A 57,671-nucleotide genomic window follows, 5' to 3' on the forward strand; every position below is an offset into this window, starting at 1 on the left:
AAATAATACCATCGTAATAAATATAATTATTCCTAAAATGATCCAAATGCGCCAATATACATTGGAATTATACAAGGTGATTTCCTCCCTTAATCGTATTCATAGAATTCAGTTAGATCAGAAATAAATAATTTCATTTTCTCAATACTATCGCTGGTCGGGCACAATAATTTAATGCCATTGGCTTCTTTATAATAAGTAAGTTCACTTTGTTTATTTTGCAAATGGCGCATTAACATGTAAAACATAAAAACTTTACGATGTTCTTTATACTCCAAATAATACTCTGTTGGTATATTCCACAGTAATGACTCTAACGCAAATGAACTAACATTATTAGCAGAGGGTATACCGTTTTCATCCATTAAGTAACGAATTTTTTTGATAATACGAACCATTTTCTTATAGTAGTGATTAGTGGCAACATTTTTTTCTTTACCATTTTTTATATGTTGTTCCGGATAATTTATAATTTCCTCTCCCGAATCCGCAATGATAGTAATTCCTCCTACATAATTCATTGGATTGTTACTATAATCATAACGGAAATCCTTATATCTGCGGCAAGGTACTGAGTCAGCATCTTTTCGATATGAGTTTCCATTTATCTTAATAGATTTATTTTTTCTTTTTACATCTGAACCAAAACGTTCTCTTAATGCATCTTCAATTTCATCTTTGAAGGTTTTGGCTTGAGCTTGAACGGTTACAAATCCATAATTCGAATTACTAACACCCGCTCTATAATGGGTTTGAAATACATCTTCCTCTACAACAGCAATATCTACATCACTTTGTGTTCTCACATTAGTATTGTTTGCGTACGAACCTTGTAGAAAAACCTTGATTTTTTTCCCAGATGAAGATTCAAGCTCTTGGAAATATGCATATGTTTCAGCATACATGGGCTCCACACTGTTTCTTTTTTCTTGGAAGCCCAATGGTTTTAAAGCGTTCACAACCATACTAATTGCATTTTTGCATTGCTGATCCTCAGTTTGACTTAGGGGCTGGGAATAATTATTTAACATAGTCTCAGTAAATTTCATACCAATTCCTCCATTAAGACATTTTAAATTCAGGAACAAGCGTTTGTATTAATCCAATTATATTCTTTTAATCATATAATTCCAATTAATAATTACTCTTAAAAATCTATTATACTTAAGCACCTTTACAAACATCTCTAAGCTTTCGACTATATTGATGCTATAGTTATGAATCCTCCTAATTCTATGGCACCCTAACTGATATCTTCTTGTAAACTGCTCTCTTTTTCTTAAGTTATGGTTTGAGCATTAGTGTTCATAAACTACCCGTTCATATAGCTTAATGAGCATCCTTCAGTCTAATATTTTTTATCTTTGAGCGTTAAATTAATGTGTTTTCGTTTGGGTATTTTATAACTTAAAAAGCACTAAAACAGCGCATAATTAATCTTATGCGCATTTATAATAAATTTTATAATGACTATACCTATCGTAAAATGCTTTATAAAATGAACATTTTTTTACTTCGGGAGCAAATGGTCGCAGGTTTTAATCCTGCCGTCTCGACCATATAAACGACAAAACTCTTAATTTATATATTTTTTGTTCGAATTTTATAGACTATGCCTCAACTGAAAGATAAAAAAAGTATGGTAGCAAAATGGTTTCCTTTCAATTCAATAAAGTGAACTACCCAATGTATGTTTTTATTAAAATTCTCATTCAACATGACGTCTTTACGTTAAAAAACTATAAAGTCCTATGCTGCTTTTCAAAATGTCTTACCGTCAAACTCCATAAAATAAATTTTATACTAACCTTAGAAAATGAAATAGGGACAGCAAAGGACGAGATAAAATCCTAGACTGTCCCTGTTCATTAAATTAACGCCTCCCGTGAGCGGAAGAAAAAATCTCATCTATGAAATTCAGTTAAATACCTCTATCTCAGCTATTGCGTAATGAGACCATGTGAGATTCGCACTATTAATCTTAACCCTAACTCCTTGCACATTGTTAACAGGAGTAAAGGATAACAGCCTGGAATCTGTTGGACCGTTCGTCGACCAAGCCACTGCACCCGAAGAGGCTACGGTTGTCCAATTGGTACTCCCGTTTGCTGACACCTGGATATCCCAGTTCGTCGGGGCCTGGCCTTGAGCATAAGTCGAAGACAGGTTTACTGCACTAACTGTCTGAGCCGTACCCCAATTCAAGGTAACATACTGTGGAGAGCTTGGGTTATTCATGCTCACGACTCCCGTTCTGGGATCACCGTCATTGACATTGCCCGTCGGAAACTGGCCATCGTTGCTGGTCGTACTTGGGATAGCAAACAGAGCAATGTTATTATTGTATACCGAAAGCTCCTCTATAGCATAGTGTGACCAAGTTAGATTAGCACTGTTAATCTTGATTCTTACCCCCTTCTTGTTGGTCACCTGATTAAAGGAGATTTCTTTGGCTTCTGCGGTGCCGTTCGTAGTCCAGTTAACGGTTCCTGAAGAGGCTACTGTTGTCCAATTCGTGCTTCCGTCAGCCGATACCTGGATATCCCAGTTTGTCGGAGCTTGACCTTGAGCATAGTTTGAAAATAGTTTTACAGTGTTAAAGGATTGCCCGGCGTTCCAATTTAAGGTAACATATTGCGGAAATCCGGGGTTGTCGATGCTAATAATTCCCGCACTCGTCCCGTCATTGACATTACTTGCCGGCCCATTGCCATTATTGCTTGTTGTGCTTGCAGTGGCAGTTAAAGCGAGATTGGCTGGACCTGCCGGAATACCGTTATTGTAATGAAGTCTAACGTATTCTGTTCCGCTTATATTTACAGAGAACGTACCATCTGTATTATTTGTAACGCTTTTGGAACCCGTCGATACCCAATTGTGATTAGCATCATAATAACCAATTTCTGCTGAATTCGGTATTCTGTTCGTAACTCTAAATGTACCGCCTCCGCCTAAACCCATAAGCATGATATCACTGTTTGTTTTAAGCGCTACGCCCAATCCGGAATTAGTCGTACTGAAGTTCACATCAAAGCCGATTGATTTGGTTTCACTGCTCGTTGAATTGGGATTGTAGAAGTAGCTAATATCGGTTCCTGATTTATAGGTTGTTAACAAGGGCTCTTTCGCCAATTGATGATTGGCAGCGGCAATAATGGCAGCATGCGGTCTCCAGGTATGGTCCAGATTCACCATCCCTTCTCCGTCAATGGATTGAAATGCCATTTGATAAATCGCATAATGTACGGCTCCCTTATCATAAGCAGCTAAATATAGATAAGGGGTATTTGTATATGGACTGTTTTCTGAAATTGACAGAAATTTAGTCGAAGGGTTTATTGAGTTTTGGATATTATTAATTTGCGCAGTATAGGGATCATTCCCCCAGAAGTCTATATTAGGGGCATAGTTTAGCAAATTATTAATAATTGAAGCATTCTGGCACCAGTAATTCATTCGCGTGTAAACGGAATAATTACTTTGTTTGATGACCTGAGCTAGCTGATCTTGATAAATGGCGAGCTGATGCTCTGCGAATGCAGCCCCATTTGTATAACCAGAGGCATTATAAGCCGCCGTTGTTTCCGGATCGTAGGAACGGTCCCACTCCCCACCTCCGCTGCATGCCAGCGCATTTACCATAGACTCGTTATTAACCTGGATTCCTATTGTCGTATGAGCGGTATCAAAGGAAGCCAAATGGTTCAAAATAGCCTCTAACGCTACCTTTTCCCGGTTCAACGTGTCTGCGTCTGCAAAGCTGTATCCCGTACAAGTTCCATCGTACCCGTTATTATATGAATAGATAGAACCGTCACTATTAATATGTCTGGTATACGTCGAAGTATCGCTTGTGATATAAGACGGCAGGAAGTTAGAACAACCACTACCGGCCACAAGCGTGCCGAACCATAAAATTTCAAGTTTCAGTCCATTGTTTTTACTATTAGTGATAAAGGAATCCAGCCAGGTCCAATCATAATTGTTCTGCGTAGGCTCCATCTGGCTCCATGGCAAGGGAATGCTTATCGTATTAAAGCCCTGATCCTTTGCATCTGTATAAAAAGCGGCAGTATCCGCTAATGTTTTTCCGCCATACCATAGCATACGGTCAACTCTCAATTGGACAGCAATTGGATTAAACGGCTTGCCGTCCACTTCGAGGTATGACCTCCCTGCGTCTGTAATCGAAACCTTGGAAATAACCGTTGCCGCATTCGTAACAGAGGCAGTATTTATTAGACTTAAGAATAGAACGATCGCCAACACTATCCCTACGCGCACTTTAATATTCTTTTGTAAAGAATGGCTCATGCAGATTCCTCCTGACAGTTTTTTTAATCATCTATACCCTTAAGCCTTCAAGGCGATATCTGCACTGGATTTTCCCAAATGCCAAATTCATATATTCTTGCCCCTCTGTATGTTGATTCTGTCTGTGGATTTGTAATATATAATCGTACGTATCTGCCGCTTGCGCTGACATTTCTCTCTGTTATATCCGCTGTATTCCCTGTGACCGTATCAGCATCCGTCCAAGAGTTCCCATCGTTACTGACCTGAAGTTTAAAATCCCTTGTGTTAAGACTTTGGGGCGCCCAAAACTCATAGCCTCCTGCATGCTTGACCACATATCTGCCGATTGGCTGAAGAGATCCCAAATCAATCTGCAGCCAACTCGTCTCTCCAGGTACAACCCAATCCGACTCTGTAGAACCGTCAAATGCCAGTTCCGGTCCTTGGCCATTGGCTGATCCGCTTGCCAAAGCTGGTTTGCCCAATGCCAGATTGGTCAGCGAATTGTAAATGTTGCCCGCAAGCACTTGATATCCTGAATCATTCGGATGCAAATGATCCGGGAAATTATCAATCATGTTTTGAGTTACCGTATTATTATCGATCACAGGCACGCCTGCTTGTTTGGCCGCCTGAATTGTTAACGGGACAACTTCCCCACTTACGACGGAATCGTATACTCCCCAAACCCCGGGATACACTGTAGGACTGAGCGCAACATAAACCTTAGGATGTGAGGGCAAATTTTTGTAACTGTTAATCATTTCTACATAATTGCTGATAAACTCATTCTTATACTGCCAGTTTTCTGATTTGGAGTCGTTCGTACCCAGCTGGATAATTACAATATCAGGAAGCCAGTTCTTACTGTCTGAGTACACCTGTTCATTCCAATAAGGGTAGTCACCCTTTTTCAGCATCGTCCTACCGGATACCCCGTAATTGTTCACTACATACCCTGGACCCAACAAACTCTGCAGCTGAGCCGGATAACTTGTTGCAGGCTGGTTGCTAGCCCCTAACCCAAATGTGATACTATCACCGACAGCAGCCACTTTAATGGGGGAAGCTATCCTGGTGTCTACGACCTCGATCTCTGTTACTGCGTAATGAGACCAAGAGAGATTCGCACTATTAATCTTAATCCTTACTCCCTTCATATGAGTGACAGGGGTAAAGGTCAGCTGCTTGGATTCTGCAAAGCCGTTAGTCGTCCAGGCAATTGTTCCCGATGAGGCAACCGTTGTCCAATTGGTGCTGCCATCTGCAGACAGCTGTATATCCCAGTTCGTGGGACCCTGGCCTTGAGCGTAATTCGTAGAGAGTGTTACAGCATTGAAGGCTTGCGCTGTACTCCAATTCAAGGTTACGTACTGCGGAAAGCTTGGATTATCCGTGCTAACGAGTCCTGTTGAATTTGAGCCGTCATTCACATTACTCGTCGCAGTTTGGCCGCCGTTGCTTGTTGTGCTGGCTGTTGCTGACAATGCCAGATTTGTTCCATCCGCTTTTGAGATTGTCGACAGGTTTAACATCACCGCACAGATCAACAAGGCGATAGTAGTTAGGGTTATTATTTTTTTGCCTATCATGAGATCTCTCCTCATATTGTTGTAAACACAACATCGGAACGGCTCTTTCAATTTTTTCCGAGCAGAAATTGCATCGTCATGTCGTTTGATCCAGGCAAATTTTCATGTCCGTAGTCAGGATAGACCACAAGCTGTTTCATCGCATTTATTTTGTTATACGCAGCGAATTGGGTAGAAGGCGGGCAGACATTGTCCATCAGACCAATAAACATCAGCACCTCCCCGTAAATCCGGCCCGCCAGATGCTGCAGATCGATATAACCCAGCCGGGTAAAAATCTCCTCCTCCTGTTCATGCAGCGGGTCATGATTCCTAAAGAAGCTGCGAAGCTCCTGGTACGCATCCTTGGCCAAATCCATCTCCCACACCCTTTTATAGTCGCACAGAAATGGAAATACCGGAGCAAGCTTTGATATCCGGGGCTCCAGAGCCGCGCAAGCCAGTGTAAGCGCGCCGCCTTGTGAACCTCCTGCCGCGTAGACGCGGGCAGGGTCGGTATCGGGAAGCTCAAACGCTATTCTGGCCAGCTGGGCTGTATCCAGAAAGATATGCCGGAACAGCAAGTTGTCGGGATGATCATCCAGCCCCCGGATAATATGGCCGTTCAGGGTGGTTCCTTTGACACCGCCGGGGTCCTCGGAGGTACCTCCTTGTCCGCGCACATCCATCGCCAGCACAGAGAACCCGAGTGAAGCAAAGCTCAGCTTGTCGCTCCAATCCCCGGCGTTGCTGGTGTATCCATGAAACAGAAGGACTACTGGATGAGGTCCCTCCCCCCCCTTCGGACGGATATATTTGGCGTGAATCCTTGCCCCTCTGACACCGTTATAATATAAGTCCATGCATTCGGCATGGGGCGTTTGAAAATCGCTTGGCACAAGCTGTACCTGTGGATCAACACCTCGCAGCTCTGCAAGCGCACGCTCCCAGTAGGCATCAAAATCGGCTGGTTTGGGGTTTCTCCCCTTGTATTGGTACAATTCGTTCAACGGCATATCCACAATTGGCATGATGGTCGTTCCCTTCTTCATTTAATAGGGGTATCCCCGTCTACCGCATCATTCATCTATTGAACCAGCTACACCGAAATTAAGCTTGAAGCGGAATGATGCGTCATCTTCATACCACATTGGAAAATTAGTCCCCCATACGTTGTTATGCAGGTTGACATGCATCCCGCCGTCCAGCTGAGCAAATTCGTTATCGAAGCGAAGCAGCCGTCTTGCTCCAGGCGAAACAAGCGGGGCATCCAGCGTGCTGATTGCCAGCGATCCGTCCGCCCCCTCATAGCGCATTCCCCGGTTCACGGCATGAAGATAACGATTGCCATCCTTTACGACTTCCAGCGGATTGACCCATTGGTTCATTTTGTCAATACGCCATCTATTGGCATTGTCCAGCATTGGAACGAAAGAAATCCATGATGCTTCTGGCAGACGATTCGCATCCTTATTCTCCCACGTTAGCACGAGATCGATTGTTGAATGTTCCCTGCAGAAACGGTATTCCAAGTGAAGTCTGCGCGGTGCTCCATAGCATTCAGATGCTTCTTCAGGCATAGCGAGAGTAACGCGTAAGACATCCACCGCATCTAACGAATGATATTGTAAACTTGCGACTTTCCCGGTATATAGCAGATTGGCCGGCCGTGGGTCGAGCAGCTCGATTCCCGGCTTTCCAAAATCAGCATCCGCCCATGGATGGGTGACCGCCAGGTTCTCTGAATAGCAGCCGAACCAATGCTCATAATTGGCCGGGCCGAACGTTTCGTAAGCATACAGCCCAAGCGGGAAGTCTTGGTCAGCCCATTGTTTTCCCCTGTTGTCTTTCAAGTGACGGATCGAACCGTCAGGTCCGAAGGAAACCTCGAAGGCACCGAGCTTATAAATCGTGTTAACCATAAGTTGGACCGGATCCGGTAGTGTTGAGTCTTTCGGTGAAAGAGATGCCAGCGCGGCCAGCGCCTCATTCCTTTTCGATTCGCTTAACGCTTCTACCGCTTCATTTACGTAGTTTCGCTGCTCCTCCCAAGACGACTCGAATCGGGAGAATGATCGGGATGGATTTACCTCTTGGGAAGCGCCTTGGGTTAACCGGTCCGCTTCATCCATCGCGAATGCTCCGATATAAGCAAATTTGGCCGGAACTGCATCCTCCGCAACCTGGTCTGACTGCCTTGCACTCCGGAAGGCACCCTTTGAATAGTTCCGAAAATCGCACAAGTGCTTCTTTTCGTCCATGCCCCATGTATGCTCGGGAATAAGGAGCAGAGACTCACAGAAAGCAATATACTCCTCCGATTCTTCCGTCCACCTTTCCTCCCGGAGCCACTTCTCCTTCAGCCGCAGCAGCTCGCGGTATCGCGAGACCTTAAACGGATCTGTTCCTGCTCCGTGAATCCATGTATCCCCGATTTCCTCACGGACGACGGGAAGTTGCTCCCTGCGCATCAACAACTTCTCCGCAAAGGCGTTGAGGGTCGATGCCTTGATCTCGGCATTCGGGTACTTCGCCGCAAGACTTGCGAATTGCCGGACAATCTCCCCTGCAGATGGAGGTCCGCAGTTGTCCCCGGTATGCGCGAAGATTAGCACATCATTCATTCCTTCGAGGATCATTTCTTCTCCATAGTTGGAAGCATAATTAACGATAATCTCCGAACCGTCCTGCTCATTCAGCCAGCGGAACACTTTGGGGACGGATGGCACCTTAGACGCCGGGTTCACACCGAGGTGCAAGTATTGAAGACCCGCTTGTGCCATATGAGGAATCATTGCAATCGTATGTCCCGGAACATCCGTCATTTTGGCCGCTATCGTCCGTTTCCCGAACCTGAGGTCCATCTTTGAGGATAGGGACAGTCCATATCGAAACAAGGATGTATCCATAAGCTCGGTATGCGTCGTGAACGGCAGTCCATGCCAGACGATATGACCAGCTTCGATGGCATTCTTTAGTCTCTCGGCCTCTGGCGGCGTGCCAGTCCGTAAAACATGGTGAATCAACCAAGAGCCCGTCGTCCAGAGGAAGCGTTCAGGTCCACTGCTCGCTGCCAGTTCTTCCGCCAGTGCGATGGCTTTCGGAATATACTCACTCCGATACCGGGCAATTACATGATCTGCGAAGTCCGTAAAACCGATATCCAAATGCGTCTTGAATACGATATGGACGGTTTCAATTTGGGTATTCACACTCTTTGATAACGACATACCAGTCTCACCCTTTCAAAGCCCCGGCAGCGATGCCGCTAATAATATATCTTTGCATGAACATATAGAACAGCAGGAGCGGTGCGATACCCAGAACCATCATCGGGAAAAAGGCCGTCCAGTCCACAGAAAACTTACCGATATTCCGGTACACTTCAAGCAGGATGACACCTTTCTCACGGCTCTGAAGAAACAGCAGCGGAGTAAAGAAGTCGTTCCAGGTAGTTAACGTATTTAGAATGGCGACTGTGGCGATTACGGGAAGAAGAAGCGGCAGGGTGATCCGAAAGAAGGTGCCTACAACCCCGCAGCCATCAATAGAAGCGGATTCCTCAAGCTCAATTGGCACGGTGGTCATGAAATTCTTGATCAGAAATATATTGAACGAGATCAGCGTAAACACATTAACAAATATGACAGAAGCAGGATTGTCGATGAGTCCCAGATCGCGAATGAGACGGAACAGCGGGATTATTGATACCTGGAAAGGAACGGTAACCCCAATGATAAAGAAATAAAAGAGAAAATTGTTTAACCGGGTCTGATGCCTCGCGAAAGAATAAGCTGCAAGTGACGCGCAGAGCAGCACCCCAAGCACCGAGCTGACAGTGATGAGGAGATTGTTCATAAAGACGCGGGGATAGTTCATTGCCTTCCATGCATCCGCATACCCTGAAAATTTCCAATGTGCAGGCAATCCCAAGGGGTGCAGAGTGGCCTCGCTCGAGCTTTTAAACGTTGTTATCAGCAAATAATAAATCGGTATAACCATGCCGATCGCCAGAACGATCATCAGTAGCTCCAGGAAAAAATCTGAACGTTTGTTAGCTTCTAAGGTTTTCAAAACATTCTCTCCTCCCACTTGTTTAGCACCTTTAACTGGATGAAGGCGACAATCATGATAAGGAAGGAGAACACGACGGCGAATGCGGAACCGTATCCAAACTGGGCTTCAGTAATCCCCTTGTTCATAAGCGTCATCACTATAGTCTCTGTCGAATGACCAGGACCTCCTCCTGTCATCGAGAAGATAACATCAAATACCTTCAAGCCGCCTATCATGGCCATAACGGTATTGAAGCTAATCGACGGCAACAGAAGAGGCAGCGTGATCTTGATGAATACCGTCCAGGGCTTCGCGCCATCGATGGAAGCAGCTTCATAATAGTCCTTGGATATTCCCTGCAGGTTCGCCAGGTAAATAATCATCGCATACCCTGTCCATTGCCACACCTGTGTGAGCAGGATCGAATACAGGGCTAGTTTCGGATTTCCCAGCCAATTGATACTGTTCAGACCCAAAGCCTGCAACGCCTGATTGATAAGACCGTAATCCGTAGAACTCATCAGATAAGACCATAGAAATCCGACCACCAGCGGGCTCAGAACCGCAGGGGCAAAAAAGATAAGCCGGAGCCAATTCCGGGACTTCAAAGGCCGGTTTAGTGCGATCGCAAGCGGGATAGCAAGAACATTCTGCAGCAGTGTCATCAGCAATGCATAAATAACGGTATTCTTAATCCCGATCAAGACGCTGTCATCTCTGAACAATCTGAGATAATTGTCGATTCCAATCCATTTCATATGCGGATGGATCAAGGAATAATTCGTGAAGCTGTAAATGGCCGTTTGAGCAAGCGGATAGATATAGAAAATTAAATATCCGATCAAAGCCGGCAGGACGAACAATTGGAACACCACATTGCGTCTGAAATTCCATCCAGTGGTTTTCATACTTTATCCAGCTCCCTAGTTTAATAATGGGATGCAGCGGCTCAACATATCGCCGCATCCCTCTATCTATTCTCTTTATTTCATCGAATCTCTAATTTCCTGCGCCTTCTTATCCGCATTTTTTAGCACCTCTTCGATGCTCTTCCCGCCGGCAAGGTGATCCTGCAGCTGCTTTCCTAGTTCCATAATGAGATCGGCTCCGGAAAGCATGCCCCAGTTGGCCCAGGGAGCATAAACATGTCCATCGTCAAAGGCTGCCTTTGAATCTGAATATTGTTCCGGCAGATCACTGTTGTCAGCCCCCTTGAGGAAGGACGTTCCGAAGCTGTCTTTGATCAGCGCAACTTGAGCTTCAGGTGTAGAGGTGAAATCCAGTATTTCGAGCGCCGCAGCCTTGTTCTCTCCGTTCTTGTTTAGCGCCCAGGCACTGCCTGGACCTCCGACAAGCCACCCGCTTCCTTCCTCAGTTCCAGGAATCGGGAACATGCCTAGTTTCAGGTCCGGGTTCTTTTGAATCAGCGTATCGTAAGACCAAGGTCCGCTCTCCCACATCGCCGCTTTGCCCGTAGCGAATTCGTCGAGTGCCTGATCGTATTCCACTCCAAGCATATCGGGAGTCAGGTTTTTCTTCACAATGGTCTCGTCCCATTTCTTGAACGCCGGCAGCCACGCTTCCGACAAAGTCGCTTCTCCCTTGCCGAACTTCTCATCGAAATCCTTGTTCTCCGGCTTCGAGTAGAAGTCATTAAGTGCCACTGCCATCGCTTGCTTGTTCATTGGCTCCCATGACTTGGCGCCCATCGCCTGCGGCTTCACGCCGGCGGCGCGCAGCTTATCGTGCAGCTCCATCCACTCGTCGAACGACTTCGGCGGCGTCAGGCCGTTCTGTGCAAATATATCTTTGTTGTACCAAATGCCTTCAAACCAAGATTGCAGCGGAATCGAGTAGACCTTGCCGTTTAAGGTTAGCGGCTTGATCCCCGTATCGTAATACCTCGAAACAAAAGGCTGGCTCGTCAGGTCCTCCAGGTAGCCAGCCGCGATCCAGCGGGCATCCGCCCCTTCGAGAATATCCGGACCTCCTCCACTAGCCAGATATGTCGTAACTACATTCGTGAATTGCTTGTTATCGACAAATTGGTACTGAATGTCGTAGTTCGGAAAATGCTGGCGAAGCAAATCAAGATACGTTTTGCGCACCTCCTCCTTATTGAAACCAATAATCTTGACCGTTGACTTCTCCGTGCTGCCGTTTGTTGAAGGTGAATCTGTAGCAGCGCTTTCATTCCCCTTGTTGCCGCCTCCGCAAGCGGATAAAATTGTAGATAACAAGAATAAAGATACGATGCCCCCTGCTAACGCCTTCTTCAAATAAAACCCCTCCTAATTTTTTATTTCGCAAACACCATATATTGATTGCGCTTACATTTCTGATTATATTCCTATATCCAGTTAGGGTTTGACGCACTATTCTCCACTTTATAGTCCGATATTACTTATTTTTCAACCTGTTTCACGCTTTTCTTCCATGCTGTACCCGGTATTCCTGCGGCCCGATTCCTACCCACTTTTTGAATGTCTTGGTAAAGTAGCTCGGATTCTCGTATCCGATTTCCAGAGCGATCTCGTAGTTTTTCAGATAAGTTGATACCAGCAGCTCCTTGGCACGCTCCATCCTGTACTCACTCAGAAAATCCCAAACGTTCATGCCGGTTTCTTTCTTGAATAAAGTGCTGAAATAGTTCTTACTGACGTTAACCTTCTCACAGATTTGTTCAAGTGACAGATCTGTATTGAAATTTTCAGTTATGAATTGCTTCGCTTGCTGGATAAGCGGATTGTGCTCGCCGCGTTCAGGATAGGCAAAGATATGTCCTGCATCTTCCGTTGTTCTCTTCTTAATGGCGGCCAGCGCTTCATGATACGCGGTAGGCATCTCCTTCAGATCGTTTCTCTCTCCGCTGATTCCGACAACAACGAGTAGACCGGTATTGATCAAAGCCTCCTCCGCAGCTTGTCTAATCTGCTCATGGGTTGCCTTACCCGAAACGACGGCTATCCATTCGCCAGGGTGATGCTCGAATAGTAGTTCCTTGACCAAAAATGCACCAAGCGAATTACAAATGGAATATTTCAGGTTGTCTGACAAGCCTGCGGAGTTCTGTTCTCTTAGCATATGACCGTTATAGGTGTTGCTCTGTGCTTGAATAACAGTTAACCGGAATTTGTCTGTAATCGTTTCGGATTCGCGCTCAGTCAGGACAGGAGCATATAAGCGATCGCGCATTCCCCTCTCCTCCGCGATCCGCACAAGTTTCAATTGCTCCTTCTCCCATTCGGCTTGCTCCAGCCATTGGACCCGGATGCCTTGAACAAGCGTCAACAATACATCTTCATCAAGAGGTTTTAACAGATAATCCTGTGCTCCATGACGAATCGCTTCACGGGCTAATTCAAATTCAGCATAAGCGCTGATAATGACGATTCTCAAATCTGGTTTTATAAGAAGTGCCTGCCGGATAAGCTCCATTCCATCCATGTTTGGCATTCGGATATCTGTCACAAGCAAATCAGGCATAGTGTTTTTTATAAGCGCAAGAGCCTCCATCCCATCTTTAGCCAACCCAGCAATCTCAATTCCAATGGAACCCCAATCGATAACTTGCTCCATTAATTGCAGACTTAGAATCTCATCATCCGCCAGTACCATTCTCATGTTGATTCCTCCAAACAGGGTAATTGAATTTCCATGCGGGTTCCTTGACCCGGAACCGTCTCAAAAGCAACTCCATATCTTTCGCCGTATTTCATCCTGATGCGGTGATGAACGTTGATTAAGCCAACGCCTCCATCAATAGTGGTGTCCGATACAGGACTTATCTCCAGTCTACTTCGCAGTCTTGTTTCTTCCGCGAGACTCATTCCTTTTCCGTTATCTTCAATGCTGATTCTTATTTCATCCTCCGACGACATCTCTACACGGACTGAAATCTTCCCTTTCATGCCACCTTGGAAACCATGAAGGATAGCATTTTCAATCAGGGGTTGTAAAATTAACTTAGGCATCTTCGTCTTCGCTAAGTCCTTTTCACAATAGACTTCATAAAGGAATTGATCGGGATAGCGGAATTTCTGGATTCTCATATAAGTATCCGAATGTTGAAGTTCCTGTTCTACTGTAACAGTCTCCTGTATATTATTGATTGCATATCTCAGTATTCCACCAATCAAAGTTACCATTGTACTGATATCGGCGTTGCGGCCGGTTACTGCCAAAGCTTTGACGGATTGCAGCGTATTATATAAGAAATGAGGATTGATCTGACTCTGCAGAGCCTGCAGCTCCATCACCTTACCTTGAATCTGATAGGCGTAGACATCCCGGGTCAAGCTCTGAATGTTCTCGATCATCGAATCCATGCGCTGTGTTACTTTATGCATCTCATCCGAACTGTCATCCAACAATTGCACATCCAGATCCCCTCTCTCGATACGCTGCATCTTTCTCATAAGACTGACGAAAGGACGCGTGATCTGGGCAGAAAGGAAATATGAGGAAAAGGCTATGAGCAGAATTGAAGCAGCAATTGCCCCTATAATGTAGGTTCCAAGGTTCTGCATATGACTCTGTACTTCCCGCATGGGTATAAAAGCTGCTATCTTCCAACCGGTCACTTTGGACGTTGTATATACCACTTTATAGGATTCTGAATCATTGTTAAGAATAAAGTCGCCGGATGGCAGTAAGGTCTTCTCTTTAAGTAAATGCGGAATAGTTTCAATTCGGTAATCCGTATGTGGTTGATAAATAGGAGCACCGTTCTCATCTAATATGATAAGAAATCCTGATTTCTCCAACCGGGTTTCTTTAGCTACGGCTTCGATCTCGCTGACGTTCAAATTACATAGCAGTGTGGCACGCGTATTAGGCGTGGAACGATTAAAGTCGTATATCGGCGCCGCAGCAGAAATGATCTGCCCGGAATCGGCTTCGCTGTAATAATTCTGATCATGGATACCCAGAAATTTGACTTTAAAAAAAGGGTAAGGGACATCGCCCATCCAAGACTTCCCATAGAATCGGTATTCTTTACTTACGACCGGTCCAGTCTGATCGTAAACGATTCCGTTCATATCTATGATAATTAAATCTTTAATCTTTGCATTGAATTTCTGCATATTCGTAAGATATGCTTCCACCTGTCGCTGATATAGGAGCAGTTTGCCGTAATCCGTGCGATTTTCCTGTAGCATGGCATCTGCCAGCAGGGAATTGCTGGCGGTCATCTGCAGCAGTGTGACGATTTGCGAAAAAAACGAATCGATATTTCCCTTCTTTTCCTCGACAATTTTCTCCGAATAATGGTCGATCTCGCTCATGAGTGTGTTGGAAATATAGCGGTAACCGGCGAAGCCTACTAAAAGAATGACAATTGCAAAAATAAGACTAAAATAAACCATGATGCGGTTACGAATAGTCTTTAGCCGGTATCGATTCGTGATTAGGTGTAACACTGCAAACCTCATTTCAGGCAGATTATTTTGAAAAAGAATGTCTATTTAAAACTATTATAAGGTATTGTGTCATATCCGTATCCTTCGATATTCCGATATTCTAATCCGATATTCTTGTCGTGTGTAAAATCTTTAATGATGTAATCGGCACATTTTTTTACTAATTATACGTTAATGAAAGATTTAATGATGGCGCAAAGTAACATGTGCACCAAGATTTGGAGTCTAGCCAGTCAATAAAAAAATTTCATCCCTGTTCGCATAATCCTTTAGAGCCCGTCCAGTAATCTCTTCGCTGGTTCCACTGGCATAGATATTCGCTGTATCCAAAAAGTTTATTCCGAGCTCAAGAGCTCTTTTAATGAGAGCTCGGCTGCGCTCTTCATCGAGCACCCATTGATGTCCTCCCGGCAGCACCTCTCCAAAGCTCATACAACCCAAGCAAATCCGCGAGACATCCATTCCTATATTTCCGAATTTAAAATATTCCACAGAGCAACCTCCATTTCTATATATGTAAATCCCTTGTCATTGAAAACAACGATGAATAAATCTACAAATCCTTGAACCATTCATCATTGACCGCTTCAAACCAATCTGTCGTACCGGCGACATGGCCATCAGCCTCTTTCTTTGCTATCTCCTGCTCCGTATTGCCAATTCCCGGTTCAATGGAACATTAGCCGATTGTCCCAAAATGATTAATCTCCTTTCCAGACAAAATATATAGCACTTTCAATCTAGTTGTTAACAATATGTCCCCCTTCTATTTTTCTTCATTATATGGACTGGATCATTCATTTAACTGATACAAGTTTCCTTTCTGCTAAGATAATCTTGCCAAATAAGATATATGTAAAACCAGCGCTTCATTGGATGGTTGGTTTCCTAATCCGCTTCTCTTCTATGATGATTTTTCTAATTAATTGAAGGCAAGCGGGACGTTCTTAAAGATATAGAGTTGTACCCTTCAAAACAATCTTGCTTTAGCACATTCTCTACAAAACTAGACCCCTGACAGTATCTACTGTCAGGGGTCTAGTCTTAAAATGCAACTTATGAAATTGAACTCTTCGCTGAGGCAATTCAACTGCGGAGGCCGGATTTCATCAGGAATCCGTTCCCAAGTCCCCCCGCCGAACACCAACCGTAACGATCTCGCAGGAACCCACAGTCAACGTTATCCCGTCATCCTGAGCAGTATGAGAAAATCCCTTCCCTCTGCGTTCCAGCACATCACTTTCATAGAAGCTTCCTTCAATCCGCAGCTGTACATGAGCAGCTTCCGGCCGCATGTTAAACCACCGGAGCATCAGCTCTCCCGTTTCCTCTCCGATCTTCGCCGAGGAGAAAGCAATACCTTCCCCTTCCCAGGCAAGCAGCCGGTAGTCGGGTGCCAGCAGCCCTTTGTGCAGGCCAGTCTGGATCGCTGTCCATGGCACCTGGAACTGGTATGCCACGGGATAAGCTTCCACTGCCCCCTTGCCTGCATGCGGCAGAAGAAGTATTTCCGCTGTATGCACGCCCAGACACTGGGCTTCAGGCGTAGGGAACACTCCCCAGTCTCCCAGCTCTGATACCGAGCGTAGCAGCGTGACTGCGACCGTATTGCGGCCATCCCGCAGCACCTCGTATTCATGCAGTCCGAGATTCGCAACCGTCAGCCCCTGCACGCCGTCACTTACATCCACGAATGCCTGCTGATGCTGCGTGTTGCTCGGATTTACCCACTCCACAGCCGGTTCATTGTCCCTTACGGCCACCTCGAAGATCGAGTCCGCGCGGTGAACCGCCGTTTCCAGATCTGCCGGGAATAGGGCACGGATGCGGTGATCCGTCGCCTGATTGTCCAGCTCAACCCGAAGACGGATGCCGGCGGCGCTTCGTTCCAGGCTGACCGTAGTCGTAATCGTAAGCGGGACGGTTTCTGCCCTCCGCTGTGATTTGCGCTCCACATAATAGACAGCTTCGCGCTTCTCCTCTTCGAACCGATCCTCTGCACCAGCCGGAATATTTAAGCGATGAATGATCTGAAGTGCAGCGCGGTAAGGCCTATTTTCAGCAATCGTGATCTCGGCAGGGATGCCTTGTGTCGTGATCGCTTGTTCACCAACTGGCTGTTTGTACATATATTCGTTCCCGATATCGCCAGTGTCTTCATATACGCCCAGATCCCGGTATATATGGCCGTTTGCCAAATCCGTCACCGTAAATGAACCGTCGTCCGCAACCTCCAGGCGCAGCCTCCCGTTATCAAGCACACGGTCCGATCTGAGCAGAGAATGCCCCTCTTCCGGTACCCTTCCACCGGCATGCACCCAGCCATAAGTTCGTAGGCCAAGCGCCGGCACATCCACCGCTTCGAAGGTGAGACGAACCCGGCGGCACCAATAGGGCTGGCGGAACTTATCGTCCGGAAGATCATACCCAAACTGCAGACCCAAATCCTCCATCCGGCAGGAAAGGATTTGCTCCTCACTGTCTACCAGCACCCGTCCAGAAATATCGACCTCCTTCATCCGTTTGGCCATCTCTGAAACGGCCAGGCCTTCGCGGAAGTAAATTCTCGCAGCATCCAGTTCAATAGCAACCGTCCCGCTGCGTTTCCAGCCCGTTGTGTTGAAGACCACAAACGGCAGGGCATCATTGCCATACCGGCTCAGTCCGCTCGTATTGACCTTGCCAGCTATGGCAGCTTGGCTTCCGCCGATAACCGCCTCCGCGACATCCCGGCTCTTATCAAACCGGGTAATCATTTCGCGGTGGACCTCATCTACGCTGCAGCCGCAAATGCTATCGTGGGGATGATTCTGCATCAGCGTCTTCCAGGCATATGTTAACAAATGATGGGGATAGGCTTCGCCAATGGTATGTGCGATCGCCGCCAAGGGTTCGGCTACGCCGCTGAGCAGAGACTGGCCATGCTGATTCAGTTGCTTAAGATAAATCCGCGAGGAAGCGGTATTGACAAGTGTTGACCACCCGTCCGTCCGCTGACTGCGAAGCTCTCCCTTCACCACAGACAGCCCCTCCGGACTGGCATTTCTTAGCGAGTTCAGGTATTCCTCAAAGCTGGAATGAATGAATTCCACCTCCGGATGCAGCTTTCGGGCCAGAATTAGCGCCGCAGATAAATCCGTCTGTACCGGCTGGTGATCACAGCCGTTCATGAACAGCAACTGCGTTGTCGAAGCATATTTTCCGGCATCGGCCAGCTTCTGCTTCCAGTAGATTCCGGCTTCTTCTTCATTCACCGGAATTTCCATGCCATTGCTGTACCAGTTCGCAAACAGAATGCCCAGCACCTGCGATCCGTCCGGCCCTTCCCAGATCAGCTCCGAGAAAGAGGATTCGTATCCGGCATCGGAGACGGTATTGTTGAATCCTGTGGGCTTCACGCCCCGCCCGAACACGGCATTGTCAATGCCAGCCTGGCGCAGGATCTGCGGCGCTTGCCCGATATTGCCGAAGGTGTCCGGGAAATAGCCGACCTTCGCAATCCTTCCGTACTGCGCCGCATCCCGGTGCCCGATCTGCAGATTACGCAGATTGGCTTCCCCGCTGGTCAGGAAGGCATCCTGAAGGATATACCAGGGACCAATGGCGATACGCCCTTCCTGGATGAACCGTTTCAACAGCTCCTGCTTCTCCGGACGCACCTGAAGATAATCCTCGAGAATAATAGTCTGACCGTCCAGATGGAAGCTGCGATAGTCCGGGTCCTGCTCAAGCGCATCCAGCAAGGTATCCATAAGTCCAATCAACAGCACATGGTGTTTCTCATAGGGCAAATACCATTCCCGGTCCCAGTGGGTATGCGGGATGATATGTGCCGTTTGACGGACGGCATTCGTTTTGCCTTTTGTCATGAAGCGTTTCTCCCTTTCTAATTGTCTATTCTGCCATGGCCTTCAAAAGGATTATCGATGGTAATCCGGCCTGCTTCCGCATCGCCGATTCCACTGTACAGATCCGCTTTACCATCCGGCCGCAGAATGATTCCTGCCGAGAACGCACAATCCGCCAGATGGGGTCTTTTGGCTGGCCCGTCGGGGTAGCAAGCCCTTGTGCCGATAATCTTCAGCTCCGATGCTTCGTGCGTTGTTGGATCCAGAACAAATGACATGTTCATATACGACTGTTGAGGAGTCCCCATTCTATCGATCGCATGATATGCGATATGGCCTATAACTCCAATTTTCCCGCTCTCCAGAAAATAGGCCTGATTGCATCCCCCCCACTCATCCTTACCGAATAAGTTAGGAATAACAGCCGCATTCTCCAGTACTTCGGCAGAAAGCTCATCAAGTCCGCCTATCACCGTGAACCCAATCACCGATTCACTGCCATACTGTCGGCGGATGTCCTCATTCCGGGGCCGCGAGAATACACCTATCTGAGAATTAGGCATTTGCACAAGCCGGATGTCTTTCATAAGCTCCGGTCCTGTTGTGAAATAATACAAATCATGCAAAGCGGAACCTTTATAGAAATAACCATAATAGGTTTCGGGCTCGTTCTGCTTGTAACGAACATGCGTCCCGCCCATAATCAAGTTTGCATCAACAAAACTGACAAATGGATCTTCCAGTGGATAAATCATTGAATCCGGCACAAGCGTCCATTCGTCCTGTCCGGTCTCCTGAAAGAGCCGTACCCATGACCTGGCCCACTCCTCTCGTCTTTCGATACGTCCGAAGATATACTTGCATCCCCCCCACTCAAAAGGAATAGACACATTATAGACATCAAAGCCTTCCACGTTGTTGAATTTCAGCTTTACACTTTCATAGATTTTATGCTCTTGTTCAAAATATTTCCTCATACCGGCAGCATTCATCGCAGACAACCTTTCAAACTCAGGTGTGATCAATCTCTTATCCTCACACGCAGACTTTTGATCTCAAAGGGGGTGAATTCAAGTTCAACCTCGGAGCAATGCTCCCGCAGCAGCTCTGCCGGCCGTTCCATCAGATCGCATTCCTCAATGGACAGACAATCGAGACCGAAGGATACCGCAGTGCGTGCCCTCGTCCCATCCGTTTCGTACAGGCGGAAGATAAGATGCTCGCTGTCCTCAGCCTTTTTTACGGATTCCAGCATAACGGAAGGATGACCCATCCGGATGAGCTGAACAGGATCACGGCGCGTTTCCGTTGCGATGTTGCCTTCTGCCAGTACAAGCGGGACATTCAGCTCGTATCCTTTGCGGTGGACGGCGGCGGTCACAGAATCTCCGGCATGCGGATACAAGGCATACGTAAACCGGTGGCTGGCGCGGTCAGCGTCCGGATCAGGATAGCTTGGACTTCTCAGCAAATTCAAATCCAATACATGCCCTTGAACACTATGGCCATACTTGCAGTCATTCAGCAGCGCGACCCCATAATCCGGCTGGGACAAGTCAATATAGTGATGGGCCGCAACTTCATCCTTGGCGAACTCAATCAGTGTATTGCGCGTTGTGGACCGCTTGATCTGTCCGAACTGGATATCAGAGGTGAACTGGTCGCTGGAAATGTTTACCGGAAAGGAGACCCGCAGCATTTTACCTGATTCATTCCATTCAGCTTCCGTCTGAAACTCTATCCTGTCCGAATCTGCAGCCAGTACAATTCTCTGGACAAGGAAAGACTCCCCGTATTGATAGTGTTGTTCCATAATGGCCTGCGGGCCATCAATACGGAAGATGCTGTTCATCAGCTTCATGGTTCCGGCAACCGTTTCGCGGTAGTCATGCGGGAAATCCCAAGCGTCCCCGGTATCTTCATAGACCGTGAACACATTGGCTACTGCTTTCGGGTAGATGACTTCTCTTTGTTGGCTGTGGTCATATATGGAGATCACATGGCCTTCTTCATTAAAACGGACCGTAAGCCGTGAATTTGCAAGCATTCCTTCAGACGCTCTTATTCCTTCGGCCTCCTTATATTGGACTGCATCCTCAAGCTTTAGATAGCTCATGCCGGGAACTACTGCCCACTGCCATTTTTCTCCGCAGCGAATCCATTCCTTCCGCTCCCACGGAAGCGAATTGAAGATGGCCGTTTCCCCGGTCCATCCCGCCAGACCGGCGAGCTCCGCGTATCTCTTGCTGATCATCGCATGCACTTCGTCATACAACTTGGCATATCGTTCCAGCGATTCGTCATAGACTCTGGTTATGGAGGACCCTGGCAAGATGTCATGGAATTGATACAGCAGGACTTCTTTCCAGATTTCCTCAAGTTTTGCCGCCGGGTATGAAGAGCCGCCCAATGCGTGAAGCAGGGATGAGCCAAATTCAAGCTCGCGGAGCGCCTTTTCCAGCTTGCGGTTATACCATTTATTACGCGCCTGGGTGGTCAGCGTCCCCTGGTGCTTCTCCAGATATAGTTCCCCCTTGAAGGTATCAAAGCGGGCACCTTCCTGGGCCAGACGCTGAAAGAAAGCCAGAGACGGTTCCTGGACCACCGGAGGAAGGCCGGACAGATTCTTCTCACGTGCCAGCCGCTCCAGATGCTCTTCGCCAGGTCCGCCGCCCCCGTCACCAATACCGAACAGCATCAGCGCATGTCCGGATACATTCCGGTCCAGATAATCACTCTCAATCTTAACCAGCGACCGCGGTGCAGCAGGACTATTGTAAGTATCTTCTGGCGGCAGATGCGTCAGCACCCGTGTTCCATCAATACCTTCCCAGTAGAAGCTGTGATGAGGATGGTCGTTGTATTCACTCCAGGACAATTTCTGGGTCATCATATATTCGACACCGGATTTGGCAAGAATCTGCGGCAGGCTTCCCGTATAGCCGAATACATCGGGCAGCCACAGCACTTTCATTTCCTGGCTGAATTCCTGTTCGAAAAACCGCTTGCCATACAATATTTGCCGGACCAGCGCCTCGCCACCGGAAATATTCGTATCCGGCTCCACCCACATCGCGCCCTGCGGTTCCCAGCGGCCTTCCTTAATTCGTTCTTTAATCTGTTCATACAGCTCCGGATAACCTTCCTTCATCCATTGGTAAAGCTGGGGCTGGCTGGCTCCAAAGATATATTCCGGGTACTTCTCCATGTTGCGGAGAACCGTCGAGAACGTTCGTGCCCCTTTGCGGATCGTTTCCCGGATCGGCCACAGCCAAGCCAGGTCAATATGCGCATGTCCAATCGCACTAACTGTAAGACTGGGGTCACCTCCCTGCTTGGCAAGCTCACGTCCGACGATCCCGGCAGCCTGTTCCACCCGCTTGGCATTGATTACAGACAAGCAATTGGAGGCATCATACAGGGATTGGGCTATCTTCGCTTTACGGGAGCTTGTATCCGGGAGCTTCTCTGCCAGCTCAAGAAGCACTTCAAAATCATAATACAAGCTGCGGATATCCTCATGGCATACGGCTATAACCGCCTCCTTCAGCGTTCCGCTCCGGTAATGCCCAAACAGATCATTACAGCCCGCGTCCCCCCATAGCTCGATCTTTTCACCGCCTGCCGCTGAGGGCACCAGATCCACAACCCGCTTGCCGGGCAGACCAAGTGCAAGTTCAAACTCGGAATTAATGTTAGTCAGCCCTTGACGCGGCGTTCCCGACTCATCCACCAGGCACAGTTCTCCGTTCACATCGATAAGCAGGACAATCTTGGCCCCGGCAGCCTCAGCCGGAATGACGCCCGCGAAGCGGAACCATGCGCAATCCCACAGTTCACCCCAGCGGTCCCCCGGATGGAGCCTGACATGATTCCCTACTGTTTTTTGGCTGTATGTCACAGGCTCTTTCGTCACCCATGCTTCAACCTCCAGCAGTCCAACCGTATGATAAATTGCCTCATTAAGCTTTTCCTTCGTCTTCATTATTTTCATAAGCCTGACTTTGTCTGCTTCGTATGGCATTCTCTCACTCCTATATTTTCATGCCGTGCAATTGATAAATAAGTGCGGCAAAGAGGCTGTTTGCCCACGCAAACCAGGTTCGCGTATATTCAGCGGGATGATCCGGATTAAAACCTTCGTGCATATAGCCTGTATCCGCATCTGTCGTGGTCAGCATGACCAGTATTTCGGCAATCTCCTCAGGGTCAAGAGCTGTTAATCCCTGCATCGCCAGTCCGATATGCCATATATATCCGTCCGGTGTATGAGGGCTTCCGACACCGCGGGCATACTTCCCTTCGAAGTAATACGGATTAGTTGTACTCAGTACAAAATTTCTGGTATTCAAATAGAGCGGATCATCGGCTGCGGCATAGCCCAAATACGGAATGGACAGCAGGCTGGGTACATTGGCATCATCCATGAGATGATAATTGCCAAATCCGTCTGTCTCGTAGGCATAGATCTCGCCAAACTCGGGATGATTTACCTTACCGTAGGTTTGGATACCATAGTCGATTTCTTCTTTCAGCTTGGCGGCCTGATCCGCCATCTCCGTGTCCTTGTATACGGCACGCAGTATTTCCTCCATATATCCCAATGCGACAACGGCAAACATATTGGCCGGGATCAAATACCCGAATACACAGGCGTCATCGCTTGGACGGAAGCCGGACCAGGTCATCCCTGTATAATTGACCGGCATGGACGCGCCGCTGTTTCTAAGCGTATCGCTCGGAGGGCAGTTCAGCCTCTCAAAACGGTACGGAGAGTATTCATGATGTCTTTGCTCCACCGTCCACAAATCGATGATATGGTGAACTGCTTCCTTGAAGGCTTCATCAAAAATATCGGTGCCCCCTGTCTCCCGCCAATACAAATAGGCCAGTTCAACCGGATAACACAGTGAATCAATCTCATACTTGCGTTCCCAGACCCAAGGGCTGGATTCGGTCAGATCATCTCCATGCCCTTGACCATTCGCTTCTTTGTTGAAGGCATTCGCATAGGAGTCTTTATTGATGCAAAATATTTGCTTTTGAATAAGTCCTTCAATTACTTTCCGCAATTCCGGCAATTCCGTTGCAAAAGGAATGTAATGTTTGACCTGAGCCGTTGAATCTCTCAGCCACATCGCCGGAATATCGCCTGTAATCACAAAAACGGTATCATCTTCCAGGTACTGTACAGTCGTTTCGATAGTGCTCATGAAACAATTGGCAAACATGGCAGCCAGCTTCTCCCTGTTCAGGCCTCTATCTGAAAAATACCCCTCCCCTTGTTCTACAGCGTGTATAAGTTCCTGCCATTTCACCGAATCCTGAAAATTAACAACCGGTTTATTCATATGCTTGCTCCCCGCTCCTCTTCTATAATGACTTGTCTATGAAGCTGAAATATTCAGGTTCCACCAGCTCGGACCATACCCGTTGACCGGAGTGCGGTCGCTGAAGCGGATATACATTATTTTGTCGGGATTATTGGTCAGCACCCCCGAGAGGTTGCAAGTCTCCGAATGCCGCGCGGAAACACCAATGGAATAAGCAAAATTCCCCCAATTCACCCCGTCCCGTGAGACATCCACATTAAACTCTCCCGCGATGTCCAGCACCATGGAAGCTGAGGTTACATTATCCTTCAGATCGAATTTATAAATGACTGTCGAATCCTTGTCGGCGTAACGGTGATCATTATCGATGCTGCCTGTATTTTGAACAATATATTGATTGTCCGCGTAGCTTGGCGTTACAAGGTTTGCACCTGTTCCCTCTGTGGATATCGAAAGCCGGTACAGGCTTGGACCGTTGCCATTCTGGGGGCTGCCGTCTTTGAATCTCACATACACTGTTTTCGCCGGGTTATTATTCAACCAGCCGCTGATATTGGAATTCTCCACCGTTCTGCCGGTACCGCCGTTGGCATGGGCAGCGTTGCTCCAATTCGTGCCGTCCCGGGAGAGGTCGACCACATAATCGCCGCCGATGTCCAACGTCAGCGTCGCTTTAGTGGCAGCCGGGTCCAGGTTGAATTTGTAAATCCAGTTGGAATTCCCGTCCGCATAGCGGTGACCGTTGTCCATCGCCGAGGAATTGTCTTCGTACAGATAGACGGTCTCTGCGTCATTGTTGTTCGCGGCGAAGCTGATTCCCCTGAGCTCCTGGTTCAGCTTGTCAACGGTGGCAATTTCATCGCTTGGCTTCAAAAAAACATATTTTCCGGGATAGTCCGCATTCAGCCGGTCCACCTCGGCCTTCACTCTTTCAAAAAATAAAGGATTGCCGTTAGTATCCTGTCCGTAACCTGCCAAAATCGGATAAATATTATGAAACACAGGTCTGGAAGGGTCACTGTTCACATTTTTGAGGACATTATAGATGTCGCCTTCATTCTGAACCATGTCGCCTTGGGCAATCGTATAGATTCCATGGTATGCGCTGATGGGCTGTACATCATCGCCCCGGAAGAGACCTGCTACTCCAGTGCCGACCAGACTGTCCGCCATTTGCTTGTGGCTGGTGCTGTTGACTCTGCTATGCCAGATTTGGGAAGTGCGGATACCCGCATCCTGCAGCCACTGTTTATTCAGATTCAGCCATACCGAATACCCGTTTGTATAATCCTCGGGATAAATAAACTGATAGCCCGTAGGTCCGGCGACAAGCTCAACGTTGTCGGTCTTATTCGCGTAGAAGTAATCCAAGAAAGGTGACGCAAGTTCTTGTGCGGAAGGGGTAATGGTAATTCCTACAGGAACCTGCCCTTTCGCAGTACTCTGAAACTGTCCGTACAATGATCCTTGGTCGAATTGGATATTGTCGCCGTCGCTCGCCACGATGGAGACATACACTTTGCCCGGCTGCGCATTTATGGCAGTACCCGCCGGCTGAGAATAGGTGCGGTTCGGAAAGCTGGACCAGACACTGCCGTTCGAGTAATAATCCGATACCACATAACCGATGCCGTATGGATTTACCGTTGCGTTCAGTTCATCACCGTTGGGTGCATAGCCCATCACGGCCGTACCCGGCGCGTAGTTTCCTCGTTGCACAATTTTAACAATTTCCTCACGTTCGCTTTGGACCCGTGGATCAAGGTAGAATACAAATGATTTGCTTGCTGCGGCGTAATCGAATACGAGCCATGGGTTACCTGTCCAGTTATCCTTAGGGTTAGGTTCTGTCGTCCGCAAACCGGCAGAGAAAATAACCTGCTTGTTCAAGGAAGGCATCAAGTGATCCAGCGCCCAGTCATAGGCAGCCACCCGTCCGCTCCAGTTCGAACGGATATCCTCTGCTGTTTTCGTTCCAAATTCGGAAATCAGACTATTTCGGATACTGTCCGTCACCGGCAGTCCGCTCTCCAGGCTTCCCTTCATCAACGCAATATTGAAGGTCCAATCCGAATTTCCGTCCCATACAATGAGCTTGGATACCGTATTTATATAATCTCTGTACAGGGTTCTAAGGCCCGGATTGGTTCCGCTTAAGGGCGTCACATTCTGATAGCTCTTCCCGGTCGTATTCAACCAGCCGATGTCGATATTGTCTCTGGTCAAGACATAAATCTTGGCTGAACCTTGATTAATTAATCCCTGTAGAGCCAGTGCGGACAGCTTGGCTTCGGGGGAATCATTCCGCAGATCATAGACATAGAGGGTACCCGCTGCTGGTAATTTGGGATATAAACCCCCAGCAGCTTGAGCTTTAGGGAACCCTGAGACCACCGTACTTACAATCAATACAATCACAAACAGAACCAATCGCAGGCTTTTTCTCATAACCATCCTCCTGGTAATTGAGCTATAATCCTTTAATGCATCAATTCTACCTATCTACTGCTAAAGTACTATCCTTTGATACCGGCACTGGCAAACCCCTGAACGATGTATTTCTGCGTAAACAAAAAAATCACGAGCGGCGGTATAGTGGCTATAGTGGAAGCGGCGAAAATAAGCGGGTAGTTGCGGTCGCCGAATTTGGACAAGGCGCTGACAAGCAAGCCGACATAGCCCGTTATGGTGGTGTATTCAATTTTGTTCACAAACATAAACGGATTCAGCCAGTCGTTCCAGGTGCCAATAGCTGTATTCAGAGCGATTGTCGCGATGATTGGCTTCTGAATAGGCAGAATGATCGTCAGCAGTGTCCGGAAAAACCCGCTCCCGTCAATCGAGGCTGCTTCCTCAAAATCCCGGGGCAATGCCGCTGTCGATTGGCGGAACAGATAAATCCACACCACATTCGCGGGACCAATCAGAACATATAGTACCAGCGGATTGTTGATCAGGCCGTGGCCACCTGCTCCAAACCAGTCATTGCCGCCCATCAGCGGAATTTTTGCCATCAGTAAATACGTTGGAATCAGTGTCAGCACACCCGGCACCATCTGGATCAGTATAATGAAAAAGAAGAAGAAGGTTTTGCCGGGAAACTGCAGCCGTGCCAGCACATAGCCTACGAAGAAGGCCATCGATGTCACAATTAATGTGTACCAGCTCGTTCTCAGTACCGTATTCAGCAGAGGCCGGAGCATCGTCGGCTCGAATAGACTCTTGTACCAGGCAATCACCCACCGTCCGGGAATCGGCAATAAAGAGCTTATGTGCGTGAAGTCCTCTTTGGGAAAGAAGCCTGCCAGTAATGAAAATAAGAAAGGATACAGCATAACCAAAGCAATAGCCGTCAATATGAATGTCCACAACGATTTTAATAATAGACTCGTTTTCATAGAATCTCCTGCCGTCTCACAATAAATTGGATATAAATAACCGTTAATATCATGGTTACAAAACCGAGTACCATGGACGAAGCTCCCGACATGCCCATATTGAAGCTTTCCAGACCATCCCGGTAAATCCGGTACATTAGCACGTCAGTTGCACCGACAGGTCCACCCCTGGAGATAAACATTACCGAATCCCACATTTGCATGGAACCGATCAGCCCTGTGATCACGATATAGCTTGCGATAGGTCTAAGACCTGGCAGAGTGACATACCGGATCAATTGAAACCGGTTGGCACCGTCTATTTTGCCTGCTTCGTAGAGGGTCGGGTCGATGGATTGCAAGCCTGCGAGCCAGATTATTGCTGTAGGTCCCACACCTCTCCAGACGCCGTAAGCAGTAATCCAGAATACCATCCAAAACGGAGAATACGACCAGATCACAGGGTTTAAACCCAATGACTGTAAGAACTTATTAAGCGGCCCGGATTGAGGATTTAACAGTGCAATAATAACTGCTGTTGTTGTCGCTACCGACGCAACATTGGGCACATAAAAAGTGGACCGAAATAAGCCCCTCAGCTTCATGGGAACGTTCAACATCAAAGCAAGGATGAAGGCGATCAATGTATTGGCGGCAAATCCCACCCCACCAATCCATAACTGCTTCCACAAAGAGATTAAATAATCAGGACTTGTAAAAAAAGTCTTATAATTCGCAATGCCGATCCAATGCGGGCGGCTCGTGAGTCCATTCCATTCTGTAAAGGAAATAAATATGCCAAGTAGAATTGGAATGATAATTACAATGGCAAACCATATATAGATCGGCCCTATGATTGAATAGGCAAGTAAGGCTTCCTTCCGCCTTGGACTGATCCTTCTTCCTTTAAACTCCATGGTAAACCTCCTTGATGTCATATGAACGGGAAAGGGTGCGGCAGCAGATTGCCATGCCCCACCCAACACCCTTCACATTATTGCAACTGCTTCTCCGCTTCAGCCTGGGCTTCTTTCAAAATCGTATCAATGGGGTCGTTTGTCATGGTAGCTCTGGAAATAACTTTGGTATTAATGACATCCCAGATTTGCGAATTATTCTTATTGAATACAGGCAAGCCCTTCAATTCTCCGTTTGCAACTTGTTCAATTCCTGCTTTAAGGATAGGATTAGATTCCAGCACCGCTGGATCGTTCTGTAATTCCGTTGTAGCCGGAGGGGTGATATCATGAATGGATGCACTGCCAAGAATATCTTTGCTCAGCATCGTACGGAGGATGTTGAAGGCCTGCTCTTTATTCTTGGAAGCATTGGTCACGCCGTAATAATCAAAGCCCACCAATGAATTTGACGAAACGCCGCCTTCTGCAACGGGCAAAGGCACAACGCCGTAATTCAATTTCTTGGTGATGGCATCATTGGCCTGCCATGTGCCATTGATAGCAAATCCGAGTGTCTTATCATCATTAAACATCGCATAGAGTGGACCTTCGTCGGTGCCGTTGCCAATGCCCTTAGGGAAATTATGGTCCATGTCTCTGAGGAATTGCAGTGCTTTAGCCATTTCCGGCGTATTGATCGTTACTGTGTCTCCACCACCCCAGTCTGCGCCGACGCTACGAGCAATAGCCGTGAACCGGAGCGCGCCGCCGTTATGCGGGTGGGAGGGAATGCCGCCTCCAAAAAATTTGCCAGCTCCCGCCGCAGTCAGCTTCTCGGATACAGCTTGCCAATCCTTCCACGTTTTTAACTGAACGTTATCTGCATCGATGCCGGCCTGTGTCAGAAGATCTTTATTGTAAAAGAGCAGGAAGAGATTCCCTTTCGGCGATACAGCAACCGGTTTACCCTCCTTGTTATTCAGCAGAAAGTTTGGGTTGACCGCACTAACGATATCATCCGGCAGTGGAGTCAGAATATCTTCCGATGCGTAGATTGGCATGAAGGTCTCGCCATGCACGATGTCTGGCACACTGCCGCTTAAAATAGCTGATCTCTGCTTCTTATCCAGATCCTCGGCCCATCCCCAGTTCTGATAATCCACCTTATAGTTGGGATATTCCTTGGCGATGGCATTTCTTGTCTGATATCCCAGGTTATCGGGATTCTCAGTCTTAAATTTTGTCATGCTGGCATCGTCCCAATCACCTCCAACTACCTGCAGTTTAACGCTTTCATTTTCACCTTGATTAGAAGTGTTAGTCGTGCTTGAATTCTTGTTGCTTGAAGAGGCATTGTCTGTTGGATTGTTATTGCCTGATCCGCATGCCGTTAATGCCGTCACCACTGCCATAGCTATCAATCCCATCAAAAAACGCTTATACATTTCTATTCCCCCCAAAACTTTGATATCGATTACAAAATTATTATATATCAATAGTATTTATAATTCAATAAAAAAGTACTGATATATTATATATATCAGTACTTCGTTCTATTAATCATATAATTCTATCCACCGACTTGTTTTCCACAATCGTTGTCTCTAATTTGATGGTCTTCAGCGGCTGATCCGGATTTTCAAGTCTTGCCATTAGCAGGCTCATTGCGGACTCACCGAAAAAATCCGTAGGCTGTTTGACCGTTGTAAGCGGCAATGGATACATATCTATCACTTTGTTATCGGTAAATCCGGTTACCGACAAATCTTGCGGAATCCGGATGCCTAGCTTCTCGGCGGCATATACCAGCTTTATCGCCAGTATGTCCTCCGTACAACAGACTGCAGTCATATCGCCGGAGTTCTTCAAGTATTCCTTGAGGACCTCAATCACAGGATCTTCCGAGAGATTCACCCTTTTCATCATGCCGTTTGTTTCTTCAACTGAATGGATCAGCTTCGTATAAATCCCCACATGTGAGTCAACCAAAGCCTGAATATAGCCCTGATAACGTTCCTCCCGGCTTCTGGCTACGTCCATCTGATTGGTCAGGAACCCGATTCTTGTATGTCCATGATCAATTAAATACCGGGTAATCTGGTAGGCTGCCAGATAGTGATCATGAAGCACACAATCGAAATCAATCTCCTTAAACGAACGATCCAGGATCACTATGGGATATTTCGCCAAACGGAGCTTCATTAACTGTTCTCCGCATACCTTGCGGCCCCTCGGGAACAGAATAATTCCCGCCACATCCGGGCTTGCTGACATTTCCTGAAGAATCTGTTCTTCATTCTCCAAGTCCTCACTGAGCTTCACCACCAGATGGTACCCGTGCAGGCTGCATGATTGTTCAACCGAATGAAGGATGTTGCCGGTAAAATCATCGATCATCGGCAGAATTAAGGAAATCAGTTGCTTCACTTTATTCTTCATAGGCTCTTTTCCGGATCGGGTGGCGTTATATTGCAGCTCGCCTGTATTAATATCGGCTACGAAAGTTCCCCTTCTGGGAAGCCTGTATAAGATTCCTTCCTCCACCAGCGCCTGAATCGCCATCTTGCTGGTCATTCTGCTGACATCAAACTGCTCCGCCAGCTGGCCTTCCGAAGGAATCGGATCATGGGGAGCAAGCCCCTTCTCTACGATGATTTCCACGATTCTTTCCTTTACCTGCTCATAAAGCTTGCTTTTTCTTTGCTTGGTAAGTTTGACTTTATCCATTTTAAGCCCCTTTGATATTTTGATATAATAAATATATCACAACATATTTTTTATTTCATCTCTATATCAAGGGGCTGAATTTGCAAATTGGCCGGTCCCGAACTTTGCTTTCAAAATAAGCTCCCCCTCTGACACGGCGCTTCATCAGCCTGGTGCCATAGGGGGAGCTTATTCTTTGTCAGGATGCTTCGGCTTCTATTTCAGGCTTGTCAGCAAATTGTATAGAACCTGGACACTTTCGGCGCGGGTAAGCTGTTCTTGGGGGGAAAATTGCCCGTCGCCCCGGCCTTGGAGCAATCCTGCCGCGCCGGCGGCAGCGACTGAATCTTTGGCCCAGGCACTTATCTGATCCGCATCGGCAAACCCGCTTCCCGCCTGGCCTGAGAGCTGATAACCTGCTTTATATTCATAGGCTCGGACCAGCATGACGGCCATTTCCTGCCGGGTTACCGTACCCTCCGGTTCATATCTGCTGTCACTGCGTCCGCTTATCAGTCCTGCTTGTGCAGCGGTCTCTACTGCCTCTGCATACCAGGATTCCTGCGGTACATCAGCAAATCTGACTGCGGCGCTGCTGCCAGAAGCCCGAGTTATCCCGAGCGACCGCACCAGCATAGCGGCAAACTCTGCACGGGTGAGAGCTTTCTGAGGCTCAAATTTGGCATCGTCAACGCCTTCGATGACATGCTTCGCCGCCATTCTTGCAATGACGGTGCGGGCCCAGTGACTGCCGCCCACATCCTCGAAGCTGCGGGTATAGGCCAGCGCCGCATATTGTCCTTCCAGCAGGACTTCAGCGGTAATGCTCCCATTGCTCCACTGGCCTCCCGCATAAACTGGCTTGCCGCCAGCTAAGGCGGAATATACTCCGAGTAACTCAGGATCGGCAACGCCACCGGTCTTGAGGGTCAGCAGGGCCTTCCCGTTCTCCAATACAGAGGCCCCTGCAAACGGATCGCCGCTATGATCCGTAGCCTGCACTTTGATACTGAACACTTCACTGGCTGCTGTCCACTGCACAGTTCCCGGGATACTTGCCCTCTCCACCGCCTGCTTCATCAATTCGGAATCGGCGGCTGTAGCCGTAATCCTGATTTGCGCTTCCTGTGCGCCTTCTCCGGCATCCGCCAGTAGCTTGCGCAGGGTTTGCCCGCTGAGCTCAAGGGTTAATTGTTCCTTCATCAGCTTCAGGGTGCCGCCTTCCTCTACAGCGTCAGCCACATCCGCCGGAAGCAGAAGTGTTTCCTTCTCCTTGCTCCATTGTACAGAGAAGCTTCCCGCTTTCTCTTGCTTCAGATCCCCACGGCTCAGTTGCTGAATCCCTGCAGGCTGTCGGGGCACAGGAGTAGGTGTAGGGGATACCGCAGGAGACTCGGTATTCGGATGATCCTCACCGCCTGGATTATTCACAGGGGCGGCAACAATGACTGTGCGGATCACTTCGGCCGCCGCGTTGCCCGCCGTATCCTGCACATTATAATGAACCTTGTAGGTTCCGGCCACTCCAGTGTTCACTGCAGCAATTAGCTCGTCAGCAGTGGTAATCGTGATCACCAGACGATCGGTAATATCTCCGTCCCGGTCATCCGCAGCAACGGCTCCGGCATCCATGTACACCGCGCCATTCTCCACCTCCACCGTTGCGCCGCCCAGCAGCGTTATCGCCGGCTTCACTGTATCCGGTCCGGCGGTTGCTGCGATAATTACTGTCCGTACGACCTCATCAGCTGCATTTCCTTCCAGGTCGCTGACATTGTAATGAACGTTGTAGGTGGCTTCCGTAACAGTGCTGATTCCGTCCGCAGGAAGCCCGTTCCAGCTGTAGGCGGTGCTGATCCGGCCCGTTATATCTCCGTCCCGATCATCCGATGCAAGGGCTCCGGCATCGGAATACTCCAAGCCCACTTCCAGGATTACCGGATTATGCCCCCGCAGGGTAATCACTGGTTTGACCGTATCTTCGCCCTGTGAGGGGGGATTCCCGATTTCTTCAAAGATCAGGTAATCGATATTTCCGACATAGGTTTTACTGGTGGAGAATGTCAGAATGAGATCATGTACGCCGGTAACAGATTGTTCTATGGTTCCTGTATACAGAAGATAAGTGTTATAGTTGTCTGGCGCATCGGGAGCCACCGCGGCTGTAAGATAGCCGATTTTGTGGGCATCGTCAACGGTATCTGCATAGAGGGTGACCGTCCCTCCGCAGTTTGAGCTTTTCAGCGCCATATTCATCACAAAGCTCTGGATGCCATTGCTCCCGAAATCCACGGAGCCCAGGGTCATGCTGCTACTGTCAACCACATCGCCTATATAATTATAGCCATTGGTAAGATTGCCGGACAAACCCGTAGCCGCCGCAGCCGCTTTCTTGGCATTGGGCATTTTGTCCTTGCCGGGGGTGAAGCGGGAAGCCCATTCACCTTCGATATAGCTGAAAGCGGATATTTTATAATCGGTGGATAACACCGGCGTGGTATAGCTGTCAAATAACTTATAGTTTGAATAAACGGAAGCCTGAACCGTAAAGTCCCCATATTTCAATACGGTAATCAAGCCGGTGGTTTCATTTATAGCCGCGATATCGGGACGGGACGATGACCATCGTATTGAATAATCAGCATCTGCCGGCAAGTAGGCGGCTTCTGCACTGAGGGTGTAGGTGTTCTTCTCCTGTGTGGCATTCAACAGGGTATCTGCCGCCAGCGGTTTACCGTCCAGCCGGAAGGCGAGTCCGGTCAGCTGTGTCAGATCCGCTTTGGCCACATACGGATGGAAGACGAAATAATCCAGATTCCCCACATAGGTCTTCCCGGCGTTTGGTTTAAACACCAGCGTCACATGATGCGTGCCTGTAATCCGCTCGCTAAAGCTGCTTGTAAATTCCTTATAGACGCTCCAATCGGCAGCGGTCGGCGTTGTTGTAAGGGACCCGATTTTGCGGGCATTGGTCAGACTGCCGTCAGAATTGCCATCCATGTAAATCTCAATAGTGCCTGTGGCGTTGCTTTCTTTCACTGCTGCCGAGAAAATGGCCGAATCCGCACCGGTTTCCCCAAACTGGACATTGGAGTAAAATGCCCATGACCCGGCGAGGGAGCCGCCCAAATTATCACCTTCTGCATGAACAAGTGAATAGCTGTCATATTCGCCCGCTTCAATTCTGGCATAGGCATCCTTGGGCTCGTTGCCGACTCTCTTGTCATAGATGCCGGGCGATGCATAAAAAAGATCCAGTACATCGGACGCGGCGGCAACCGTCTGGCCCTCAGCATATTTGAATTTGAATAACTGGCTTGACGTCAAATCTTTCGTGGAGATCGATTTATAGGAAGATACCGAAACGGCCGGACCGTCAAACGATGAATTTGTTGACTTTTTCGTCCATCCGTAAGGCTGTCCCTGGTTATCCTTGGCATAACCGATCCGCATTCCCCTGTCCTTATTCGCCCCCATAGTGAAGACTGCTGTCTGATTAGGGTCAGCGGCAGAGACGGAGTACCCCTTAAACACTTGTGAAGCTCCGAAAATAATGATGTTCTCCTCTGTAAGGCTGGTATGATAATGCGCATTAAAATCTGCGACGGTCGGTTCCGTGGAAAACACACCATTCGTATTATACGTAAACCAAAAAACAACGGAGCCGCCTGGCCGGATGACCCGGTTCCCGGTTAATTCCAGCCTGCCTTCCCAGCTAACCGAAGCATCTGCTCCGATATTTCCCCACAGGAAGGCGTAATCATCCGTTGACATGGACTTGGTGCCGGCATTTGTGACTTCAAAGTATTTGTATCCTGGACTGGCATTGGGGAAAATCTCCGAGATGACCGGGTTGGCCTCACCGGATTCTTTATAAATGTTCAGGATGTAGGTTGTCGTGCGTCCGGCGGAATCCATTACATACAGGGAAACGGAGTTATTCGCTTCCGTCATATTGAAACTCAATTGACTTTGTCCCCCGGCTCCTGCAGAAACCGGATAAGGCGAGTTATTGATGCTTGCGGTAACGGTATACCCGGCGTTGTGCTTCAGCTCAAAGGACAGATTGCTGTCCGGTAAAAACAGGTTATAGGAAAAGCGGTTGTCTGAAAACTCCGGAACCGCCGTATCATTCACTTCAATGGCGTCTAATTTCGGCATTTGATTCAGCGACAGCTCTGCGTATACCGCCGAATGATCGGAAAGATACGGATTCTTGAGGATGTCATGCTTATACACGCCGATGTTTCCCGCTGAGATAAAGATATGGTCAATGACGTCTTTGGTCTCCCCGTTATAGTTTTCACCGAAGCCTGCAGAGCTGGGAAGTGTCGAATAGTGATTCGTCACATATTTGGCATTCACATACCCGTTGTCTCCGCTCGCAAGATATTTATAAGCTTCCGATTGCTCCGTTGCGTTGATGTCTCCCGTCAAGACGGCAGGCGCATGATATCGTAACGCGAGTTCGTTGGCCATTTTTGCGACCTGAATGGAACAAAGCCGCTGGATATAATCTGAGCTTTGGTGGTCGTAATGGGAATTTATATGAATGTATGCGATTTCATTTGTTCCTTTATATTTTAAAATAGCGTATGACATAACGCGGGAATTGGACATTCCTTTGTATAGCAGTCTGCCCTCTGCGTCCTGAATATCCATATACTTGGACGTTTTTACATTTGGCGTATCCGAGAACCAGTATCCTCCGGTTTTTTCAATATCATATAGATCGCTTCTGTAAAGAATGGGCGAATACTCGCTGTAGCCGCTTGTTAAATCGGTTATGCCGTCTTCAGCCTTATTTCCGGTAACTGCATAGGTCACCCCATTCTGATATCCATAAGTGCTCACGCTGTTATTCAGGTAATTCAACCAATCCTGGGTGACCTCATTCAAGCCCATGGAATCAGACTGCTTCCCGTCGATCAGAGCCGTAAGCATCTGTCCCCGGGTTTGTCCATTGTGTTCCCGTTCAATCGGCTGGTTCAGGCTCGTCAGCACATTGAAACTCATAATCTTCAATCTGGCATCAACCGTTTCTGCGCTTACACGCTTTATATTTATGCCGGAAAACATAGAAACCATCATAACAACCATAAGTACACAGGAAATTGCTTTCCTTTTCACATTCACTCCTCCTCGTATTAAACTCAGCATAGACAGAACTCCCGTAAACCGCCTATTTGTAAAAACCGGCAACTCTCCACTTAAATGAGAAATTGCCGGCTGTTGTTATTCAGATGAATTTATTTATTCCCCCAGCAGATAATTGCGTATTGCCTGGGCTACACCATCTTCTTCATTGGTTCCCGTAACGGCTTTGGCTGCCTGCTTCACCGCCTCCTGGGCGTTGCCCATGGCAATGCCCAGACCGACGGAGCGGAGCATCTTCAGATCATTCAGACTGTCCCCGCAGGCGGCAACTTCCTCCATCCCGATTCCCAGCAGCCTGCAGACCTCACGGATTCCGCTTGCCTTGTTAATCCCTAACGGATTAATCTCAATATTGCGAGGGCTGGAATTGGTAAGCTCGTACCGGCCCGTGGCGTCTAGAATCCGGTGGATCTGCTGCAGACAGGCCGGATCATCGGAGTGCATTCCGAATTTGAGCCATGGATCATCTTCAGGCCGCAGGATCTGCCCGGGCCAATTCTGCGCAGTGAATACTTCATTTACAGTATAGGCCCAATACCGGCAATTGCTCTCCAGCGCCAGCGCGTACAGCTCCTGAACCCAGTTATCCTCCAGCGTATGGCGGACCAGCAGGCTGCCGGGAGCCCGCCACACCTCACTTCCGTTGACGGCAACGAGCGGAGAACGCAGACCGAGCTTTTCGACATAAGGCGCAATACTCTGCACCTCGCGGCCGGTGGCAAACATCACGGAAATCCCTTGTTCAATCGCCCGGTGTATCCACTTGCGGTTCTCTGCGGATATCTCGTGGTTCCTGTTCAGTACCGTCCCGTCCATGTCCAGTGCGAGCAGCTTATATTTCATTCCTTCATTCCTCACATTCCGATTTCCATTTGCTGTATTCCTACGTCACGGTTAAGCGACATGGTGGATATCTTCTGCTTCATATCCGAATGCTTGCTGGATAGGACAAAATGCATCCTTACTGCGCCGCCTTCCAGCATATCCATCTTGAAGGACTTCACCTTGATGCCCTCATCGCGGAAGAAGTTTAAAAAGATCCCGGGATCGCCTTCCTTCGCCACCGTTACCGTATACACTGCTGTCTTGCTGGACGGACGGATACGCTTCTCTACCCACTGGAGCACAAACAGACAGACCAGCACCGAAACGAAGGTGAGGATAGCCCCGTAATAGAAGCCGGCGCCAATGGCAATACCCATTGCGGCGACTACCCAGAGCGACGCGGCTGTCGTCAATCCGGAAATTGTATTCCCGGTACGCAGAATCGTTCCGGCTCCAAGGAAGCCGATACCGCTGATAATTTGTGCCGCCAGCCGGGCCGGGTCCAGCCGGACATTAGGTTCCCCGGCAAATTGGCTGAAGCCGTAAATCGAGGTGAGCGTAATCAACGCCGAGCCCAGGCAGACCAGAATATGGGTGCGGAATCCGGCGTGATGCTGGCCCCGCTCTCTTTCCAGTCCAACGAATCCACCGATCAGGAGAGCGAGGGCGATCCGGAGGCTGATATCCATATAGCCAATATGCCACACAGCCGGATTGGCAGTCATCATCGCTTCATCCCTTTACACAATCCGGCCATATCCTGCGAATGGGTAGTCAATCGTAATCCGGCCCGCTTCGCAGTCGCCCACACCGCTGTACAGATCAGCCTTGCCGTCCGGCCGCATCACAATGCCGGCGGTGAAGGCACAATCAACCAGATGCGGTGTCTTGGCCGGTCCCGGGGGATAGCAGGTACGGCTGCCGATCAGATGAAGGCCCTCCGCTGTGCGGGTTTCCGGATCAAAGACAAAAGCCATGTTAAGATAGACCTTTACTTCGCCGCCGCTTGCATCCTTATCCCGGTAACAGTTATGGCCGATAATACCGATCCTTCCACTGTCAAGCAAGTAAGCCTGATTGACCCCGCCCCACTCGCCTTCGCCGAAGATGCCCGCGATATAAGGAGCTTGCTCAATTGTCTCTGCCGTAAGCTGATCGAGGCTGTCAATCACGGTAAAGCCGATCATGGATTCACTTCCATATTTGCCGCGCGTTTCTGCGCCGCGCGGACGGGAGAAGACACCTATTCTGCCATCCTGCAGTTCGACCAGACGGATATCCTTCATTTTATTGGGGCCTGAAGTGAAATAATACAAATCATGAAGATCCGTTCCTCTGTGGAAATATCCGAAATAGGTCTTCACCTTCCCCCCATCACGCTGGACATGAGTGCCGCCCATAACGATTTCGCCGCCGATCAGACTGACATAAGGGTCCTCCAGCGTATAGATCATGCTGCCCTGCACGAGAGTCCATTCATCCTGTCCGGTCTCCTCGAAGAGGCGGACCCAGGAGCGCGCCCATTCATCGCGCCGCTCGACCCGTCCGAACAGATAACGTTTGCCATCGCGTTCAAAGGGGATGGAAATGTTGTATACATCGAATCCCTCCACCCCGTGAAAACTCAGGATGGCACGGTCATAAATATGTTTGGTTTCCTCAAATTGAATTCTCTGCTCCAGTAAAGTCATATGCTCACTCCTATTCTTTTGTCTTTTCGATTATTTTCCCTGATTGGCCTGATATTCCTTGAACTGGCGCTGATATTCAGCAACAACCTTATCCAGTCCCGCTTTTTTCATTTTGTCGAGCGCCGCGGGGAATGCCTTGTCATACTCCTGTACCCCCATATAAATCGGCGTGATGCTGGCAGCCGCTTCTGATGCAATGTTGGTGTATTCTGTTCTTACATTGGTTGGATCAAAGGCAAAGTTTGCCGCAATGCTGTTAATCGCCTTCGGATTCGCTTCGAACAGCACCTTGTTGTTCTCGGGAATACTGTTTTCCAGATCAAAGCGCATGAAGCTTACATTGCCACTCTGGGATTCCGATCCCTTGTAACCGGGTTTATTGTTGTTGTCCGGGTCATTAATGGCTTTCATGCCCTTATCGCCGTCCTTGGTATAATGCTTGCCTTCGATTCCGTATTGGACGAGATCGTAATTCTCCTGGCTGGCCAGCATCCAGTTCATGAATTTGACCGCTTCCTCGGGATGTTTGCTGTTAACCGGAACCGCATTGCCGTTCTTGAAGGTGAGCGGCCGCAAGTATTCTTTTTCGGGATTGAAGAAAACTACGCCGATATCGTCGACCGTCGCTTCCGGATTGTTCTTCTGCAGCGAACTCAGGCTTCCGGCCGTACCGAAATTGACAAACCAGTCACCACTATCGATCTGGGCTTTGAGCTGCTCCCCCTTCAGGACGAGAATATCAGGACTTGTCAGACCCTTGGTGTACATTTGGCGCATAAATGCCGCGTCCTTCTTAAACTCTTCCGTTTCGATCCAGGATTTCACCTCGCCGTTCTGATTTACATAGAAAAATTTGTCTTTGACGGTGAATGGAAAAGTGTCGTACATGCGATGTAGAACCGTGGTATGCAGGCTCACCGGATCGAAGTCCGCTTTATTTGAGAAATAGGGCTTGTTGCCGCCCTTCCAGTTCTTCATCACCGTTTCCCACGCACTGATCAGCTCATCCGGAGTGGTTGGCTCCTTCAGATTGTTCGCCCGGAGAATATCCCGGCGGATGTTGAACTCGCCTTCGCTCGCCATTTCCACCCAATAGGACGGAACGGCGTAATATTTGCCGTCAATTTTGGCACCATCGAAAATATCTTCAGGGATGTATTTTTTCAAATTCTGACCGTACTGCTCAATCGCTCCGCTAATATCGGCCAACGCCCCGCGGTTGTAGTAGCTGGAGAACGGCGTGCGGTCCTGCATGATATGGAACAGGTCGAAATCCTCACCCGTGGAGAGCATCAGATTAAGCTTCTGGTCCCAGGCATCACTTGGAATGTAGGTTTTCTCAACCTCTACACCCACGCCATCCGCAGCCAGCTTCTCGTTGATCTTCTGGAAAACTTCCTTGTAATCCTTCGGTTCTGTGCCGGGTACTACGTATTTGATCTTGACCGGCTCAGTCTTTTTCTCTTTACCGGCTGATTGCGTGGCGGCAGCACTCTCTTTGCCTCCTTCATTCACGGTATTGCCGGAATTCTTGCTTCCGCATCCGGCAAGCGCGGTAACTGCAAGCATGGCTGCAAGCGCCAGAGTAAAGCTCTTTTTCATAAGAAATCGACTCCCTTATAATTTTGTATATAAACCCCGAAGGGATTATATTAGCCCTTAACCGATCCAATAACCAGTCCTTTGACAAAATACTTCTGCAAATAGGGATAAAGAAAAATGATAGGTCCGATCGTGACAATCGCAGTGGCCATCTTAACCGATTCTGCCGGCAAGGTGACATCACTTGCTCCTGCAAGCATCGTCATTTCATTCAGCATGCTAATTTCCGATTTCAATTGGAGCAGCATGAATTGCAGCGGATACAGGCTCTTGTCGTCAATCAGCATGATCGCGTTCCACCAGTTATTCCAGTAATCCAGCCCGTAAAAGAGCGCAATGGTGGCGAGTACAGGTGTGCACAGCGGAAGATAGATGCGGAAAGCGATCGTAAGATCATTCGCTCCGTCGATGGTCGCCGATTCCCGCAGGGAGTCCGGAACTCCGTTCATGAAGTTGCGAACCAGAAAGAGATTGAAGGGACTGAACAGCAGCGAAGGAATGATCAGCGCCAAGATGTTATTCGTGAGCCCGAGTGAGCGGTTCATTAAATACCAGGGCACGATTCCGGCGGAGAAGATCATCGTAATGAAAAAATAGAGTGACAGGGAGTTGCGGTACTTCACACTCTTGTTGGCCAAGGTATACCCGGCCATGGATGTGATCAGAACGGCCAGGACCGTTCCGACGAGCGTGACGAAGATGGAAATCATATAGCTGTGCAAAACCTGTGATCCACCGGTAAAAATCAGCTTGTAGGCATACAGGGAGAACTTTTCCGGAAACAGGCTGTAGCCATTCTTAAGGATCGTATCCTCGTCTGTTACTGAGATCATCAGAACCAGCAGCATCGGAATCAGACAGAGCGCTGAATACACGGTAATACAGGCATACATAATTAAGTTGCTGATGGAGCCTTTTTTCACTTTGTCTCCTCCTCAAAGTTGTGTTGATCCTACGCATCCTAGAAATTCTAGTAAAGTGCGCCGTCCTTGAAAAATTTGCGGGTAATCGTATTGGTGCCGAAGACGAGGATAAAGCCAACCACAGACTGAAACAGTCCGACGGCCATCGCTTCCGAAGGATCGCCAATCTGGCGCAAGGAACGGAATACATAGGTATCAATAATATCAGTTGTCTGGTAAAGGGTTCCGTTATCGCCGATTAAGGCATAGATCATCCCGAAATCGCCGTACATGATCTTGCCGATAGAGAGCAGCGTCAGGATGACAACCGTCGGCATCATCAGTGGAAGCGTAATCTTCCTGCACATCTGCCAGCGGTTCGCCCCATCGATCTGGGCTGCTTCGTACAAGGTGTCGTCAATGCCGGTAATGGTAGCCAGATAGATTACGGCACTCATCCCGGCGCCCTTCCAGACATGCATAAGCGTCAGGATCACCGGCCATGCCCTCGGCTCCGTATACCAGTTGAAGGATGCAAAACCGAGCTTGTTCAGCAGCTGGTTCACAATTCCCATATCCATGGAGAAGAAGGCGTATATCACATAGCTGATGACAATCCAGGAGATGAAATTCGGGAACAGCATGACTGACTGGCTGATTTTGACAAACAGTTTCTTGCGCAGCTCGTTAAGCAGCAGTGAGATAGCAAGTGCCGTCAGCGTGCCAAAGAAAATAAACAAAAGATTGAGAAATATCGTATTAAAAGTGACTGTGAGCGCTTTATTGGACCGGAAGAAAAACTCAAAGTTTTGAAAACCGACCCACTCACTGTGGAAGATACCTTTCGTGTAATTGAACCGCTGGAAGGCGATCAGCATATACGGATAGGTCATGTACCCGAATACAAATGTGTAGACCATTGCCGGCAAAACCAGCAGATAGGATGTGCCGTTGGCCCGTATATCCGCTAGAACCCCCCTGCGCCGACGAAGCTTCTTTTCCAATTTCAAATCCTCCCGTTAACGTTATCGTGCTTTGGCTGCTTGCTATGACGTAACTTTAAGCAAAATTCCGGCTGCTGGCTATTTCAAATACCGGATATTGCTTTAACTATCCGGTGACCGGACCCTCAAATTCGGCGGAGCGGTTTCATATATAGTACAATCCTTTAGAAATATGAAAGCCGTTCTTGGAACGTCTCCTCAGTTGATTAGGATTGAGGACGTTCTATCGCTCCAACCCTCTGGAGTTAAAGACGAATCATCCGCTGTCCGGACTAATTTGGCTCCCTGAAAATTGTCGTGTTCATACAATTCCACTGCAGCGCCGCCGAATACGCGCAGCGAGGTAATGTCATCATTCTGGATGCCCGCTTCGAGCAGAGCCGCCAGCGTGTAGCTGCCGGGAGCCAGTGACACCGCATAACCGCCATAGCTTCCATCCTTATAGAACACTGCACCCTTATCCAGACCGTAGGCCTCCAGCTCATAAATCCGCGCTGACGTATCGGTACTGAGGGCTCCGGCGTCTGTAATGTAGACCCGGATGTACCTCCCGAAGGTGTTGACGTCATGCAGGGTAATGTCCCGCGTATTTCCGGTCACTGCTGCAGCATCGGTCCAGGCGCTGCCGTTATCGCTGACCTGGATTTTGAAGTTCCTGGTATTGATGCTTGGCGTCTCACCGCCTGCCGCTGCATGCTTCACCACAAACCGGTACAGGTTAACCCTCTTGCCAAGATCAATCTGCAGCCAATGCGGCTCGGTTCCGGTTGCACACCATTTGCTGTTGCCAAGGACGGTTCCGTCAATAGCTTTATTAGGTGCTTCTCCCTGCACATAACCATCCGCCGTGGCGGTTCCCTGTGCCGCAACATTCACGTAACCGGCAGGCAAAGCTTTAGCTGTGCGGGGGATTTGGATAGTCAACTGCACCGGATAATGGTCCGAGGGATATAATCCGTTCTCGTTATAACGGTTGATATCCATCGACTCCACGGTTCCGGCACCACGCTGGAAAATCCAATCAATATGGTGGCCTGTTGTGTTGCCGTTATAATTACTGACGGTAGAAGCATTATTGAAGTCATGCCCGCTCTGGGTCCAGACATCGCTGAAATCCGACTGCTCAAGGATGGAGTAAGCGCTCTCAGTTTCGGGAGAATTAAGATCTCCGCCAATAAATACCGGCGTATCCGGTGAAGTCACATACTCCGAGACCCTGTTTAAGATCAACTGGGACGATAGCGCCCGGGCGCTGCTGTTCAAAGAGAAGTGGGTATTGAAATAATAGAAGACGGTTCTCGGATCGTCTTTCGCCTGGAACTTGGCCCAAGTGCATATTCGGGGCCACTTGTCATCAAATGAGCTGAGGCTTCCGACGGCATCGGGCGTCTCACTGAGCCAGAACTGGCCGGATTCCAGGACATGGAATTTATCTGCCCGGTATACGATGTTGGAGTATTCATCCGTCTTGTTCCCGTATCTTGAGGTTCCCAGTGACTGGTAGTTTCCGTTCAGATGACTTATAAAGTAATCGATTTGTACAGCATAAGCCTCCTGCATGCCGACAATATCAGGACCAAATGAATTGATGACATTCACTGCCTTGTCTTTGCGGTTATCCCATGAGTTAATAGTTCCGTCATCTCCGTGCAGGTTTCGCACATTAAATGTCATAAGCTTCAGCCGTGCCGTTTGCGTCACTTCCGCCGCTTCTGCCGTTGATCCCGGAGCCACCATGCCTCCAAGCCCGGAGATCCAAGCACCCAACATCAGCAGTGCCATCCATTTCTTATTCTTCATCATCTATTCACTCCCCATTTATGAAACCTCGCTTGCTTCCTTCATGCTAGAATAGCCGCCTTGATCCTGTAAATTTCGAAATCCTGCATTCCCTTACAAATTGCAGTTTTTCAACCTTTAAAAATCGGCTGCGGCTATCAAATTCTGAGAATGGGATAGGGCAAGGTTCAACGTTTTGATTTCATACGGTGCCAAAGCGAGTTCGATCTGCTGACCGGTAAAAGGGAGGGCAAAGGGATGCTCTTCCATAAGGTCAGTTTCCTCCACCGAGCAGAGCTCACCGAGGTACGGATCAACCGTTACGGATGCTTTAGTGCGAATCCCTCCGAATTCATACAGCCGTATAATCAGCGTGTTGCCAAATTCAGCCTTTTTAACAGTATCGATCATGACATTACGGGCGTCCGTCTGTATCATTCCAAGTTCATCGGGGAGCCTGGAGCCATCTTGCAGCGCAGTTGCCATCAGCGGCGCATTCAGTTCACACGCTGCCTGATGTGTTTCCGCTTCATACCATCCCCCGCTGTGCGGATACAGTGAATACGTGAACTCATGCAATCCCTGATCGGCATTGCTGTCAGGATAAACGCCGGATTTGATCAGGCTCAGACGGATGACGTGATTCCGGATGTCGTGCCCGTATTTGCAGTCATTCAGCAGACTGATGCCATATCCGCCTTCGGATAAATCTGCCCAGCGCTGGGCAACGGATTCGAATCGGGCATAATCCCAGCTTGTATTCCAGTGTGTCGGCCTCTCCACGTTGCCAAACTGAATTTCGTATGTCGCTTTGGTTGAGCGGATGTCCACGGGGAAGGCTGCTTTCAGCAGCTGCTGATGCTCCTGCCAGTCCACCCGGGTTTTGAAATCAATGCGCGGATGATCGCGGTACACAATTAGATACTGCTCGATCGTAGAGCTCTGGTAGCAGTACACCAGCTTCAGCACGCCCCGCAACGGGCCGGCTTCCAGCACAGACAGCTCCTGCAGTCCGTCCACAACGGTCATTTTTTCCTGATAATAAATGTCGATATCCCAAGCGTCATGCGCCATAGGCTTGTCTTCGAATACCTGCAGCATGTTTGCCGGCTGGTCCTTCTTCAGTACTTCACGTTTGGCCTGTTTATCATAGAGCGATGCGATCTGACCTGCATCATTCAGGAGAATACTATAGTAAGGGGTTTCGAGGCGGCCGGTACCGATGCTCCATGATCCAGAAGACTCCAGCCCGATACCCGCCGGATTGCGTAGCTGCTCATGCTCCGCTTCGGGACGTCCATAAATGGTCGTATATCCGTAAGCGGGCACATCCCGAACCGCCACCAGTACTTTGCATAAAGCTGTCAGATTCGCCTGTTCACTTACCGCAGCCTGAGCATCCAGCTTGAAGCCTTCTACCGTATGCCATGAGAAATTCTCTGCATCATCTATATCGATTTCTGCAAGGAATGAGCGCTTCCAGCCAAGAGCATTAAACACGCGGACAGGTTTCCCCCTCCTCTCCGCTTCGCGGCCAATTGCTCCATTCAAGCTACGAATCCCTTGTTCAATCGTGGCAAGTGCAAGCTGTTCCGATTTCTCGTATTCAAGTCTGCTGTCCTCATAAACCTCATGAATCGATGATCCCGGAATGATGTCATGAAACTGGTTACGCAGCACAATCTCCCAGCTGTCAGCCAGCTGCACCGACGGGTAGGCATGCTCCGGATTCAACGCAAGCGCGAATGCATTTAAGAATTCCGCATGATGCAGCAGCATCTCCATCCGGCGGTTCAAGCGCTTGTTGTAGGCCTGGGAGGTATACGTTCCACGGTGGGATTCGAGATACAACTCACCATCCCATAAATGAAGCTGCGGCTGGTCCTTGAGCTGTTTCTCAAGCTGCACAAAAAACTCTTCCACTCCCCCTGCCTTGACCCGGGGGGCACCCGGTATATCCTCATACCGCCTTACAGCCTCCAACATATCACGGGTCGGCCCCCCGCCCCCGTCTCCCCAGCCGTAAGCCAGCAGCAGCTGATTGTTGATATCCTTCTGGCGGTAGTTGTCCCATAGCCCTTGAACAGAAGCACCTGTCACATTGCCATTGTACGTATAATATGAGTTGTTACCGTTATCCGGCGTGGTAATGTAGTGCGTTAGAATTTCTGTCCCGTCGATCCCCCTCCAGGTAAATGTATCGTAAGGGAAACGGTTATATTGACTCCAGCTGATTTTGGTCGTCATGAAATAATCGACGCCACTCTTCTTCAGAATCTGCGGAAGCGCCCAGCTGTAACCAAATACGTCAGGCAGCCATAGTACGCGGTTATCCACGCCGAATTCATCCCGGAAAAAGCGCTTGCCGGTCAGAAGCTGGCGGACCAGTGATTCTCCCGACGGAATATTGCAGTCCGCCTCCAGCCACATAGCCCCGGTAGCTTCCCATTTTCCGCTCTGTACGCGATTCTTGATTTTGGCATACAGCATCGGAAAATCCTTCTTCAAGTAGGCGTAAAGCTGCGGCTGTGACTGCAGAAACACATATTCCGGAAAACGTTCCATCAACATGAGCACTGTAGAGAACGAACGCGCTGATTTCTCACGCGTGTGCTGCAGGCGCCATAGCCAGGCCACGTCGATATGGCAGTGTCCGACTGCCGTTATCTGTGGACGTGGCCCCCGCGGGATAGCTTCAAGACGCCCGCGCAGTATTTGGCGTGCCTGTGCCGCGGATGTATAAAACGCCTCCGAGCCGGGTCTGCTCCAGTCCAACTGGCGGAATGCCGCTTCCAGTGCGTCCGTCAGCCCATGTCGTTCCAGCTGACGTTCATCCAGCTGCTTCACAGTCTGGAGCATATGCATCGACGTATAATACAGGTCGTCCACTGCCTCGTCGAGTACCGCGAAGCTCAGCATATCGATCCGGTGATCAAACGGTATGCGCCCGTCCGGCGCCTTCAGTCCGCTCCACGCATAAATGGCCAGCTCTGCATAGCCTCTCTCCACTGCGTCTTTCGGAAAAAACAGCTCCGCATGATTGCGGTCAAGCGCCTGCAACGGCTCTCCGTCCAGATAAACCTGTGCTTCATACCCGCTGGTATTCCCTCCGCTTGTGTCCCCGAGCTTGATGAGACCAATGACATCCTGCCCCTTCCAGTCGTGTGGAAATTCGACATCCGTGATAAACCAGGCATAACGGTCTCTGCCCCCCCAGCGGTCACCAACACGAACCGCTGTTCCACCTTCAAACTGCTGACGCACTTCAGCCAAATCCTTCACATCCGGAGCAATATAAACGTCAGCCAATGTCCGGCTTTCGCGGTATCTTAATCCGGCAAGCTCCCGGATGCGGCCCTCCAACTTCTGCAGAACGAATTTCATGCTTGATTTTTCCCCTCCTATTTGTTTCGATTACCCGTCTCTATTGAAACCATCCAGACTCATATCTTGCTCCTTCATGCTAAAATAGTAACTGAACACTGTATATCTCAAATCGCTGCTTATCCTTTTAAAATACGGTTTTCCCTTATATTTGAAACCCCGGACCCGTTTTCGAAATAGATATTACTTCCTGCCTAACTTACATTAAAAGAGAAGTAATAATATTAGATTAGGAGGGAAAGGGAATGCTCACGAATGGAAGAAAGCGTGTGATCCTGTTGCTTGTGGCAATGCTCATCTTTTCCGGATTTGAGTTAGGTACCCATTCAGCACCAAGAGCACAGGCTGCGGATTTGGACTCGTACAATCTGAAATTAATGACGTTCAATGTCCGCAACGGGGGTACGGGGAAAGAAGCAGAGGAATGGGACAACCGAAAAGCCCTGGTCGCTCGAACCATCGATTTGTTCGGTCCCGATGTGCTAGGCATGCAAGAAGGTCATCTGACTGGGATTAACGATTTACTCGGCAGTTTGAACGGAGCCTATGCTTCAATTGGGACCTCGCGGTTTGGCAATACGGATGAGGAATATAACAACATCATGTACCGTTCCGACAAATTCGATGTGGTGCAATGGGGACAATTCTGGTTAAGCGAAACACCGGATATCGTGGGCAGCAAAAGCTCCTTTGATCCTGCCTGGCCCCGCATGTGCACCTGGGCCAAGTTTAAGGCAAAAGATAACCCGGGAGCTGAGTTCTATTACTTCAATACCCATTTCGGGTTGACTGAAGGCGCACAGGTCCAAGGAGCCACCGTTATTCTGGATCAAATCGCCAAATATGTGATCTCACCCGATGTACCCGTATTTGTCGGGGGCGATTTGAATGTGCAGGAAGACAGCAAGGCTTTCAAAACGCTGGAAGCATCCGACCTGAAGGATACTTGGGCCGGTGCCGGTCATGCCTATACGGATAACGATGGTACCTTCAGCAACTTTGAAGGATTAACGAATACAGGACATATCGATTGGATTTTCCAGCGCAATGTTCAGCGGATTCATTCCATTGAGATCAATTATAATCACGAGAATGGTCTTTATCCTTCCGATCATTATCCGGTTCAATTGGTCGTGGACCTCCCGCTAACAGGCCGTGTAGGCCAGACTGTTCCCGCTGCACCTCGCGATGTCTATGCGGCTTCCGCAGAGGGATTGACCCAGGTGGTCTTCGCCCCGTCTCCGGATGATGGCGGCAGTGCAATCCTGAATTATAAGGTAACCGCATGGCAAGGCGATCAAGTCGTCAAGACGGTGGACGGCGTCTCGAGTCCGATTTCCGTGACGGGACTGGATGTGGACGGCGAATATACATTTACGGTGTCAGCCGTGAATGCTGAAGGCGAATCTGCCCCCTCGGCTCCTTCAAAGCCAATCAACGAATTGGCGAATCAGTCACTCGGCAAGCTATACCTATCAGGTGCCGTATCGTCCAGCTATCGGCTAAGCGGTGCGTTAAGCATCACTCCTACAAGCGTGCCGGCCTACGAGCAGGAATATGCACTGTACTGGGGGAATGCAGGCGGAAAGCTGCCCGAAGCCCTGCCGATTGCAACAATACCAGCGGGTGAGGGTGAAATCAGCTATACATTCGACAAAACACCAGTGCCAAGCGGGGCGACGGCAGTTCTCGTGTATACGCGGATGCTTGGAAGCGATTCCACGAACTATACCCAAGAGATGTTGCCAACTGCAGGTGTTCAGCCGCTGCAGATCGAGGACTTCACCGACGTTTCGGACTGGACGGACTTGAGATACGGCAAAATTACGGTGACCGACGGCACCGGCTTGATCAGCGTAGATGGCCCTCCTGGCAGGGCATTCGGATATGCCGGGATTCCCGTAACTTACAATCTTACCGATCTTCCCATCCTCCGCGTCAAGATTGACAGCCTGGAGGACGGCGCCATGTGGGCACTTAAACTTCACACTAAGGCAGGTCAAGGGTCAGGGGACATTAAATTACAGGGAGACACCGATAAAGCAGGCGAATTTAGCTTCGACCTGAGAAAGGCTACCGGCTGGAACGGCCAGAAGAGTTTTATCATCAAGCTGTTCCCGATCGGCGTGGAAAAGTCGTTCCGCATTAGCGAGCTCTCGGCACGCCCGGCAGCAGAACTGAGCAATGATGAGGTAATTCCGATACCGGCGGCGCCAAGCGGCCTTATCGCATCGGCTGGCGATGCATCGGTCGCCTTGACATGGAATGCCTCGCCAGGCGCGGACAGCTACAAGGTGTACAAGTATGCAGGTACAGCTGCGCCGTTTGATCCCGCTGACTGGCAGCTCGTAGAGGCAAGCGTGACGGGCGCGACCTACACGGTAACGAGTCTTGAGAACAACACGAGTTATGCGTTCACGGTAAAGGCTGCAAACGCGGAAGGTGAGAGCGATTATTCTGCGGCTGCGACTGCGATGCCGGTGGCACCTTCAACACCATCAGAACCAGCAGTACCTTCAGAACCGACGGTTCATGATAATGTTCCGGTTGTCGACAACACCGTCATCAAATCAGCCAACGGCAGCATCATCATCCCTGCCGGTAGAATCGGTGAGGTCAGCCTTGAAGGTGCAGCTCTCGTCAGAGTGCCCGCGGGTGCAGCAGATCAGGAACTGCGTATCACAATAGCAAAGCTGCTTGATAAAGCACTATTGAAGACGGATCAGGGTGAAATCGTCAGCGATGTGTTCGAGATCCTGAAGAATACCGCCGGCAGCTTCAAGAATCCGGTCACGGTATCACTGAAGTTCGATCCGTCGGAGGTACAGGAAGGTCAAAGGGTCGCAATCTTCTACTATAACGAAGCTGAAAAAACCTGGGTTGAAGTCGGCGGCAAGATCGAGGATGAGCGGATCACTGCCGTGGTGAATCACTTCACCAAATTCGCGGTGCTGGCTGTGAGGCAGGACCAAGGGATACAGCCGAACCCGCCATTACCGAAGTTCTGGGACATCGCCGGGCATTGGGCAGAGGGCGCCATCAACAGCGCAGCGGACATGAAGCTGATTGGCGGTTACCCGGATGGTTCGTTCAAGCCAAACAAGTCTGTCACCCGCGCCGAATTCACGGTCATGTTGATGAACGCGCTGAAGAAGGGAGGCACTGCCGCAGCAACAACATTCAAGGATCAGAACGAGATCGGTGAGTGGGCGGTAAATTCGGTCGCCCAGGCAGTCAGAGCCGGCATCGTCAGCGGTTACGAGGACGGCAGCTTCCGCCCGAACTCGGTCATTACACGGGCGGAGATGGCAGTCATGACCGCCAAGGCGCTTCAACTGCCGGTGGATCAGACCACTGATACGGACTTCGCTGATGACGCGAATATCCCTCAGTGGGCCAAAGTAGCGGTCAAGAAGGTCTACAACCTCGGCATGATCAGCGGGCGCGGAGGAAGCTTGTTCGTACCAGATGATGCAGCAACCCGAGCGGAAGCCGTGACCTTGCTGCTGAGAATGCTGGAGCAACTTAAATAGGGACCGTTACCGTTTCATTCAAAGACGGATCAAAGCCAAATGACCAGCTCCTAATCAGAGAGCTGGTCTTCCCGCTTTCATAATCTCCCCTGTGCTTTTCAAAAAAGCAGAATAGCTTTCATATTTAAGCAAGGCAGTACCCTTTTCACCGGTTTTGTCCTATAGTTAAGAGGCAAGTTCAGCAGCATTGGAGGCAACATACATGCGCAGCACACTGGCCCGGCTTATCCGGTACAAAACGTTTCAGAAGCTTACCATCTCATATTTCCTGCTTGTTCTTATCACCGTCAGTCTGCTTTCGAGTGTTCTTTTTTCGCTGTTTTCGCGCAGCGCAGTCAATGAGATTGACCGGAATTCCAAATTAATGCTGTCCCAAATCAGCTATGCCTCCGATGTAGTTTACAACCAGGTCATGACGATCGGCAACTCCCTGATCAACGATCCGCAGGTGCTCTCTTTCCTGAATGGCATGCAGGAAGACAAGACGATAAATTACCATGTTTTCCGGCAGATGTCACAAATCAAGAGCGCGTATCCGTTCATTCACAGCATCGGGATCTACCGCCCCTCCACCGACACCAATGTGGATACCTCCGGACTTCCGTTTGACAAATCCCTGTATACGATCAGCGCCCAAAAATACATGGAATTCTATCCGCGTAAGCTATCCGTCAAAGGGATTAACAATAATAATCCGCTGCAGTTTCTGACTTTCCTGCTCTATCCCGACTATTCGCTTCATTCCTCGGCCAATCCGCTCATTTACATCAATGTGGAGGAGCAGTCGATTCTGACAACGATCCGGAATATCAGCAAAGCCGATTCTGCAAACAATGTGTTCGTGATGAACAGTGAGGGAGAAGTGCTCTCACATACCGATTCAGACCTGTTCATGGAGAATATGTCCCGGGAAGAGTACATCAGGCGGATTCTCGGGGAGAATGAGCCGGAGCACAGCTTCACGGCCAGTATTGCCGGGGAGAAGCATCTGGTCACTTATGTAAAGTCGTCAGAAATGAACTGGTATTTTGTAAGCGTTTCCCCCTATGAAAAGCTGATTTCCAATATACGCGGGCTTCGGACCGTCACCGTGATGGTAACTTTAGCGCTTGTGCTTGCCGGTTTGTTAATCTCCGTGTTTCTGACCAAGAACATGTATAAGCCGATGTCCTCTCTTTTTGAGATCATCAAGCCGAAATCCCTGAACCTGCCGAAATCTCCTCTCATTGATGAATATCAGGTTCTGGCCGAGGTCTTCACTATGCTGGAGGAAAAAGAGAAGTCGATGCAATTCGTCATCAGCCGCTCCTCCAAAACAATTCAGGAGCATTATCTGCAGGCACTCCTTAAAGGGCACACACGCGATATTGCCGTCCCGGAAGAGATCGTTCAGAGTATCGAAGAGAAGATGTCCGGACCTTATTTTTCTGTGATTGTGTTCAAGATTGATGAGATCGAAGCCGTGAAAAAGCGGGTAAGTGCCGAGCAGCAGCCCTTGCTCCGTTTCGCAATTGGCAACATTGCCAAAGAAATACTGGAGCAATTCGGAGCTTGCGACATCTTGATTACTGAGGAGAACGAGGCGGTGGCGATCGTCCAGTACGAAATGAATGAGCTGCCCGGCGAATTGAATAAAGCCCTGCGCAGTGTGCAGAGCTTCCTGAACCGCTATTTCAAACTGACGGTCTCCATTGGAGTCGGGGATATGGTGTACGGCAGGAAAAACATGCAGTATTCCTTCACTTCGGCCCAGCAGTACGTAAAATACAGATTGATTTACGGAAGCGAGTCGATTCTGGATGCTTCCACAACCCGTTCGCATCTGATGGCAGCCTTAAGCTATCCGACTGCCTCAGAAAAGAAGCTGATTGAAGCTGTACAGTCCGGGAAGGCTGACGCCATACAGAAAAGTATCGAAGAGTTTATCGGAGTGGTCGCTGCGGGCTCCTGCAATCAGATGATCACTTATTGTACCCAGCTGCTGCTCTCGCTGCTCAAGCATTTTGAATATCTGCAGTTCTTGCCGGAAACCAATTTCAATGAATACCTGGATGCCATAACTGATATCGAAGAAGCGGAGAGCCTGGAGCAAATCACCCGCATCTTCGGAAGCTACTGCGCCAATATATGCGTTCTAATAGAAGAGAAGAACCATTGGCTTAACGCACAAAAGCACAACAGCGTGATCGAAAAAGTGCAAAATTACATCCAGGACCAATACGCAGAACCGAATCTGTCCCTGGAGTTCGTGTCCAACTTTGCCGGGCTGTCTCCCAGCTATCTCGGCAAGCTGTTCAAAGGCTCCACCGGACAGTCCTTCAGCGAATACCTGAACCATACCCGGCTTGAGAAGGCACGGGAGCTGCTGCTCACCACCAATGAAACGGCCGCCAAAATCAGCGAATCGGTCGGCATCTACAATATCACTTACTTCTCTACCCTGTTCAAGAAAAAATATGGAGTCTCCCCCTCTGTATACCGGGAGCAGGCAACTATCAAGCGGTTGGATTCGCGGTAATGAAAGCAATGAGACTATTCAAAAAGCCATGAAATGACTGCTTGGGATGCCCCTGTTTTTTCAGCATCGACGTGATCGCTCGGGTGGACGCTCCACGAACGGACCGTTGTTCCAATCGCTGTTGTCCCCAGATTTTATTTATTACTCCTTAGCGGTGAAAACCGGGGACAAAGGCGACCGCTGCCGGTAGTCGCCAAAGATGATATTGCAGCTGTACGCAGTGTCTCCAAAAACGTCGGTTTGGTTGAGCAAGTGGAGGGTATCATCTAAGCACATTTGACCGATGCCAATTTGTCCGTGAAGATGCTCTCCGATGAGCTTGACTTGTCGGTGAGTTATATCCGAAATTTGTAAAAGAACGAGACGAACCGCTCCATTACAGAAACGATATCCGAGAAGCGGCTGAACATCATCTGCGGGGCGTAGATCTCCAGCGAAGCGCCGATTGAGTCAATTGTACTGAAATATGGCTTTTCATCATTAAATACCATCTATACTGCTTTCAAAATAAGATATGGCGTTACTCTGGCAGTCTACAGGAATTCCAAGCAGAAATAGATCTGGGCCGATTGCACTAGCCTTTTTCAGTGGATGGTCTATTTCTCCAGGAATTATGCTGACTATATTGGACTTTCACCAACTAGATTATTCGTGTTTCTGTCATGCCTAACCAAAGAGGGCGTTAACTTCAAACGCCCTCCTATAAAACAATCTGTAATTTTAAAGAATAAGCTCCAGCGAAGCTACGCGCCCGTATGAAACTTGGACGCGCTCGCCTTTTGCCGCCCACCGCACACTGTTACTGATAACCTGAAGCACCTCAGGCTGGTGATAAACGTGGTAAGTCTCGTGCCCGGGTCTGAAGTAAGGATTTTGACTTGTCCACGCTTGTAGCAACATCCACTACGGAACACTTCTTCGCCTTTAAACCAGGATATAAAGATAAGCATATCCGGTGCACAGCGGTCTGCTGATAATTAACGATTACATCGATGATGAATTACCCCACCGCCTTCACGCTTGGTAATTGATAAGAAAGCTTAATTACAAAGCTGATGACCTTCTCGCCTTTTGCGTTAGTCTGGATTGTCCATTTTTTCAAAGGCATCTGGGTGATTATCAAGTAAAAAATGGACTATAAAACTTGTCTGCATTAATCTCATATTCATTATCTGGGAGATAGATCGCAACATTATTGTCACTCGTATTCTCAACTTTGAAAACACCAAATCATTATTAAAGGAAGCAACCCGGTTCAGATTCCCCTTCCAGGACCGATGCAGCAATTGACTCAGTTTGACGTGAGATAACGAACATTCTTAATGGAAGTAAAAGAGCATTATTTTATTTTTATTTTTTCTTCGATTAAATAATTCCAATTTTGCAATCTGCAATCTATGTTTTCTGATTGCATAATTCACAATTAACTGGCTTAAAAATAAACTAAAAGGCATTAATCACATACTCCTAAAATTTTCACACATATAAAAGAAAAGCTGTTCTTTAATCAAGTAATTACTAAAACTGCTCTATTTTTCTAGTAGCTTTATTGGTTTTAATAAAACACATTTATCAAATCCAATCATTAAAAATGATTATTTTCTGATTTGTGACATTTCAGTGTATTTAATTACAAAAAGTAGCATTTTTCACCTCTATTATCCATTTAAGTATTAAGGAGGAGATCTATATGGTATATGAGACTAGTAGAGAGTTGTATTCTTCGGTTGAAAAAGGATTTAGCAGCTACGTTAAGTCTTGTCTCGCTCATAAAAGAAGTAAATTATTTAAAAGCTACGATCAGGAAAGGATTCGCTTTAGGTCACTTAACGATTTAAACGAGAAGGCTTTGACTAGAATTAGTGGATATACAACCCAAGTTACAATCTCTGAAAATGAGAACTCTTTATTTGAAGTATTATTATCTTTAAATTCATTAGAAAGAAGACTTATTTACTTGAAATTTCATGAGGAAAAAACAGACAGGGAAATTGCCAAAACGTTAGGAGTTAGTAGACAAGCTGTCACAAAAGCAAGGAAGAAGCTACTTGAAAAAATGAAAAAAAGATTGAAATTATAATGATTATTCCTTTAACGTCAGTTTACAAGACGCCTTTCGGTTATTCTTAAACAAAGATAGGGGATACGAAAATGCGTGAAGTATTAGAACTTATCATATTATCTCAAAGTGGAGACACGCTGGCAGAGACTGAACTTATTCAAAGATATGAAGGTTTGATATATAAACTGTCTTGGCACAACGGTAAATTTCATGAAGATTGTAAACAACAACTAACATTAGAGTTTATTATAGCCGTAAGAAGCTTTGATCTTGAACGTTATACTAATAATCCAAACTACTAATTTTTTAATGGCAATTAGGTTGCCTTTTTTATATCAAAGCTCTATTTAAGTTGAAGACCAATTTGAATTTGTGTTCCTCAATGATCCTTGATAACTTCATATTTAAGTATTTTAAGCACCTTCCTCTTGTACCCATCACAATGGAAAGCGACTTAGCAGAACCGCCATGATCCCCTATGTTAGTACACATAGAGGCCAGCGAATTTACTTCTGGCTTAAATCAATTTGTGGTAGATTGATTCGCAATGACCTACAAGAGGGATAATGATACTTCTGCCCGGCCAACGTAACGGTATTGGGGGCAGCCTGCTCAGATGAGGGGGAGTCTCTGTGAAAGTCAGAGCTATGATATCGATTAACCACCGATAGCTTGAAATATTATTATAAAATTGCTTTATTCATTAACTCACTCATTATTTATAAAATATATCGCAATAATTAATGGAGGTTCAATTATGGAGCATGCTGCTTTAATAACACTTAACCAACAAGAAGCGTATGATCTTTTGTTTCAGGACTTTCCAGACGTAGTTAATATCAGCGATATGTGTGAAATGCTTGGAGGCATAAGCAACAAAACAGCCTATAGACTTCTACAGGAGAATAAAATTAGTTGTTTTAAAATCGGTCGAATTTACAAAATCCCAAAAATCAACATTCTAATGTATCTTAATCTTTTCTCATTTACTTTTGATCGTACGAACCTTGACGATTTACCGCAATGACCACTTTCTTCTATCCATGCTATAATTAACATCTCAATGGTAGGATTATATAGCTAAAGTATAATCAACTTCTATGATGATTGGGGTTCTGACCTTAATAAGAAAGGACCTTATTACCCTCGATACTACATGAGAGTCATGCTATCTTCTCCTCGTTCTCTCCTTTGAAAAATAGAGAGGATTGCAGGCGAGTATTCGATAAAATTTTCTCCCAATTCAATGATTCGTACCAATTCTATAAACCACCTGAAAATTAGCAAAGTATGGTGAATTCAAAAAAGCAAAATATCCCTGCCTCCAATCTCTTATGAAATCCAGACGCCCACTTCATCGCTTTACCGCATTGAATTGACATTTTTACTATGATATAGTTAAGGTGTCGATGGTAGAAGTGTGGGCTGCAGAATTAAGGAGGGACGAAGTTGATTGCAGGCCATCTACAAAAAAAGAAAGGCTTATTCTATATTGTATTAAATTGCAAGGATGAAAATGGCAAACGGAAACCAAAATGGATTCCGACAGGGCTTTCGATCAAAGGAAACAAAAAACGAGCAGAAATTATGCTTATAGAAGCACGAAAAAATTTCCCCGAGCCTACTGATGAAGAAGAGGTTGAATTGCTCTCAGAGTCGATAATTAAGATTGACGACCCTATTATTAATGTTATACCAGACACAG

The 57,671-nt window shown here is 48.1% G+C and carries 35 protein-coding genes and 2 pseudogenes (2 of these 37 only partly in view); 6 read left to right on the top strand and 31 right to left on the bottom strand.

Going from position 1 to position 57,671, the window contains the following annotated elements; genetic code table 11:
* From R50912_RS25575 to R50912_RS25720, 30 genes and pseudogenes are all read right to left on the bottom strand, one after another.
* Positions 1 to 75, bottom strand: the 5' portion of a protein-coding gene (locus R50912_RS25575; protein WP_042238774.1) for a Cap15 family cyclic dinucleotide receptor domain-containing protein. The gene continues 534 nt to the left of window position 1, outside the view; only the first 75 of its 609 coding nucleotides appear in the window; its start codon is at positions 73 to 75; its stop codon lies off the left edge, out of view.
* Between the two features lie 14 nt (positions 76 to 89).
* Positions 90 to 1,049, bottom strand: a complete 960-nt coding sequence (locus R50912_RS25580) for a nucleotidyltransferase domain-containing protein (protein WP_042238777.1) — start codon at positions 1,047 to 1,049, stop codon at positions 90 to 92.
* A gap of 868 nt (positions 1,050 to 1,917) precedes the next feature.
* Complete coding sequence (locus R50912_RS25585) at positions 1,918 to 4,314, bottom strand: discoidin domain-containing protein (protein ID WP_042238779.1); 2,397 nt, start codon at positions 4,312 to 4,314, stop codon at positions 1,918 to 1,920.
* Positions 4,315 to 4,361: 47 nt separating this feature from the next.
* Positions 4,362 to 5,888, bottom strand: coding sequence for a discoidin domain-containing protein (locus R50912_RS33550; RefSeq protein WP_052416687.1), 1,527 nt, complete (start codon positions 5,886 to 5,888; stop codon positions 4,362 to 4,364).
* Positions 5,889 to 5,935: 47 nt separating this feature from the next.
* Positions 5,936 to 6,898 carry an alpha/beta fold hydrolase gene (locus R50912_RS25595; RefSeq protein WP_042238782.1) on the bottom strand — a complete coding sequence of 321 codons (963 nt, stop codon included), beginning with the start codon at positions 6,896 to 6,898 and terminating at the stop codon, positions 5,936 to 5,938.
* Positions 6,899 to 6,946: 48 nt separating this feature from the next.
* On the bottom strand, positions 6,947 to 9,097 hold the full coding sequence (locus R50912_RS25600; protein ID WP_052416688.1) for a DUF5054 domain-containing protein: 2,151 nt from the start codon (positions 9,095 to 9,097) through the stop codon (positions 6,947 to 6,949).
* Between the two features lie 7 nt (positions 9,098 to 9,104).
* Complete coding sequence (locus tag R50912_RS25605; protein ID WP_231637712.1) at positions 9,105 to 9,941, bottom strand: carbohydrate ABC transporter permease; 837 nt, start codon at positions 9,939 to 9,941, stop codon at positions 9,105 to 9,107.
* The gene (locus tag R50912_RS25610) at positions 9,938 to 10,831 is read right to left on the bottom strand and encodes a carbohydrate ABC transporter permease (RefSeq protein WP_042238785.1); all 894 of its coding nucleotides are present in this window, start codon (positions 10,829 to 10,831) and stop codon (positions 9,938 to 9,940) included. Before R50912_RS25610 ends, R50912_RS25605 begins: the two co-directional genes overlap by 4 nt.
* A 75-nt stretch (positions 10,832 to 10,906) precedes the next feature.
* Positions 10,907 to 12,202: an ABC transporter substrate-binding protein gene (locus tag R50912_RS25615; RefSeq protein ID WP_042238787.1), complete on the bottom strand. Its 1,296-nt coding sequence runs from the start codon at positions 12,200 to 12,202 to the stop codon at positions 10,907 to 10,909.
* Between the two features lie 142 nt (positions 12,203 to 12,344).
* Positions 12,345 to 13,547, bottom strand: a complete 1,203-nt coding sequence (locus tag R50912_RS25620; RefSeq protein ID WP_042238789.1) for a response regulator — start codon at positions 13,545 to 13,547, stop codon at positions 12,345 to 12,347.
* Entirely contained in the window at positions 13,544 to 15,346 is a 1,803-nt protein-coding gene (locus R50912_RS25625) for a cache domain-containing sensor histidine kinase (protein ID WP_197072982.1), read from the bottom strand. Before R50912_RS25625 ends, R50912_RS25620 begins: the two co-directional genes overlap by 4 nt.
* Positions 15,347 to 15,577: 231 nt before the next feature.
* Positions 15,578 to 15,838 (bottom strand): annotated as a pseudogene (locus R50912_RS25630) (aldo/keto reductase); the annotation flags it as partial.
* A gap of 617 nt (positions 15,839 to 16,455) precedes the next feature.
* On the bottom strand, positions 16,456 to 19,215 hold the full coding sequence (locus R50912_RS25635; RefSeq protein ID WP_042238794.1) for an alpha-mannosidase: 2,760 nt from the start codon (positions 19,213 to 19,215) through the stop codon (positions 16,456 to 16,458).
* Between the two features lie 17 nt (positions 19,216 to 19,232).
* Positions 19,233 to 20,219 (bottom strand): DUF1861 family protein, encoded by a 987-nt coding sequence (locus R50912_RS25640; protein WP_231637713.1) that lies wholly within the window; start codon positions 20,217 to 20,219, stop codon positions 19,233 to 19,235.
* The gene (locus R50912_RS25645; protein ID WP_042238799.1) at positions 20,216 to 23,218 is read right to left on the bottom strand and encodes an alpha-mannosidase; all 3,003 of its coding nucleotides are present in this window, start codon (positions 23,216 to 23,218) and stop codon (positions 20,216 to 20,218) included. Before R50912_RS25645 ends, R50912_RS25640 begins: the two co-directional genes overlap by 4 nt.
* Positions 23,219 to 23,228: 10 nt before the next feature.
* Entirely contained in the window at positions 23,229 to 24,545 is a 1,317-nt protein-coding gene (locus R50912_RS25650; protein ID WP_052416689.1) for a glycoside hydrolase family 125 protein, read from the bottom strand.
* A 36-nt stretch (positions 24,546 to 24,581) separates the two neighbouring features.
* Entirely contained in the window at positions 24,582 to 26,975 is a 2,394-nt protein-coding gene (locus R50912_RS25655; RefSeq protein WP_042238800.1) for a GxGYxYP domain-containing protein, read from the bottom strand.
* Positions 26,976 to 27,043: 68 nt separating this feature from the next.
* A complete protein-coding gene (locus R50912_RS25660; RefSeq protein WP_042238802.1) occupies positions 27,044 to 27,925 on the bottom strand; it encodes a carbohydrate ABC transporter permease in 882 nt (293 codons plus the stop codon).
* On the bottom strand, positions 27,922 to 28,821 hold the full coding sequence (locus R50912_RS25665) for a carbohydrate ABC transporter permease (protein ID WP_052416691.1): 900 nt from the start codon (positions 28,819 to 28,821) through the stop codon (positions 27,922 to 27,924). Before R50912_RS25665 ends, R50912_RS25660 begins: the two co-directional genes overlap by 4 nt.
* Before the next feature lie 77 nt (positions 28,822 to 28,898).
* Positions 28,899 to 30,248: an ABC transporter substrate-binding protein gene (locus tag R50912_RS25670; RefSeq protein ID WP_042238804.1), complete on the bottom strand. Its 1,350-nt coding sequence runs from the start codon at positions 30,246 to 30,248 to the stop codon at positions 28,899 to 28,901.
* Between the two features lie 115 nt (positions 30,249 to 30,363).
* Complete coding sequence (locus R50912_RS25675; RefSeq protein ID WP_042238806.1) at positions 30,364 to 31,530, bottom strand: GntR family transcriptional regulator; 1,167 nt, start codon at positions 31,528 to 31,530, stop codon at positions 30,364 to 30,366.
* A gap of 195 nt (positions 31,531 to 31,725) precedes the next feature.
* A complete protein-coding gene (locus R50912_RS25680; protein ID WP_042238808.1) occupies positions 31,726 to 36,639 on the bottom strand; it encodes an S-layer homology domain-containing protein in 4,914 nt (1,637 codons plus the stop codon).
* A gap of 123 nt (positions 36,640 to 36,762) precedes the next feature.
* Positions 36,763 to 37,509, bottom strand: a complete 747-nt coding sequence (locus tag R50912_RS25685; RefSeq protein WP_042238811.1) for a Cof-type HAD-IIB family hydrolase — start codon at positions 37,507 to 37,509, stop codon at positions 36,763 to 36,765.
* An 11-nt stretch (positions 37,510 to 37,520) separates the two neighbouring features.
* Positions 37,521 to 38,219, bottom strand: coding sequence for an MgtC/SapB family protein (locus R50912_RS34525; protein WP_042238812.1), 699 nt, complete (start codon positions 38,217 to 38,219; stop codon positions 37,521 to 37,523).
* Positions 38,220 to 38,231: 12 nt separating this feature from the next.
* Positions 38,232 to 39,182, bottom strand: a complete 951-nt coding sequence (locus R50912_RS25695; protein WP_042238815.1) for a DUF1861 family protein — start codon at positions 39,180 to 39,182, stop codon at positions 38,232 to 38,234.
* Positions 39,183 to 39,212: 30 nt separating this feature from the next.
* Positions 39,213 to 40,784: an extracellular solute-binding protein gene (locus R50912_RS25700; protein ID WP_052416692.1), complete on the bottom strand. Its 1,572-nt coding sequence runs from the start codon at positions 40,782 to 40,784 to the stop codon at positions 39,213 to 39,215.
* 50 nt (positions 40,785 to 40,834) lie between these two features.
* The gene (locus tag R50912_RS25705; protein ID WP_231637714.1) at positions 40,835 to 41,707 is read right to left on the bottom strand and encodes a carbohydrate ABC transporter permease; all 873 of its coding nucleotides are present in this window, start codon (positions 41,705 to 41,707) and stop codon (positions 40,835 to 40,837) included.
* A gap of 47 nt (positions 41,708 to 41,754) precedes the next feature.
* Positions 41,755 to 42,690, bottom strand: coding sequence for an ABC transporter permease (locus R50912_RS25710; protein ID WP_042238816.1), 936 nt, complete (start codon positions 42,688 to 42,690; stop codon positions 41,755 to 41,757).
* A 198-nt stretch (positions 42,691 to 42,888) separates the two neighbouring features.
* Positions 42,889 to 44,493 carry a discoidin domain-containing protein gene (locus tag R50912_RS25715; protein WP_042238817.1) on the bottom strand — a complete coding sequence of 535 codons (1,605 nt, stop codon included), beginning with the start codon at positions 44,491 to 44,493 and terminating at the stop codon, positions 42,889 to 42,891.
* 114 nt (positions 44,494 to 44,607) lie between these two features.
* Positions 44,608 to 47,853, bottom strand: a complete 3,246-nt coding sequence (locus R50912_RS25720; RefSeq protein ID WP_042238820.1) for an alpha-mannosidase — start codon at positions 47,851 to 47,853, stop codon at positions 44,608 to 44,610.
* A gap of 245 nt (positions 47,854 to 48,098) precedes the next feature.
* On the opposite strand from R50912_RS25720, the gene R50912_RS33560 reads away from it, so the two are divergent.
* Together R50912_RS33560 and R50912_RS25730 are read left to right on the top strand one after the other, a co-directional pair.
* Positions 48,099 to 51,386, top strand: coding sequence for an S-layer homology domain-containing protein (locus tag R50912_RS33560; protein ID WP_052416693.1), 3,288 nt, complete (start codon positions 48,099 to 48,101; stop codon positions 51,384 to 51,386).
* A 202-nt stretch (positions 51,387 to 51,588) separates the two neighbouring features.
* Positions 51,589 to 53,904 (top strand): AraC family transcriptional regulator, encoded by a 2,316-nt coding sequence (locus tag R50912_RS25730; protein ID WP_042238822.1) that lies wholly within the window; start codon positions 51,589 to 51,591, stop codon positions 53,902 to 53,904.
* Positions 53,905 to 54,624: 720 nt separating this feature from the next.
* Here R50912_RS25730 and R50912_RS36060 read toward each other — a convergent pair.
* Positions 54,625 to 54,863 (bottom strand): annotated as a pseudogene (locus R50912_RS36060) (ThuA domain-containing protein); the annotation flags it as partial.
* Positions 54,864 to 55,594: 731 nt separating this feature from the next.
* On the opposite strand from R50912_RS36060, the gene R50912_RS33565 reads away from it, so the two are divergent.
* The 4 genes from R50912_RS33565 to R50912_RS25750 all read left to right on the top strand — a co-directional run.
* Positions 55,595 to 55,984, top strand: coding sequence for a sigma-70 family RNA polymerase sigma factor (locus R50912_RS33565; RefSeq protein ID WP_052416694.1), 390 nt, complete (start codon positions 55,595 to 55,597; stop codon positions 55,982 to 55,984).
* Positions 55,985 to 56,055: 71 nt separating this feature from the next.
* Positions 56,056 to 56,268, top strand: a complete 213-nt coding sequence (locus R50912_RS25740) for a helix-turn-helix domain-containing protein (RefSeq protein WP_042238825.1) — start codon at positions 56,056 to 56,058, stop codon at positions 56,266 to 56,268.
* A gap of 455 nt (positions 56,269 to 56,723) precedes the next feature.
* Positions 56,724 to 56,993, top strand: coding sequence for a helix-turn-helix domain-containing protein (locus tag R50912_RS25745; RefSeq protein WP_042238827.1), 270 nt, complete (start codon positions 56,724 to 56,726; stop codon positions 56,991 to 56,993).
* Positions 56,994 to 57,415: 422 nt separating this feature from the next.
* Positions 57,416 to 57,671, top strand: the 5' portion of a protein-coding gene (locus R50912_RS25750; protein WP_042238829.1) for a tyrosine-type recombinase/integrase. Its footprint extends 1,001 nt past the window's final position; 256 of the gene's 1,257 nt are visible here — the first part of the coding sequence; its start codon is at positions 57,416 to 57,418; its stop codon lies beyond the right edge, outside the window.

The organism is Paenibacillus sp. FSL R5-0912 (genome assembly GCF_000758605.1).
Classification (GTDB): Bacteria; Bacillota; Bacilli; order Paenibacillales; family Paenibacillaceae; genus Paenibacillus_AQ.

What these genes read in the sequence shown, in the direction of transcription:
- R50912_RS25580 (WP_042238777.1), bottom strand. Translation starts at nt 1,049, where the DNA reads ATGAAATTTACTGAGACTATGTTAAATAATTATTCCCAGCCCCTAAGT.
- R50912_RS25585 (WP_042238779.1), bottom strand. Translation starts at nt 4,314, where the DNA reads ATGAGCCATTCTTTACAAAAGAATATTAAAGTGCGCGTAGGGATAGTG.
- R50912_RS33550 (WP_052416687.1), bottom strand. Translation starts at nt 5,888, where the DNA reads ATGATAGGCAAAAAAATAATAACCCTAACTACTATCGCCTTGTTGATC.
- R50912_RS25595 (WP_042238782.1), bottom strand. Translation starts at nt 6,898, where the DNA reads ATGCCAATTGTGGATATGCCGTTGAACGAATTGTACCAATACAAGGGG.
- R50912_RS25600 (WP_052416688.1), bottom strand. Translation starts at nt 9,097, where the DNA reads ATGTCGTTATCAAAGAGTGTGAATACCCAAATTGAAACCGTCCATATC.
- R50912_RS25610 (WP_042238785.1), bottom strand. Translation starts at nt 10,831, where the DNA reads ATGAAAACCACTGGATGGAATTTCAGACGCAATGTGGTGTTCCAATTG.
- R50912_RS25620 (WP_042238789.1), bottom strand. Translation starts at nt 13,547, where the DNA reads ATGAGAATGGTACTGGCGGATGATGAGATTCTAAGTCTGCAATTAATG.
- R50912_RS25635 (WP_042238794.1), bottom strand. Translation starts at nt 19,215, where the DNA reads ATGACAAAAGGCAAAACGAATGCCGTCCGTCAAACGGCACATATCATC.
- R50912_RS25645 (WP_042238799.1), bottom strand. Translation starts at nt 23,218, where the DNA reads ATGCCATACGAAGCAGACAAAGTCAGGCTTATGAAAATAATGAAGACG.
- R50912_RS25650 (WP_052416689.1), bottom strand. Translation starts at nt 24,545, where the DNA reads ATGAATAAACCGGTTGTTAATTTTCAGGATTCGGTGAAATGGCAGGAA.
- R50912_RS25655 (WP_042238800.1), bottom strand. Translation starts at nt 26,975, where the DNA reads ATGAGAAAAAGCCTGCGATTGGTTCTGTTTGTGATTGTATTGATTGTA.
- R50912_RS25660 (WP_042238802.1), bottom strand. Translation starts at nt 27,925, where the DNA reads ATGAAAACGAGTCTATTATTAAAATCGTTGTGGACATTCATATTGACG.
- R50912_RS25665 (WP_052416691.1), bottom strand. Translation starts at nt 28,821, where the DNA reads ATGGAGTTTAAAGGAAGAAGGATCAGTCCAAGGCGGAAGGAAGCCTTA.
- R50912_RS25670 (WP_042238804.1), bottom strand. Translation starts at nt 30,248, where the DNA reads ATGTATAAGCGTTTTTTGATGGGATTGATAGCTATGGCAGTGGTGACG.
- R50912_RS25675 (WP_042238806.1), bottom strand. Translation starts at nt 31,530, where the DNA reads ATGGATAAAGTCAAACTTACCAAGCAAAGAAAAAGCAAGCTTTATGAG.
- R50912_RS25685 (WP_042238811.1), bottom strand. Translation starts at nt 37,509, where the DNA reads ATGAAATATAAGCTGCTCGCACTGGACATGGACGGGACGGTACTGAAC.
- R50912_RS34525 (WP_042238812.1), bottom strand. Translation starts at nt 38,219, where the DNA reads ATGATGACTGCCAATCCGGCTGTGTGGCATATTGGCTATATGGATATC.
- R50912_RS25695 (WP_042238815.1), bottom strand. Translation starts at nt 39,182, where the DNA reads ATGACTTTACTGGAGCAGAGAATTCAATTTGAGGAAACCAAACATATT.
- R50912_RS25700 (WP_052416692.1), bottom strand. Translation starts at nt 40,784, where the DNA reads ATGAAAAAGAGCTTTACTCTGGCGCTTGCAGCCATGCTTGCAGTTACC.
- R50912_RS25715 (WP_042238817.1), bottom strand. Translation starts at nt 44,493, where the DNA reads ATGATGAAGAATAAGAAATGGATGGCACTGCTGATGTTGGGTGCTTGG.
- R50912_RS25720 (WP_042238820.1), bottom strand. Translation starts at nt 47,853, where the DNA reads ATGAAATTCGTTCTGCAGAAGTTGGAGGGCCGCATCCGGGAGCTTGCC.
- R50912_RS33560 (WP_052416693.1), top strand. Translation starts at nt 48,099, where the DNA reads ATGCTCACGAATGGAAGAAAGCGTGTGATCCTGTTGCTTGTGGCAATG.
- R50912_RS25730 (WP_042238822.1), top strand. Translation starts at nt 51,589, where the DNA reads ATGCGCAGCACACTGGCCCGGCTTATCCGGTACAAAACGTTTCAGAAG.
- R50912_RS33565 (WP_052416694.1), top strand. Translation starts at nt 55,595, where the DNA reads ATGGTATATGAGACTAGTAGAGAGTTGTATTCTTCGGTTGAAAAAGGA.
- R50912_RS25740 (WP_042238825.1), top strand. Translation starts at nt 56,056, where the DNA reads ATGCGTGAAGTATTAGAACTTATCATATTATCTCAAAGTGGAGACACG.
- R50912_RS25745 (WP_042238827.1), top strand. Translation starts at nt 56,724, where the DNA reads ATGGAGCATGCTGCTTTAATAACACTTAACCAACAAGAAGCGTATGAT.